Raw genomic sequence first — 51,599 nt, forward strand, 5'->3', positions numbered from 1 at the left:
CCTGAATCCTGAAGAGCCCCCTTACTACCGTTGCTATAACTCTTCAGATTATTATGAAAAAGCGAACTCACAAAGCGCACCTAACTAAACAACCTTTTCGCGAGGTCGAGCTAAGCGTCCCGGGACATCCTGGGGCGCTTACTCATTTCTTATACCAACACTGTCGGTCGTGGGAAAAGTAAAAGAGCCGGAGAGGAACCAATGCACCCCATCGAAATCTGTACAAACGGGCAAACTTGGGACGTGAGCCTCGACGGCTGGTTCCAAGGCACTTTCAAGTCAATGCATGACGCTTATCAAGCTGCATGTGACCTTAGCGTCGAGCACGAAAACAGTGAGATCGTGGTGCACGGCGAAATACCGTCACTCAAAAACGAAGGCACCCAGAAATCTGCCCCTGAGGATGGAACGTCGCGGGCGAGATAGGTGTTTCATTCGGATACTCGGCGCCCGACTAAGGGTCTAGCCCATCTGGACGACGTTGACATGAATCGGTGTTTGCCCACTGCTGCTGGGTTTGGCATGGAATCAGCGGCCTAAGTTCCCTGGGCACAAAGAAGAACCGAGTTGCGCGACGACTCAGATTGCTCGTGCAGAAGACTCAGATCTCCTGCTAAACAGTTCGCGCAGATGTTTGGCAAAGTTTGAAGTCACTGATCCGTCAGGACCAAAAGTTGTCGTTCTGGAATTGACTACGAGAGTTCGACACCGCAGCTGGCAGCTTGGGACGCTCGATCAACAAAGCAAAGTCACCTTAGTTTTGCGAGGTGAATTCCGATGGCGAGCGAATACTCTCGCTCCGCCAAATCCGGAGTTGGTTTTTGAGCTTCCACCATATTTGCGCTTTATTTCAACCCTAAAACCAGTTGCCAGCGATTAAGTATCCCGTTGATACCTCCATGCCTCGCCAATGTATTCATGGCAAGGAGACTGGACTGTCGAAAACCACGGGGCCGGAGGAAAACGCGTCCAGCCGCGCCCACACGAAGTGTCGGCAGGAACTTCAGGACAAAACTCTGCTGCGCGGCGCAGCTCAGATCCAGATCATCATGAATTTTGGTTCCGGTACGGCTGACCTGTTCCCGTACTCCAGTCCAGAGATCACTTCGAAACGCCATGTTGGATCCCCACAGGGGAACCGTGGCCAGAGCAGAACCGAGCAAGAAAAAATACCCCAGGGCGTAAAGAGCTGAACCTAACCATCGAGTTCCTAGGGGTAAATCATAAAAGAACCCAGGGCCGGTCAGCGCGCCGGCAGTCGGGTCCTGCACGAATTTCTTATAGATTTTCTCAAGCCAATCCGCCGGGGGCCGAGAATCAGCATCGCAACGCACAATGATCTCGCCAGTGGCACGGTCATATCCTGTGGCTGCTGCTGCGGGAATTCCGATATTTTTCTCAACAATGACTATAGCACCGGCAGATTTCGCGACCTCGGCGCTGCCATCCGTGCACCCATTGTCCACCACGATAATCTCGTCTGCCGGTACGGTCTGATGTGCGAGATTATCTAAAAGAACCTTCAAATACTCCTCATCGTTCAGCACAGGAATCACAATACTGATGCGCATAGTTACCGAGACTTTCTGTTCGAACTGATCCAAAATACGGTGCCTAGGATCCCTAAAATGCCTGCGAAAAAATCAGTCGTGCTGTCTAAAATCCCCACCCCTATCTCGGATGAAATTAAGAAATAGCCGCCCCATTCGCCCAACTCCCAGAGCACCGCAGCTAAGGACCCGTATGTGAGAAGCTCGCGGGCTCCAAGCCGATGCGGGACTTGGCTAGCCCCCTCGGTGAGGTGATTTCGTCGGATGCGGATTTCGTAGATCAAAGCGGTAACCACTGCCATGACGATCAGATGCACTACGAGATCCAACCACCAGATAGCTTGGTAGAGTCCAATCGAGCTAAATATCCCGGCGGAGATGAAAGCCAACTGGCCGATCACGTCTTGTACACGAGATCTTGCATAGTAGCGAAGCAGCCATGTGCCACCAGAAACCAAGGCCATCGCGGCGGCGGCAGCAGGGCCTGCACTCATCCATGCCAAGGGCACCAAAAAAAGCGCGATAATTCTCAGGAGATCGCTGGCATGAAATTTAAAAGTAGCCTCATAAGCAGAAACGACCATGTCTGGTTCACCGCACCTTTCCTGCTCTTGCACCATGGAAAATCGTTGTGAACCTCCTGTATAGGGATCACTTGTTATCTGCGCGGTATTACTTATCTCAGAGAACTTTCCACGGGAGTACACACAGGGGGGGGAAGTAGCCACGCGGATTGCTCATTCTTGAGGTTCAGACCGGCTCCAATTGGGAACCGTATTTTTCCACTTTGCACCTTCGCAGCACGTCAAGGAACATGCACCGCTACCTGGACTCAGCGCCTTCCCAGCGTTGATGACTGCGGGCTCAACCTGTTCTCCTCTGACCTGCGCTACTCGTTCAATCACCAAATCAACTAGTCCACTAACAAATAGTGAAGAGGTCCCCACGCTCTCTGCACGAAGAAAGGACATGCCTAGCTCTTGGGCTGTTTCGGCCGCCTCGGTATCCAAATCAAATTTGACCTCCATATGATCAGAGACAAACCCGATAGGGACTACGAGTACACCCTCTATACCTTCGTCGGAAAGCTCACGCAGACGATCGTTGATATCTGGTTCCAACCAAGGAGTATGTGGAGAACCCGAACGGGAACAGAAGACCAGTTCGGCATCAAGCTTTTCTCCACCTTCGAGTTCCTGTCCGATCCACTTGATCAGTTCTTCATGCTGAGCTTGGTACCCCGGGGTAAAACGTTCTGAGGTGCCTTGCATCGTGGAAGGGATCGAGTGGGTAACGTACAGGATCTTATGACGGGCGGGATCCAGTTCGCCGACGATTTCCTTTAAACGTGACAGCCCGTCGCGCACGCATTTGAGCTCTGCATGAGCGAATCCGGGGTGGTTGTAGTACTGGCGAACCTTGTCGAAAGTTACTTTCAGCCCCTCGCTGTCCAGTGCGTCCACCGCTTGAGCGAAGTCTTCACGATATTGCCGGCATGACGAGTAGGAGGAGTACGCCGAAGTATCAATGGCTAGGAAATTGCTCGCAGTAGAGGTAGAAGCGTGCTCCCGGACAACATCGGTAAGGTATGGGTTCCAATTTCGGTTTCCCCACAAAAGCGGCGTGCGAATTCCGCGAGAACTGAATTCGCTCTGCAGAGCCTGCAGTAATGCTTGATTCTGTTCGTTAATGGGAGACTTGCCACCGAAAAGGTAATAGTGCTCCCCGACTTCCTTGAGGCGTTCATCGGGGATTCCGCGCCCACGAGTGACGTTTTGCAGGAACGGAAGAACGTCTTCGGGCTTTTCCGGACCTCCAAACGACATCAGTACAACGGCGTCAAAAGGCTGTAGATCCATATTTTCCATCGGTTTCACTCACTGATTCGTCGTCTGAATTTTGTATTACCGGCATAATTTTCGAGGTCATGTTCCAATATGAAATCAGTGTCGACAGAGGCTACGAAAGTCTGGATCCTCCGCGCCCAACTGTTTTCCCGTCGAAATTTATCAAGCTCACAAAAGTATCTTACCTAGCTAACAATACACTCAGTGAACAAAACTTCCCTCAACTGTTCTTTTCACAGGAAATTTCAAGGAGCACCAAAGGGGGCGCTACGCCTATCCGCATCACATGAGTCAACAAATTCCCCTACCTAAGGCCCTTCGAATTAACCATCGGAATTACAGAGCCAAAAAGTCTGGCTTAACGCAGGAGCGGAATCCTGCTAAAGGGAGCAGTGAATTCTTTGCCAAGAAGAACCGGTTAGAAATGTGGAGTTACCCGTTAGGTTGGATCATCCGAGGACCAGCCAGCACATAATTTTGGACTAAACGCCAGACGGTGACGCGCTCTCGGCTGCCACATAATCCAGTGGAAGCTCTACCGATAAAACCCGCGAACCGATCGATGCTAGATGGAAAGCGGAATAAATCAGAATCAAGACAGGACCGCTCCAGGTGGCCAACGCGGCTCAAATCCTCTGCCGCATGCGGTCCATACGCAACCCAGACCCCTAGTGATCCTCGCCAAAAATCATCGGATCATATAAGCAATTTCGCTCCTCCAGCGTCCGACAGGGGGCTATTTCTCCCACCGATTCGGATGCAGAATTATGGTTGTTCATTTTGTCCCGCAGGTGAAGAATCAGTGGTAGGTTCCCCGGAATGGCGGGATATTTGCCCCAAACGAGAGCCCCAACCTGAACTCGGAAAAGTAACCAACATCAATGACTTGACACCGATTGAGATTGAGAGCACACTAGATCGTATACGATTTGATGTACGACGAAAGTGGGAAAATCAAAGATGAGTAATCCGATTCCGGTCAGCGAAGAAACTTTCGCTCAGGCTGGCAAGGTTCTTGCAGTACACCTGAGCTACTCCTCGCGAGCAGCACAGCGTGGACGCACTCCTAAATTCCCGAGCTACTTCATGAAGGCTTCCAGCTCACTGGCAACCACCGGCTCAACTGTGGAACGTCCAGCTGGTACCGAATTGCTCGCCTTCGAAGGCGAAATCGCATTGATCATCGGCAAGGCTGCCCGCCGCGTTTCCGTTGAAGAAGCCTGGAGCTACGTCGGTTCAGTCACCGCCTCCAACGACTTGGGTGTCCATGACATCAAGTACGCGGATAAGGGATCAAATATCCGCTCGAAGTCCGGCGACGGTTACACCCCGATGGGCCCAACCGCCCTCGCTGCAGCCGAGCTGGATCCAGCCAAGCTACGCGTACAGACCTGGGTCAATGGGAATATCGCCCAGGATGCAGATACCTCGGAACTGCTCTTCTCCTTCTCACAGATCGTTGCGGATCTTTCGCAGCAGATGACCTTGCAGCCAGGCGACGTGATCCTCACCGGTACCCCAGCAGGCTCCTCCGTATTCTTCCCTGGCGACATCGTCGAGGTTGAGGTCACCGATCTGCTCACCGGTGCTACCACCGGGCGCTTGAAAACCACCGCAGTTGAAGGCACTTCCACTTTCGCGGACTTCGGCAACCAGCCAAAGGTCACCGACAGGGATAAGGAAGACGCTTACGGCGACCGCGAAACCGCGGGCATGCCAGCGCTGGTCACCGGCAAGTCGGTACTCACCGATGAAGTCCGCGAACAGCTTGCCACCGTAGCTACCGCCACCTTGTCAGCTACCTTGCGCAAGCGCGGACTGAACAACGTAAACATCGAAGTACCAGGTGCTACCAAGGGCATGAAGCGTGTCATCGGTACCGCCCGCACACTGCGCTACATTCCAAACCGCGAAGATCTGTTCAAGGCTCACGGTGCCGGATACAACATGCAGAAGCAGTCAATTGATTCCTTGCAGGATGGCGAAATCCTGGTCATGGAAGCCCGCGGGGAAACCGGCTCGGCAACCTTGGGTGACATCCTGGCACTGCGTAGCCAGCAGCTTGGCGCCGCAGGCATCATCTCCGACGGTGGGGTGCGTGACCTTGACGCAGTCTCCGGCCTGGAAATCCCAGTGTTCTACAACGGTGCCCACCCGGCAGTCTTGGGTCGCAAGCACGTGGCCTGGGACAAGGACATCACCGTGGCTTGCGGTGGCGTCTCCGTCCAGCCAGGTGACGTCATCGTTGCAGATTCTGATGGCATCGTAGTGATCCCACCGGCAATGGTCGCCGAGGTCGCCGCGGAAGCCATGGTCACCGAGTCCAATGACGAATTCATCTTCGCCATGGTCCAGCGTGGCCACGGTATCGAGGGCCTGTTCCCTATGAACGCCGAGTGGAAAGCAAAGTACAACGCCTGGAAGGACGCCGGATCCCCGGATCTGGCCACCTGGGAGCTGTAATGACTACCTCCAAGTCAGAGGTCGCCTACGCGCTGGTCTCCGAACGAATCGTCAACGGGGCGTACTCCCCCGGATACCGACTCGTTCTGGGAACCATCGCCGAGGAACTGGGCTGCTCCGTAGTCCCGGTCCGCGAGGCGATCCGGCGCTTGGAGGCCGAAGGTCTGGTGCACTTCACCCGCAACGTAGGTGCCACCGTGGCGCAGGTGGATTCAACCCTCTACCTGCACACCATGCAGACCCTCGCGGTCATCGAACCAGCAGCCACCGCGTTGGCCGCGTCCGCCATGGACGAGGCCTGGTTGGCCAAAGCGCAGGATCTCAATGATCAAATGCGCCAGTGCTTGGAAGCGTTTGACCCGGTGGCCTTCACCGAGTTGAACAACGAGTTCCACCAGCAGCTCTACAGCCAGTGCCCTAACCCGCACATCTTGGATCTGGTCCAACGCGGATGGCGCCGACTCGCAGCAATGCGAGCCAGCTCCTTCACCCACATCCCGCACCGTGCCAAGCAGTCGGTAGAAGAGCACCAGCATTTACTGGAACTGATCGCCGCCCACGCCTCGACGAAAGACATCGAAGAGGCCGCCCGGACACACCGAACCAACACGCTCAACGCCTACCTGGCCCAGGCCAATATGGCACCCAGCGCCATCTAGACCCCACAAATTTTCATCATTTGATGACTTTCATTGCTGAAAGCCACGCGAAAGGAAAATATCCATGAGCAACGTTCCGGAGAATCTCCCCACCCACCTGCAGCACTACATCGATGGCAAGTTCGTCGATTCCATCTCGGGTAAAACCTTCGATGTGCAGGAACCGGTCAAGAACGAAAACTACGCCACCGTAGCTTCGGCTCAGCCCGAAGACGTTGACCTGGCAGTAGCCGCCGCCAACAAGGCCTTCAAGGAAGGCCCATGGTCCAAGATGCTGCCGCGTGAGCGTTCCCGCGTGCTGCACAAGATCGCCGACATCGTTGAATCCCGCGACGAAGAGCTGGCACTGCTGGAGTCCTACGACTCCGGCCTGCCAATCACCCAGGCCAAGGGTCAGGCTCGCCGTGCGGCAGAGAACTTCCGTTTCTTCGCTGACCTGATCGTTGCCCAGGTGGATAACACCTTCCGCGTACCAGGGCGCCAGATGAACTACGTGAACCGCAAGCCAATTGGCACCGCGGCACTGATCACCCCATGGAACGTTCCGTTCATGCAGGAATCATGGAAGCTTGCTCCGGCAATCGCTACCGGCAACTCGGTCGTACTCAAGCCTGCCAGCTACACCCCGCTGTCGGCGGTACTGTGGCCAGAAATCTTCCGCGAAGCGGGTCTGCCAGAAGGCGTCTTCAACCTGATCTTCGGCTCGGGCGGAGTGGCCGGCGATTACCTGGTCAAGCACCCGGATGTGCCATTGGTGTCCTTCACCGGTGACAGCTCCACCGGCGCTACCATCTCCACCGCAGCAGCCCCGCAGTTCAAGGGCCTGTCCCTGGAGCTGGGCGGCAAGTCCCCAGCCATCGTCTTCGCCGACGCTGACCTTGACGCAGCACTGGATGCAACCGTCTTCGGTGTGTTCTCGCTGAACGGCGAGCGTTGCACCGCCGGCTCCCGCGTACTGGTTCAGCGCGAAATCTACGATGATTTTGTTGCCAAGTTCGCAGAACGTGCAAAGAACATCCGCGTGGGTCTGCCAAGCGATCCAAAGACCGAGGTCGGCTCGCTGGTTCATCCGAACCACTTCGACAAGGTCATGAGCTACATCGAAATCGGCAAGAAGGAAGGCCGCCTGCTGGCAGGTGGCGGACGCGCAGAAGGCTTCGAGACGGGCAACTACGTTGCTCCGACCGTCTTCGCCGATGTTGCTCCAGAGGCACAGATCTTCCAGGACGAAATCTTCGGCCCAGTCGTAGCGATCACCCCGTTCGACACCGATGAAGAAGCACTGGAACTGGCCAACAACACCAAGTACGGCCTGGCCGCATACGTGTGGACCACCAACCTGAAGCGTGCGCACAACTTCGCACACGCCATCGATTCGGGCATGGTCTGGCTGAACTCAAACAACGTCCGTGACCTGCGCACCCCATTCGGTGGCGTGAAGGCTTCGGGTCTGGGCCGCGAGGGAGGCTACCGCTCGGTGGACTTCTACACCACCCAGCAGTCGATTCAGATCACCCTGAACGAGTCTCACTCCCCTAAGTTCGGCGTCTAACCCACCTTCTCGCTTTTGCAAAGGAGCAAACACCATGGCTAAAGAAATCAATAACCCAATCCCTACCCCATCGGTTCCAGCGCCGGATATCCTGCGCTGCGCCTACGCGGAACTGGTCGTCACCGACCTGGCCGCATCGCGCAAGTTCTACGTAGACGTTCTGGGTCTGCACGTCTCCTACGAGGATGACACCCAGATCTACCTGCGTTCCTTCGAAGAGTTCATCCACCACAACCTGGTCCTGACTCTCGGCCCGGTAGCAGCACTGAAGGCTATGGCTTTCCGTGTGCGCTCCACCGCCGAGGTAGACGCCGCTGAAGCGTACTACAAGGAATTGGGTTGCCGCACCGAGCGTCGCGCCGAGGGCTTTGTCCGCGGAATCGGCGATTCGGTCCGCGTGGAAGATCCACTGGGCTTCCCATACGAGTTCTTCTTCGAGACCGAGCATGTAGAGCGTCTGCACATGCGCTATGACCTATACTCGGCTGGCGAATTGGTCCGTCTGGACCACTTCAACCAGGTCACCCCGGACGTGCCACGCGGCCGCGCTTACCTCGAGGACCTGGGCTTCCGCGTCACCGAAGACATCCAGGACGAAGAAGGCACCACCTACGCAGCATGGATGCACCGCAAGGGCACCGTACACGACACCGCGCTCACCGGTGGCAACGGTCCACGCCTGCACCACGTAGCCTTCTCCACCCACGAGAAGCACAACATCATCCAGATCTGCGACAAGATGGGCGCACTGCGCATCTCGGACCGCATCGAGCGCGGCCCAGGCCGCCACGGTGTCTCCAACGCGTTCTACCTGTACATCCTGGATCCAGATGATCACCGCATCGAGATCTACACCCAGGATTACTACACCGGCGACCCGGACAACCCGGTCATCACCTGGGACGTGCACGATAACCAGCGTCGCGACTGGTGGGGCAACCCAGTTGTTCCATCGTGGTACACCGAAGCCTCGAAGGTCTTGGACCTGGACGGCAACGTGCAGGAAGTCATCACCCGCACCGACAGCTCCGAAATGGATGTCACCGTCGGCGCCGACGGCTTCTCATACACCCGTGAGAAGGACGAAGACGGCACCTACCGCGGAGAGCCTTCCAAGGGCTTCAAGCTCGGTAACCAGGTCTAAGACCTCGCCGAGGCAGCTTCCCTGAGCTGCTACGTGAAAATCCCGGCTCACCAGCGNNCGCTGGTGAGCCGGGATTTTTGGCGTTAAAGCAAGATTGATTAGCAACGCACCGGGAAGCGCAGGTGAAGCGCCGGGCGGCCAGCCTCGCCTGCGGAGACCTTGACGCTGCGTTCACCGGCGGGTTCCTGCGCCTTGGCCACGGCTACCGAGACAGAGTCGACGAAGTGGAATGGCACCTTGGGGTCCCAGCCCTTAGATCTTGGCAGGTCGTTTTCGTCCGCGATGAAGCCGTCCACCGACGCCGAGCCGCAAATGACAACCTTGCTCAAAGTCTCCTTCAAAAGTGCGGTTCATTACCGAACGAGTGGACAATACCTAAACAAAGTTCAACAGTGCGGCGAGAGATCCCCGAGCTCACAATGCGAGAGCTGCTTATGGCAACGGTCCGTAAAGCTTCCGGCCATTGCACATGTTGTATCCCGATTCATTCTCTCTCCCGTTCCCATTCTTTGATTCGCCCGTGGTGCGAAAGATTCCCGCATTCAAAGTGCCATGTCCATTTCCGAGTCATCAGCAATTTATCCTCTCCAAACATCACACCCGAGCTGGCAAAGAAGGAGCAATTCCACTGGCCAAAACCCCCTAGAATGAGAGCCATGACTGCAACACTGGTGGCCAAGGACCTTTCCGGGGGCCATGCCGATCGAACTCTCTTCTCCAAACTCAGCTTCACCCTCTCTCCGGGGGATGTGTATGGAATCGTAGGTGCCAACGGCGCAGGGAAAACCACGTTGCTTCGCCTGCTCGCAGGCGTTGACGAACCCATGGGCGGCACCGTCTCCACCGCACCCGATGGTGCATTCATCGGCTGGATGCCGCAGGAACACGACCGTCTTGAAGGCGAAACTATCGCCGGGTATCTAGCCCGCCGCACCGGTTGCGCGCAGGCCACCGCGGCCATGGAAGCGACCGCCGAGGCACTGGGTTCCGGGGCTCCCGGAGCAGATGACGCCTATGCCTTGGCCTTTGACCATTGGATGGCCTCGGGCGCCATGGACTTGGATGACCGCGCCCCTGAAGTCCTCGCGGAACTTGGCTTTGAGCTTTCCACCGACTCGCTGATGACCTCTTTGTCCGGCGGACAGGTAGCGCGCATCGCGCTGGCCGCTTTGCTGCTGAGCCGTTTTGATGTCGTCCTGCTTGATGAGCCGACGAATGACCTCGATTTGGCCGGGTTGGAACGACTGGAAACCTTTATCAATTCACTGCGCGCCGGCGTGGTGCTGGTATCCCACGACCGTGAATTCTTGGCTCGCTGCACTACCGGGATTGTGGAGCTGGATCTGGCGCAGAACCAAGTCGCGGTTTACGAAGGAGGCTATGATTCGTATCTTGAAGAACGGGACATCAACCGTCGTCATGCACGCGAAGCCTATGACGAATTCGCGGACAAAAAAGCAGATCTTGTCTCCCGTGCCCGCACCCAGCGTGAATGGTCTTCCCAAGGCGTTCGCAATGCCATGAAGAAGAACCCGGATAATGACAAGCTGCGCCGCAAGGCGTCCAATGAGTCCTCGGAAAAGCAGGCACAGAAGGTCCGCCAGATGGAGTCACGGATTAAACGGCTCGATGAGGTCATCGAGCCTCGTAAGGAATGGGTGCTGCAATTTGAAATTGCGGCGGCCCCGCGTTCTTCCACCGTGGTTTCCACACTCAATGAGGTGGCCCTGAACCGTGGACATTTCAGCTTCGGTCCACTGTCAATCCAGCTGAACGCCGGAGAGCGCATCGGCATTACCGGTCCCAATGGATCCGGAAAATCGACATTGCTCAACTTATTGCTGGGCAAAATCACCCCTAATACGGGAAGCGCCTCGCTGGGTGCCTCGGTGAAGATTGGTGAAATCGATCAGGCGCGCAGCTATTTGCCGGCCAGCCTTCCTTTGGGAGAAGCGTTTGAGCTCGAGCTGCCGGAAATGACTTCGGCGGACGCTCGGACTTTGCTCGCAAAATTCGGCCTGAAAGCCAATCAGACTGCTTCACTGGTCTCTGCGCTCTCCCCCGGTGAACGCACCCGTGCTGGTCTGGCTCTATTGCAAGCACGTGGCGTAAACCTGTTGGTCCTCGATGAGCCAACCAACCACCTGGACCTACCAGCAATTGAGCAACTTGAAGAAGCTTTGGAATCCTATGAGGGTGCCTTGCTGCTCGTCACACACGACCGGCGGATGCTTGAAAATGTGCGCCTTGACGCACGCTGGGAAATAACAGATGGCCAGTTGACAGTACGGCACTAACTGTTGCCTGGCTTGGGCGGAAAATGTTGAGTATCGTCTATTACTCGATATTTCAAATTTTGGCACCGACCGGACAGTTGCTTCACAGTTTTTCCAAGTAAGCTAAGGATATGGGAGCCGAGATTTTCAGTTCTTTCGACTGTAATGTCGACGCCTATCACCCAAGGATGTTTTCTTGAGCAGTAGTTCAGTACTGGACCCCGCAGGCCCGTCGGTCAAACCGGGAGATCCTAAAAGCTTTTTCCACGTCAAAAAGTTGGTCGGCGACGCTGGATTAATCCAACGCCGCCGCGGACACTACGTTGGCATCGCCACCGTCCTGACGGTTCTCCTTGCAGGTACAGTTGCCGGCTTTTTCCTGCTCGGGGATAGCTGGTTCCAGCTGCTGATGGCTGGTGCACTGGGTCTGTTGTTGACCCAGTTCGCTTTCTTGGCCCATGAGGCCGCTCACCGCCAGATCCTTGCCTCGCACAAGCGCAACGACAAGCTGGGCCAGTTCTTGGCAAATATTGTTGTCGGTATCAGCTACCAGTGGTGGATGAACAAGCACAATAAGCACCACGCCACTCCGAACACCATCGGCAAGGACCCGGACATCGAGTGGGACACCATCTCGTTCCAACCAGAGGATGCCAAGCGCCAGCGTGGTTTCCTCAAGTGGATCACCGAACGCCAGGGTTACTTGTTTTTCCCGCTGCTCACACTTGAGGGCTTGAACCTGCACATGCAGTCAATCAAGTACCTATTCCAGGCTAACCGCGTGAAGAACCGCAAGCGTGAAATGACCGGTATTGCACTGCGTATCGCGCTCTACCTAGCTGCCATCTTCTACTTCCTGCCTGTCGGTATGGCATTTGCGTTCATCGGCGTGCAGCTGGCAGTCTTCGGCGTTTACATGGGTGCGTCATTCGCTCCGAATCACAAGGGCATGCCCATGGTTCCCGAGAATGCACGTATCGACTTTTTCTCCCGCCAGGTACTCACCGGACGTAACGTGATGGCCAAGTCCAACTGGGGAAACCGTATTCTTTCCCACGTCTATGGCGGATTGAATTACCAGGTCGAGCATCACTTGTTCCCATCGATGCCACGCGCCAACCTGGCTGCAGTATCAAAAATCGTTCGCGAGTACTGCGACGAGCATCAGGTGCCTTACACCATTGCCAGCGTTCGTGAATCCTACTCGCAGGTCATTACCTACCTGAACAAGGTTGGCCTCTCGGCCCGCGATCCATTCGATTGCCCGCTGGTTAGCGGATACCGAATCGTCTAGTTCGAATCACTTACAAAAAATACCTCGGAATGCACCAAAAGGTTCATTCCGAGGTATTTTTGTTTTTTACCAAACAACTACCCGGCTCGCTTCAGCGTTCCAAGTTCGGCATTTTCCGCATCCAGCACCAGCATGCTGTCACCATTGATCTGCGCGGTAACAGCAGAGGAGAGCCACGGGTCGATTCCAAGGCAGAACATCTTGGTGCTGCTCAACTGTTCAAAATTGATCTCTCCATCGTTGCCAGCCCATTGACCTGCGATACGGTTGCATCCGTCGTTGCCTGATACTTTCCCATCTGCTGAAAGTTCAATCCAGGGTTTACCTTGGGCCTGTTCGCCCCATACCCCCTCGGGCGCCGAAGCGCCACCGGAAGACGAGGCGCAGGAGGCCAAGGCAAACATCAGAAGTGGGATGGCTAGGACCATGGTAAGACGCTTCATCCCTCCAGCGTAGAGCGATCACAGGAGCCTTCCAACGACTTTGCCCATATTCGCCGGTACTACCCGGTGCGCCCCAATGCTCCGCCCAGCTTCAGGGTGTGGCGCTGCCTCTGTACCAGCTCAGGAAACCGCTGCTTCGTCGCGTTGTCCCCTGCGCAGATCTCCAATGGCCACGCACATGGTGATCAGCACCAGCAATGCGATGGCGGCAAAGGACAAGCTCATCGCGTTAGTCCAGCCCGAGATGTGATTGACTCCGTAGAAGATCGCAGTAATGACCGCAATGCCTACCGCCGTGCCAATACGTTGGGAGGTCTGCATCAGCCCACCGGCGCTGCCGGAGTTTTCCAGCGGTACCTCCATCAGCGTCAGCGTTTGGTTCGGCGAAATAATGAAACCTTGGGCCAGACCGATAAATGACAGTGCCAGCATCATCCACCAGATATTCAACCCCGCGCGTGCTTCCAGCTCCACTACCGCCACCGTGGCCAGCAGTCCGAACAGTGCACTCGCGGTACCGAACACGATCATCTTGCGCCCGATACTCATCACGTAATTTCCCGCCAATTGCGAGCTCACCGCAGAGAGCAGTGCCGCCGGAAGACAGATCAATCCGGCTTCCAGTGCACTGAAATCGAGTGCGCTTTGCACATAAATGGCCACGAGCACCCATACGCTGCTGACACCCATAAAATACAGTCCGGCAATCAATGAGCCGTTGGTAAAGCTGGAAATCTTAAATAGGGCCAGTTCCACCATCGGGGCACGGCCCCGCGCCTTATATTTCTTCTCCCAGTAAACCCAGAAGACCAAGATCGCTAGACCCACTACCAGCAGTGCCCACAGCGCAGGATTCTCGCGTCCCTGGACGAACGGAAGCAGGAAAGCCAACAATCCCACCGCCAGTAAGACCCCTCCCACGGGGTCTAGGTCCAGCTTTCCGGTACCGCGGATCAGCAAGGGGCGTGGCAACCACATCAATGCCAGTAGTACCGCGATGATTCCCACCGGAACGTTAATCAAAAAAGTCCAACGCCAGCCGGCATCCGGGCCAAGCCAGCCGATCAAAAAACCACCAAGAACCGGGCCAATAGCCACCGAAACGCCGATGACCGTGCCCAACAGTCCGTAAGCGCGTCCGCGCTCGTGACCTTTAAAGTGTTGTTGAATCATGCCCATAACCTGCGGGTTCAGCAGGCCAGAACCAAATCCCATAATAAAACGTGCGATATTCAGGCTGGTGGGATCCGGAGCTAGGCCGGCGAAGATTGAGGAGAGCGTAAAGATGATCACTCCGGCCACAAACATCACCCCGCGCCCCAGCACATCTCCGGCACGTCCGGCGGCAACTAACACCACGCCGAAGGTTAGCGCATATCCGGCGAGCACCCACTGCATGTCGGCTTCGGTGGCGCCGAGGGTGGACTCAATGGACGGCAGCACCACGTTGACAATGCTGACCGAAACCAATGACATAAACATCGTCGCTAGGAGCACCCCAAGCAAGCGCCACCGTGCCGCGGAGGATAAGGGCTCGGGCAGCTTTTGATCTCGCTGTGGCATGGTCCAACTTTCAACTGGTAGGCCGATACCTGACGAACTCCGCAGGAGGTCCAAAAATTTATGCGAACAAGTACTCAAGCGTCCAGGGCGAGGAAGTTATTCCCTAGTGATGCTCAGTTTCTCGCGAGAATCACTTCGATGGACAGGATCCGCATCTCCACTAGTTCAGCGAAGATCTCGTCACTGGTCTGTTCGGGAAGCTCAAGCGAAGCCCGACACATTGGCGCATCCACCTCTGGGTAGTTATCCAGCCAGCGTTCGGCCACGACTCTAGTGACTACGTCGCGGTATTGCTCCGGGGCACGGTCATAGGGGTAGTCATATTTCAGTGCGAAGCCGAGCACGTCCTGTTCTAAACAACGTGACAGACTGACCGCATTTTTTAGTGGCAGACCAATGTCTACAAAAAACTTCAGTAACCGTTCCAGCAACTCGGTGTGCCTCGGCCCGATATCGGCGGTCACACTTTCTTCCATTCCCACCAAGGTGGCGCGTGGGAACATCCGATAGACCTCACGTGAGCGGTTATAGGCTTCGCCCACGGAATCACGCCAGTTCTCCGGATCAAAATCGATGAACGGAGCCTTTTCCAAAAACTGCGCTACCGCGAGGTTGATAATCTCTTGGCGGTCAGCCACGTAGTTATACAGCGCCCGCGGGGTCACGGAGAACTCTGCCGCCAACCGGTGCATAGTCACCGCGGAGAAGCCTTCATTTCCAGCGATGTGCAAGGCACGGGCAGCTAGTTCGTCACGTGAGAACGTCGCCCAATTTGAGTCTTTTCGGGGTCGGCCTCGCCCACGCTTAGCTGGCGGTGTCGGCAAGGAATTTGGGGCGTCGCTCATAGTTCTATTCTAAGCAGTCGGGCACCTGTATTCCGGAAACTACTTGGCTGTTTGTCCTGCTGTCATCCATCAGATTCGATAACAGAACTAATACAGGGCCAAGAGCTTGCGTACCCGCTCGTGCCACAGTCCACCGGCGAGCGCTAAATGCCCGACGGCGAATGCCAGTCCCCCAACCACCCAGGTGTCGATTAATGCTGGATGGCCCAGGTTGCCGAGTGCGGCAGTTAGTCCGGCGGCAATTACCAAGATCCCGACAGTAATCAATGCTACTTGGACCCAGAATTTGCGGGTCGGAAGTAGGACTGCCAGCAGTCCCAAGACAATCGCGGGTGAAATGATCAGCCAGATGTTATTGGTGCTCTCGTCTAAGGCCGGACGCACCGCCCATACCAGTCCTAAGAGCACCAGCAAGGCACCTGAAATCAACCAGAGAGCTCCAGGATAAGCCATGGATCCACGCATCATGATCATCGGGGTAAGTACCTGCGCCCAAAGCAACACGGTGATCGGGATGAAATACAGCCCAATGCCCGCGGCACCAAAGATCACTACGAGCGTGAAAAGTACCGCGCCGAGTACTCCAAGAGTCCAGGTGAACTTATTCTGCGCCCACAGTCGCAGTGAGCTGAACAACACCGGCAGCACCGCAAGCCAGATGATCTGAGCTCCCACTGCAGCTTCCCACGTGGACAACATAGTCTCTGCCAACGCTGTGCCGTCTGGCTCGACGGAGGCAATAGGACCGAAGTAAAGCACCACGGCGGTCAGCAGAGCAAAGGCAAGAATCGGCCAGCCAAGAATTCGGTTCAAGAATTCTTTGCCACTACGTACCGCCAGTGCTTCGGGTTCGGTCCGCCGGAACTTTTCAGCTCGCATAGCTGCGGTACCGAGGTGCTCAAATAGCTCTACCTGATTGCGGCCGCGTCCGGGCAGTTGACGGATCTTCGCGTTGGTTTGTTCAATGATCCTGTTTCGCTCTTCAATGTTCAGGTGTCCCAATTCGAGGCGCAATTGATCCAAGTATTTGCGTGCTGCGCGTGGGAGGCGTGACTTCATGAGGCTTACTTTAGCCGGTGCGCTCCCCAGTTTGGCGGATGCCACCGTTGCGTCTGACACATGGTGCCTGATGACGTGGTGAGCCCTTTTCGTGTTTCGAAAAACCTATTTGCCGGCTCCTGCGGTCAGCCCGCCTACAATGTATTTCTGCAAGAACAAGAACAGTGCCATGACCGGGATGGCTGCGAGCACCGCACCAGCGGCGAACACCGACCAGTTTGAGGTGAATTCTTCAGAGACGTAGGAGTACAGCCCTACCGCTAGCGTTTGATTCTCCGGGCTGACCAATACCACGGAGGCGATCACGAAGTCGCTGGTGGTGGAGATGAATGACAGCAATCCCACCACTGCAAGGATCGGTGCCACCAGGCGCAGGATCATGGTGAAGAAGATGCGCGCATGCCCAGCCCCATCAATCTTGGCAGCCTCATCAATTTCTATCGGCACAGTATTGAAGAACCCATACATTAAGTAGGTGTTTACACCCAGTGCGCCACCGAGATACACCATGATTAGAGCAATCTGGTTATCGATACCCAGTGCTGGGTACACATCCCCCAGGGTCGTGAGCAAAATGAAGATTGCTACCACTGCCAGCAATTGCGGGAAAATCTGGACTACCAATAAGGACACCAGGCCAAAGCGGCGGCCTTTGAAGCGCATCCTGCTAAAGCTGTAGGCGGCGAGTGCACCAAGCAGCACGGACGCGGCAGCGGTAGTTAGTCCGATAAACATTGTGTTAGCAAACCATGCAGCGAAGGGACGCTGTTCATTAGCGAAGAGCTTCTCGTAGCTTTCCAAACCAATGGTGCTGAAGAATCCGTTGGAGGAAAGCAGGGTGCCGTTGGGATTGAGCGACGCGGAAAGAACATAGAGCAGCGGGAAGGCCGCGTAGATGCACAGCGCCACACCAATGAGGTGGCGCCAGCCGGTTGCCGCGAACCACTGACCGAAGGTTTTTTTCGGTCCCTTGGATGAGATTGAGGTTGCAGTGCTCATTAGTTCAATTCCTCCAGAGCTTTGGTCTGCTTAAAGCTGATGACCGCGATCAGCGAAACGATCAAGAAGATGATGATGGAGAATGCGCTAGCCAACCCGTAGTCGCGCTGTGAGCCGACGAACGCTACCTTGTACACCATCGAAATGAGGATGTCCGTGGAACCCACGTTCATGGCGCCGTCCGCTAGACGTGGTCCGCCCTCGGTCAGCATGTAGATGATGTTGAAGTTGTTGAAGTTGAACGCGAAAGAAGAGATCAGCAGCGGCGCTACGGATACCAGTAGCAATGGCATCTTGATCAACCGGAAGATCTGGAAGGGTTTCGCCCCGTCAATTTTCGCGGCTTCAGAAAGCTCTTCTGGAATCGATTGCAAGGCGCCAGTGCAGACGAGGAACATATAAGGGAATCCAAGCCAGAGGTTGACCCAGAGCACGGAGAACTTGGCTAGCCATGGGTCGGTAAGCCAGGGTATCGAGGCTCCGTTGAAAAGTACCTGGTTAACAAAACCGAAGTCCTTGTTCAGCATGCCTGCCCAGACCAGGCCGCCAAGGAATGCAGGGAACGCATAAGGCAGGATCGAGATGACTCGGTAGATCTTGCGCCCCTTCATCCGCAGGTCGTTGAACACAATCGCAAGGAATAATCCAAGGAAGAAGGTCGTGGCGACCGAGAGAAATGCGAAGACGAAGGTCCACACGGTGACCGAGATCAACGAGCTGCGGATCGAGGAGTCAGTGATAGCCCGAGTGAAGTTGTCAAAACCTACGTTGATGGACCAGCCCGGCATTAATTGCTCACCATCCGGTGCGGTATAGGCGCCCACGCCGGTGTCGCTATATACCGTCCCAGTGATCGAGTCGGTCATCGTATCTGCACCCTTGTCGTAGACCAGGGTGGAAGTGTACTGATATGCGGTCCGTCCATCGGAGGTGCGAAGAGTTCCCTGGGTCGGGTCTTCGCTCATGGGCACCGCTAAGGACGTGACCTCCTGTTGCCGGCCAAGTAAATCAGCGAAGTTCAGCTGGGTGTATTTTCCAAGTGCTGCCGGGTCAATCGGTGCCAGAGGGTCATCGGAGTCCCCCACAAGCTGCTGCCCTTCACGCTGTACCAAGAGCGCCAGCCCGTCGGCACCATCCAGCACCGTCACCGGGTAGCTGGCCGAGTCAGGCACACGTTGCTGATTGGTTTGCAGCAGCGACATGATCGCGTCGTCCTGATCCGAGTTGTGCCCGGATCCATAGTTGGTAAAGGCGATATAACCGGTGTAACCAATGACAAAAACTTGGAAGATCAGCAGAAATACGGCGCCGGGTGCCAAATACTTAGCCGGCAGCCACCCTCGTTTGAGGTAGATGACGTTGATCAATAAGGTAATGACACCGATGATGCTGGCAATAAGCACCGCGTCTTTAGCTACTGCGAGGAAAATTGCAAATACTGCGGTAGCGTCCAGGACCGCCAGCGCGACGATCTTGAAGAGCATCGTGCCCAGTCCGCCGCTAAATTGGAGCGAAGTACTTTTTTCCCCGGAAGCACGTTCAGGGGCGGCTTCTTGTGGCGCGGTGGTTTTGAGATTCATCTACGTGGTCCTTGAACGATTCTGCCAGCGGTTATCGGTGTGGTTAGGCCGGGGTGTGAGTCCAAGACTTATACCCCGGCCAACGCAGAACTACTTGGAAATTGCTGCTTCGATGTCCTCAGCCATCTTGTCCCAGCGCTTGGCTGGATCTTTGGCCTTGCCGGAGATGATGTCAGCTTCTGCGACACCCCAGAATTCCCAGACCGCAGCCATTTCGGGAACGTTTGGCATCGGAACACCGTTGGCTCCAACTTCACCGAAGGCCGCAACTACTTCGTCAGATTTCGCGGCCTCGAAGGCTGCCTTGTTTGCTGGTGGACGGTCGCCAACCTTATAGAGCTCGGTCTGCACCGCCTCGGTACCAATGTAGTTGGTCAAAAATTCTGTAGCTGCCAACAGGTTTTCGGTCTTCGAAGAGACGAAGAATCCCTGGACTGCCACGAACGGTTGTGCTGGTTCGCCACCGGCGCTTGGGATTGGGTCAATGGACAACTCAATCTTGGCTTTTTCGGCCGCTTCGACGTTCCATGGGCCAGTAATCAAGAATGGTGAATCGCCGGAAACAAACTTTTCCTTGGCAATATCTGAGTCCACGGAGGTTTTCAGTGTGCCTTCTTTGCCCTGTTCAGCCATCCACTGAGCGAATTTCTCGCCGCCGGAGTTGTTCAATTCCAGCTTGCTGGCGTCATAGGCACCATCGGCATTGGTACCGAATACTGGTGCGCCGAATGAAGTCTGGAATGGGTAGAGATGGAATGGATCACCGGTTTCGGAGACCTGCACCAGGAATGGGAAGTCTGCCCCTGATTTTTCACCGGCAGTGATCATCTCGTCAAAGGTGGCAGGTGCTTTATCAGCCAGCTTGGTGTTGCGTAGCAGTGCCAAGTTTTCGGTGGCATAGGGGACGCCGTAGGCTTTTCCTTCATAGCTCATCGCGTTGACCGCGACATCCTGGAAGTCTGCTGCTTTGTCGCCCAGTTCTACCGGCTGAACAACGCCGTTATTGACGAGATTGCCCAACCAGTCATGGGCGCCGATGGTGATATCAGGACCCTTGCCGGTAGGTACCTGACGCAGGAAGTCTTCTTGAATCTTCGAGAAATCCTTGATGACCAGATCTACCTTCACGCCACTGGCTGCCTGGAAGTCCTTGGCCGCCAGTTTCAGCACTGGTTCACGGTTTGCGTCAACCCAGACGGTCAACGATCCGGCTTCAGAAGGCGCCGAGGCAGAAGCCGCGGGCGAGCTGGAAGTGGTGGGTTCGGTCGTAGTGCCGGATCCGCCGCAGGCGGTCAGCGAGAGTGCGGCGATGGCCGTCATGGCCCCGCCGACAATCAGGGAGCGAGCGTTCACCTTCATTGGTGTACCTTTCGTAACAACCTCGGTCCAAGGTCGGGACCGGGCGGATCTGAGCGTCGAAGGTTTTCGACAAATATGTAAGCGTTTCCAGAGTGACATAAATCATTGACGTTGGCAACACTCAGCAAAGAATCAATCATTCTTCCTTGCTGCGCAAGCCCACCTCTACGCGAAGCAGAAGAATTACTGGAAGCGTTTACAAGCACGTACTCATCGCCTATCGTTATTGTCATGACTCAAACGCGCGCGCTTTCGACCACGCCATCAACCGAGCCCGGCTCGGAATGGTGGCGCACCTCGGTGATCTACCAGATCTATCCACGCTCCTTCGCAGACGCCAACGGAGATGGAATCGGAGATCTGCAGGGCATTACCTCCCGCCTGGAACAGCTGGCCACCATGGATATTGACGCAATCTGGCTCTCGCCCTTTTTCACCTCACCCCAAAAAGATGGAGGCTACGACGTCTCCAACTATGTGGACGTGGACCCGCTCTTTGGCACCTTGGCCGATTACGACGCAATGGTGGCCCGCGCCCATGAGCTCGGATTACGCGTCATCATCGATCTTGTTCCAAACCACTGCTCCGATCAGCACCCCTGGTTCCAGGAAGCATTGAACTCCCCGGCCGGCTCCCCCGAACGCGATCGCTTCATCTTCCGCGACGCCGACGAAGGAACCTTGCCCAATAACTGGGAATCGGTGTTCGGCGGACCCATGTGGACCCGGACCGCCAACGAAGACGGCACCCCCGGCCAGGTGTACCTGCATATCTTCGATGCCACGCAACCAGACTTCAACTGGCACAACGAGGAAGTTCGCGCGATGTTCCGCGACGTACTGCGCTTCTGGCTGGACCGCGGCACCGACGGTTTCCGTGTGGACGTTGCCCACGGCATGATCAAGGCCGAAGGGCTTCCAGATTTCACCCCCGACCCCAAGGGTGCATCCATGGGCGGAACCGAAGAACTTGCCCCGTGGTGGGGCCAGGACGGCGTGCATGAAATCTACCGCGACTGGCGTACCGTCATGGATGAATATGAAGGCCAGCGCGTGCTCTGCGCCGAAGCCTGGGTCAACCCACTAGATCTAATGGCCAAGTGGGTGCGTGAAGATGAAATGCATCAAGCCTTCAATTTCCCTTATCTCAGCACCGGCTGGGATGCCTCGGCAATGCGTGAAGTAATCAATGAGTCAATGGCCGCCTTCGGCGCGGTTGGCGCGCCGAGCACCTGGGTACTGTCCAACCACGATGTCGTACGCCACTCCTCACGGTTAGCACTCACCGACGACAACCCGCAGGGCGAAGGCATCGGCCCACTAACCCCAAACCATCCAGATCCGGTCATCGGTTTGCGCCGCGCCAGGGCCGCCTCCACGCTCATGCTTGCGCTACCCGGTGGCGCCTACCTCTATCAGGGTGAAGAGCTCGGCTTACCCGAAGCCATGGAGCTACCGGACGAGGCACGCCAAGACCCGACCTGGTTCCGCACCAATCACGAGCGCTACGGCCGAGATGGCTGCCGTGTCCCGCTTCCGTGGGAAGCCGACGCCCCGGCCTACGGCTTTAATACCACCGGAGAAAGCTGGCTACCCCAGCCCGAGCAATGGGCCGGTTATGCCCGTTCATTGCAGGAAAACGACGCCGACTCAACCCTGCATCTATATCAAGAACTACTGCGTTTGCGCCGCGAACATGCACTGGGTTCCGGAGACGTACAATGGCTAGCTAGCAATGATGAGAAGCTACTGACCCTGCAAAATGGCTCGGTTATTATCGTGATGAATTTTTGTGCGGACCCGGTTCGCTTACCGCCGGAGCTAGCAAAACTACCACGACTGGTCTCCAGCGCCTTGCAGGTCTCGGAGTCAAGCATCGAAGGCGAAACCGCGCTATGGCTTGACGCTACGCGAAGCTAACTGCCGGTAAGCTCAAAAAGTAGCTGTGGCGTCCACTAGGTGGTCGCCACAGCACTAGACATACTTCGTGAAAGGGTCATCGTGGCCAGCATCAAAGACGTGGCTGAGGCCGCAGGTGTCTCCATCGCCACCGTCTCTAGGGCCCTGTCGGGTCGCGGAAACGTCTCGGCCACCACCCTCGCGGCGGTCCGCCGGGCAGCACACGAGCTGGACTACGTGGTTTCCGCCAGCGCCTCAGGTCTGGCCTCGGGCCGCACCCGGAATATCGGCGTGCTGGTACCAATGATTAACCGCTGGTATTACGCCTCGGTGCTTGAAGGCATTAGCGCGGCACTGATGCGTGAAGGTTATGACACCACCTTGTATCAGCTGAGCAAGGAAGTGGACCAACGCGAAAAGGTATTCTCTGACTTCCTGCTACGCCAACGGGTAGACGCGGTCATCGCAGTCAACGTGGAGTTAGGCGAGGCCGAGATGAAAGCCCTGCACGCACTGGATAAACCACTGGTCGGAGTAGGCGGACCATTACCCGGCGCTCCCACCCTCTTCTGGGATGAAGAAGCGGTGGCGGCCTTAGCTACCGAGCACCTCATCGCGCTGGGCCACACACGTATCGCCCACATTGGTGGCAGCCAAGAAACCGACCAGGATTTCCATTTGCCGACCCGCCGCCGGGCCGGATACGAGCGCGCCATGCGTGAGGCTTCACTGACCGTAGATGACCGGCTCTACCTGGGCGCCGATTTCAGCATGGCCCAGGGCTATCAGGCGGCAAAGCAGCTGCTCGGCCACCCGGTAAATCGTCCCACCGCCATTTTTGCTGCCAGCGATGAGATGGCTATCGGTGCGATGCTCGCCGCCCGGGACTTAGGCCTGCAGCTGCCCCATGATCTGTCGGTGATTGGTATCGACAACCACGAACTTGCAGACATGTTTGGGCTGACCACCATTGAACAGCGACCCCACCAGCAGGGTGAAACTGCGGTAGCCATGTTGTTGCGCACCATTCGCGGGTTAGAGCCGGCTGCGGGCCATCCCATTGAACATCGGCTGATTGTGCGTTCATCAACAACGCGCCCACCGGCATGATGCCAGCGAGCGCGTTGTTGTTGTTATTCAGTTCTACCTGCCATTAGTTAGCGAACGGTAGGAACTTCCTCGTCCTCAACTTCTTCGAGGTGCAGGTTACGTCCCTGCGTTTCGCCCACCCACAGCACCGCGGCCACGGAGATGATGGTCAACACCATAATGTAGATCGCGATGGAACCGGACCATCCGGTGGAGGTCAGCAAGACCTGCGCCACGGTAGCGGCGAAGGCGCCACCGAGAATCGAACCCAGTGCGTAACCAATCGAGATGCCCGAGTAGCGGATACGAGCCGGGAACATCTCGGCGTACATGGCCGACTGTGGACCGTAGGACAGACCCAGGCCAATGGTGAGCACGAAGATACCCACGGTGTAAAGCACGATATTTCCGGTGTCCACCAACATAAACATTGGAATCATCCAGACAAATACGATGCCGTAACCGAGCAAGAAGGTGTTCCGGCGTCCTAACTTATCCGAGAGCCAGCCACCGACCAGCGTGAAGATCAGCCAGCCGACTGAGCCAACGGTGGTAGCCAACAAGACCGGAGCCAGTTCCATCTTCAGTACCTTGGTGGTGTAGGAGATGAAGAAGGCGATCACCAGGTAACCGGCGGCGTTGTTCGAAACGAAGATCAAAGCAGCTTGCATCACCGGCTTCAGGTGCCCGGTCATCAGCTCCTTCAGCGGAGTGTGCTCGGCGGCCTTACGCTGAGCCATGGCTTTGAAGACCGGGGATTCTTCCACCGCACGGCGGATCATGTAACCAACCAGGATCAGCACGACCGACAGGAGGAATGGAATACGCCAGCCCCACGATTGGAACTGTTCTGGAGTCATCGAGACCCGCAGGATGTAGAGCAAACCAGTTGCCAGGATCATGCCGATAGGCACGCCGATCTGCGGGAAAGCTCCGAAGTAACCGCGGCGGGCCTTCGGTGCGTGCTCCACTGCCATCAGCGCTGCGCCACCCCATTCTCCACCTGCGGAGAAGCCCTGGATCACACGTAGAAGCACCAGCAAGATAGGTGCTCCGATGCCAATTGCGGCGTAGGTTGGCAGCACACCGATCAGCGAGGTGGCCGCTCCCATGAGGATCAAGGTCAGCACCAGAATCTTCTTGCGTCCATAGCGGTCACCTAAGTGTCCTGCCACGATGGCCCCCAAGGGGCGGAAGAAGAAGGAGATGCCAATCATGGCAAAGGACAGGATCTGGGCTACAGCTGGATTTGATTCACCGAGCGGTTCCAGGAACAGCGGGGTCAACAGCGTCGCGGTGAGCTGAGCGAAAATGAAGAAGTCGTACCACTCGATGGTGGTACCTACCAGGGTGCCGGCCAGAACGCGCCGTTCTTCCTGGGTACGTGATGCGGTTGTAGACATGTGCGAGTGTCCTCAGATGAAGATGCGGATAATTACCGACCGTTCGGACGGGTAATAGATACATAGTAAACTAGGAGTGACTGTCCTCACAAGCTGCATTAGTCACACTCCCGTCGAACAGTTCAAAAAAAGAATTCGCTGTTCGGATAAAGAACCCCTAGACTCGAATCAAGTACACCAGCGTCGAGCCTAAGGCTGACTGTGCACCGAAGAAATCGTGGCCAGCGCCGGAATGAAGAAGATGTCATCCTCGCAAACCCTATCCCGCGGAATTCGAGCCTTAGAGATCGTTGCCGAGTCTCCAGTCAACCTCACCATCGCGGAAATCGCCGAGCGGCTCGACGTCCATCGCTCCATCGCCTACCGGATCCTGCGCACGCTTGAAGAACACCGCCTGCTCAGCCGGGATGAATCCGGCAGGATTCGTTCAGCCTCTGGGCTGGCAGTCCTTGCCCGCTCCGTGCAGCGCGACCTGCAATCTGCCGCGCTGCCCGAGCTCACCAGGCTTGCTAATGAACTATCCATGACGGCTTTCTTGGCCGTCTGGGAACACGATATGTGCACCACCTTGCAGTCAGTTGAACCGGTGCACTCAGGAAGCGCCATTGTGCACCGCCCCGGCTCGGTGCACGGGATGGATATTGGCGCGCCAGGTATCGCCATCCAATCCCAATACACGCGCAGCCAATGGGATGCGATGGAGACCGGCATTGAGTACCGTGAGCCTGCGCGCACCGCACGGATTGAGGGATACTCCACCAGCGAGAACGAAGTGATCCAAGGCGTCACCGCCATAGCGGTACCGATTTCCCACACCGGCCCTACCCCTGCGGCCATCGCCGTCATCTTCGCTACCAGTACCGTCGACACCCGTGAGCACATTATTCGTGCGTTGAAAGAAGCTGCACTGAACGTGGGCGACGAACTCAGCTAAAAACTTGGTCCCCTCAGATTTAAGCACCGCAGGCTCCTTTCCCCTAAGTGAAAGGAGCCTGCGGCTTAACGCTCTTTAGTTAGCGCACGCGTCGCAACGACGGAGCCTTTGCAACGATCAGCTTCATCAGCAGAGCCGCAAGCAGGATGAGGAACGCCGCAGCTGTAGAGACCCAGTAGGCCCCGAGGTAACCGGAAGATTCTGCCAATACTCCGGCCAATCCGTTACCGATTGATGTGCCCACCACGATTCCGGCCGACAGCAGCGTCATCACTGTGGACAGCACCTTCGGCGGAGCTACCTCGCCGCCCAAGGTCATGCCCGTGACGATTACCGGACCGACAGCAAAACCTGCCACAAACAGTGCTAAAAGCATCCACGGCACGGAGCTGGCATAGTGCAATCCAAAGCTGGCAATAGTCAGCGCCACACCGCAAGTGATCCAACGGTTGATCTGGCTAAATCCCTGTGGCCACGAAGCCACGGAAATCGCTGCCAGCGCACTGGAAAGACCCATTGCGCCATAGAGCAAGCCACCCTGATTGGAATTACCCAGCGCGCCGGCAAATGCCAGCGTGCCGGCGGCTGATGAGCCAAAGACCGTGCCTAAGCCAATCATGCCAAGTACTAGCGCACCAATGGCGGCCACTTGCGCCTTAGAGATGCGCACCTTCACTTCATGTTCGCCACTGCCATGCGGTTTAACCTCATCGACGGTGCGATGTTTCGCAAAGGTAGGAACCAGCACCACGGTGAGGACTGCAGCGATCAGCAGCGGCAAGGTTGGGTGTACCAGCGAGGCTAATAGACCTACGGCAACCGGTCCGAAGACGAAGCCAAGCTCGTCCAGCATGGATTCCAGGCTCAACGCCGCGGTGAGCACCTTAGGATTTTTTTGCTGCCGGCGCGTCATTGAAATCCAACGCACACGCGACATCGGTCCGACCTGTGGACCGCTGGCTCCTGCTAGCAAGGAAATCAGGACCAGCACACCGACCAGCATGTTCGAACCGCTATTGCCGTACCACGTCAACAGCAGAAGCAAAATGGTATGCAAGATTGATACTGGAATTAGCACCGGACGCTGACCGAAGCGGTCCGCGAGCATTCCGATACTCGGCCCGCCCACGGCAGAACCAAGTCCCACCATGGCCGCACTCAAGCCACCGAGTGCATAGGATCCGGAGCTTGCAGTCACCAAGGTCATCGACCCAATGGTGAGCATTGCCAGGGGCAATCTAGCAAAGAAAGATAGCGGAACGTAGGCCGTTCCAACCATAGGCACCAGAGAAGAGAACCCTGGCTTAGGTTCTAGTTTTTGGTTCGGTTCATTGGACAACATATGTTGAGTCAACAATTCTCCACAACAAAGCGTGTGTCGTCCCACGCCCCCCGACACACAAAATTTCCCAGACATGCCTGATGGCACTACTTTCAAGATACCAGCGTCTTGGTCAATGTCTAGTTCAGATGGTGAGCATCACTTCTGGGGTCATATCAATTGTGGAACCGTGCTGGGTTTTGATAACCGTCACTCGGTTGGTAATTCGTTGTTTCATCTCCGAAACATGGGACACCAGACCGATCATTCGTCCGCCTGCACGCAGTGATTCCAGCGCTTCCATCACCTGCTCTAGGGTCTCGGCATCAAGGGAGCCGAAACCTTCATCCACGAAGAGCGTCTGCATATCTACCGCACCACTGTGATGTGAGATTACGTCCGCCAGTCCCAATGCCAGAGCCAGTGAAGCCATGAATGTTTCACCGCCGGACAGCGTCTGAGTGTCGCGTTCTTTACCTGTCCATGAATCCCGGACGCGTAAGCCCAGCCCAGACTTTGAATTGCCACGGGTGGAATCATCATGATGCAGCGAATAACGTTCGGAGGACATGATCTTCAGCCGCTCGGTGGCGGCTTGTGCAACTTCTTCCAAACGCGCCGCCAGCACATAGGTACTCAGGGTCATCTTGTATTTGTTCTCTCCCCCGCCACGAATCACGTCGGCCAGATCGCGAAGCCTGCGATATGCATCCACTACCGGACCAGACTCGGCGCGGTACTCGCTCAGCGCGGCCACGGAAGTGCGAAGTCGCTCAAGCTGGGTCTGGGCGAGCACCTCATCTTGCCGTGCGGATTCGTAGAGTTCCTCAGCGGCCTTGACGTTCTCGTTCACTGTGGACTGCTCTTCCTCGGTGGGCGCGCCGATTCCTTGAGCAGCCAAGTCCTTGGCTCGCAAATGATCTTCGGAGGCTTTGAGAGTCGCGATGGCGCTGGAACGCACGGTGTCCTCGTGCTGCAGTGTTTGGTATTGCTCTCGTTTCTCGTCGCTCAGCAGGGCCACAACGTATTCCTTGTCGTTCACAAAACCGGCTTCATCACGTTGCTGGGTCCACGTGTCCGCCGCCTTTTTCGCTGCGTTGGCCGCGGCCAAATGGTCCGTAAGTGCCTTATGAGCACCATTAAAAACGGTGAATTCGGCCCGCACCTTCTTCACTAGCTCGGCAAGCCCCAAGTCGCTGCCTTCACGCAGCTGCGCTAGCTTCGCATCAAGCTCGTCAATCTGGGTGCTTAACGACTGAACTTGCTTGGTACCCGTGGCATGATCCAAGGCAGCCTGAGCGACCTTGGCGGTTTCCTTTTCGATACGGGCGCGGAGCAATTCAAGTTTTCGCGCCAGCTCGGTAGTCTCCGCCTGCTTGGCAGTGGCCGCATCAAGCTTTGTTTGCGCCAGTTCGGTCCGAGCCTTGCCGGTGTCCAGATCCGTATCTTTTGCGGATTCAGCGGCTGCCTCAAATTTGGTGGTCGCAACATCACGAATCTTGGCCTTGGTGCGTTGCAGTTCGCGTTCTGTCTGAACGACCTTCTCTAGCGCCTCGATCCGTTCGTCGTCGATGAGTTCGGCGTCATCCTCGCTCTGCGCCGGCTGGGGGTGTTCCAGCGAACCACAGACCAGACACGGCGAGCCATCTTCGAGCGCGGCGGCTAGACGCAGCGCGCTTTGTTCTAGCTGCATACGCTGCGCTGCAATCAGCTCAGTCTCGGCAGCGTTGAGTTTAAGGCTTTGCTCCGCATATTCGATGTCGGCTGCCGTTAATGATTTGTGCAACTTATCGCGCAGCTTGATCTGCACTACCAGTTCCTGCGCTGCTGTGAGTTCCTCGGTGGCTACTTGCTTGGCTCCAGCGGCAGCGACAAGATCTAGCTTTTGTGGTTCGGCCGCGATGTCATCTCGTTCAGCACGTAATTGCCCAAGAGTTTTCTCCGCATCTTCACGGATTTTCTTCTGCTTATTCACCTGTTCAAGAGCGTCTTTGAGATCTTTTTGCAGTTGTTCCTTCTTGGTTTCGTCGGCGAGCGCCGCGTTGAGCACCACGAGACGGTTATTCAGCTTCGCGGTTCGTGATCTAATCACGTCAAGATCATCAGCGTTCGCTTGAGCCCGAAGCTCATAACCATTGGCGACTTTCAGCTGGGACTCGTGCCATGCTTTGACGGTGGCTTCCAAGCTCTTCTTAGTTTCATTAACTTGCGCTTCATAGCCCCTAATTCCCGCGGCCTTACCATGAAGTTCCAAAGCCTGTCCGGCGCGTACGGCAGCGGGATGCTTTTCGCTGTGTTCGCTTTCTAAACCGCTCAATTCGGCGCGTCGCGCGAACACACGTCGGCGCTCATCCACTGATTTTTGGTTCTTCAGTGACTGCTCGCGGCGCAGACGCAACTTCGCCGTGCCCTCTTGGCGTGCGCAATGCATGGTGAGAATACGGGCATCATAGTCGGCGAACTCGGTCGCTAAGTCTGCCGGTGGCTCTATCTGGTTCTGAGCTACTTCGGGATCAGCTAGCTCGTGGCTAGCTAGGAAGGCGGTGGCGTCCTGACGAATACCATTTTCACGAGCGCTGAGCGTAGCCTCAATCTCCGCGGCCTTTTTACGTTCCTCGGTCAGACGCAGATTAAACTCGTCCTCGATTTTTCCGTAATCGCTGGTGTCGAAGAGGTTGCTGAGCAGGTCTTCACGTGCGGTGGCCTTGGCACGCAAAAAATCCGCGAACCCACCTTGCGGGAGCATGACCACCTTGGTGAACTGATCACGGTCTAGACCTAAAAGGCCACCGAGGATCTGCCCTACTTCATCATTACGGGTCGACAAGGCCTCCCACTGTCCTTTGACCAGTTCTCGCAGAGCACTGGAAGCCTTCTGTTCGGTGACCCCGTTCTTGCCACGCTTACTTGGGCGCATCCAGGCTGGGGAACGAGTCACCTCAAAGCGACGGTCCCCCACGGTCAATTCGCAGATGATCTGTGGTTCGAGACCTTCTGCTGCGTGATCCGAGCGGATCTGCCGACTACCGGCACGGTTTCCAGGCAACGAACCATAAATTCCGTAACAAATTGCGTCGAGAATACTGGATTTGCCGGCGCCCGTGGGGCCATCAAGTAAAAACAATCCGCCGGCCGACAATTCATCGAAGTCAACTTCTTCTACTCCGGCGAAAGGACCAAAGGCTTGGATACGAAGTTTATGAATTCTCATTTGCTCACCTGTGCTTCACGCGTGCTCCGGATCACCGAGTCGAGCAGTTCCCGTTCAAGTTCATCGGGCTGCCGGTCTCTGACATGTTCAATAAAGTCTGTGCAGACCTGTGCGGTACTTGTTGCTTTAGCCATCCGGTCTGAATACGTCGACTTTTCCTTTGCTTTGCCACCTTGTGGGTCAAAGGCGAGCACCACGGTGTCGGGGAAGCGAGTCCTCACCTTACTCATCGCATCTGCCGGGCGTTCCGGGTCGGTCAGCGTCACCTGACACCAAGCATCCTCGGCAAAGGCCAGTTCCTTATCGGCCAGAAGGTCTTCGAGATTCCCGCGCAGGATGGCGAGTTTTTTCGGTACCGAAAGCAGTATTTCTTCGTAACCGGTAATTCCCTGCGCATCGGTATCGATCAGCCAGATCCCCTTGCGCTGGTTCACTTCCGAGAAGGAGTAGGCCAGAGGAGAACCCGAGTAACGGATCTTCTCGGCGATGCGCTGGCGTCCATGGAGGTGACCTAACGCGGTGTAGTCAAAATTCTCAAAGAGCCGCGCGGGAACCACATCCAAGTTGCCGGTACTCAGCTCACGTTCCGAGTCACTGCCTTCACCGCCAGCGGCAAACAGATGTGCCATCGCCACAGACACCACCGGGGTGCCGCTCTTTCGTAGTTCTCCCAGGTGCTCGTCGATACGGTTTATGGCCGCTCCAACCACTGCCTCGTGACTGGCTTTATCCACCTGAAGCTCATCCATTACCATCCGTGGCTCCAGATACGGGATCCCGTACACGGCCACTCGGTGCCCCTCTGCTTCGAGAACCACCGGTTCGAGCATGCGTGAGGTATCAGCAAAAATATGTACTCCGGCGGAATCCAAGAGTTCCGAGGCGAATCCTAGCCGGGAGGCGGAATCGTGGTTGCCGCTAGTCAAAATCAAGGTGGCCCCGGTTTTGCGAAGTTCGGCCAACGCCCAGTTACACAAACGCACCGCATCCACATGGGGCAGTGCACGGTCATAAATGTCACCGGCCACCAACACCACGTCCACTTGGCGTTCGCGGGTGATATCGATGATTTCTTGCAGTACGTTGCGCTGGGCATCGAGTAGCGACGCACCATGGAAGGTACGACCCAAATGCCAGTCTGAGGTGTGAAGCAATCGCATGATCCCACCTTATGCAATACCTCGGACAGTTTGCGCACTAGAATGTACTTGTGAATGAAACCGGTGAAATTGCACTCCTGCCAGAGAACTACTCAGACAAGGTGTTCGCGATCCTGCTCGGCCTAGCCGACGGCGCAACCCACGCCCGGGACGATATCGATCCCGGTGCCACCGAACTACTCCCGCTCTATATGGTCGATGGGCTGCTTGAAGCCCTCGAATGGGCCAAAGACGGTGTGGGCAGCGACGAGTTAGCCTGCATGTGGCTCGCTTCGCTTCGCGCCTACTCTCAGCTAACTGGGTCCTTCCCGACCGGTGCGCCCGAGCCACTGAAGCGTTGGATTGATCTCGAAATGAAGAAGGTCGAGATTCATGACGGCCTGATGGCTGGCGATCCGCTCAACTTGTCGGGTCTAAAATCCAAAGATATGGGCCAACGCGGGCGTCCTACCGGTGTGAATGCGGACTCCACGGGCGTGCTTCCACGTGCCGCCGCGGTAGCACTGCTATCGCGCGTCCCAGAATCCACTACAGAGGCGTTATCCCGTGCCTCCGCGTATCTGACCCATGATGAGCAGGCTGCAAAAACCACGGTGGCTGCTGCCCGCATTGTCCGCTCCGCCATTGAACGCTCCCAGGCAGCTGGCAGTGAATGGGAAGCGCTGCTCGAAGGACTGGAAGGTCCCTCGGCGGATGCCCTGCGTCAGGTTGTGAGCGTGGTGCGCGATTCGTTGCACCTGTCCCCTACCGATGCCTATGCCGCTTACTTCAACGCCAGCGGCGCAGCCGAGGTAGAGGAAGAATCGGATATCGAGACAGCTGATGCCCCAGTAGCTGAGGAAGACGACAGCCGTGATCCAGAAACCGACGCCTACGCGGTAGCCCTGCTGGCTGCCGTGTATGGTTCTGATGCTGTGGGTGACCGTCCAGCATCCGCGTTGGATGACATCATCTCCGAGCTTCACGACCGGTGGATGGCCTTGGTGGACTAACCCTCCCAAACGTTTTAGATGACTCGGCCCGGAACCAAATTTTTGGTTCCGGGCCGAGTCATTTGTACAACGTGAGACGTACCGCTAGAAAACTGCGGGTTCTCGCTTATCCCTTGGAAGGAACAAGTGATTCCTGTGGTTCCTGTGGCAGGTTAATTTTCTGTGAATCTGGGAAAACAAACTTATGCAGCGCCCACCAACGGAACACCATCGCTAGTAGTGTGCCGATAATCGGCCCGGAGATAAAGTCTGCTACTTCTTGGCTGAGAAAAGATACCTGCGGGTAGTGGAATCCCAAGATCCAGCGCGATACATATAGCGGTGCGGAGTTGATGGCAATGCCGATCAACGACACGGTAAAGAAGCCAATGGCTTGAATGCGCTTACGGTACGCGTCGTTTTGATTTTGGAACGTGTACTGCCGGGTCAGTACGAAGGAGACTACCGTCGCAACAGCATTAGCGATGATGAATGCCGTGGTTGGGTGCGCTTCAAGCACCGTGAATTTTAACCCGTAGTTGACTACCAAAGTTACTACGAAGCAGAATCCGCCAACTCCAATAAATCGCATGAGTCTAGTGAGCATGCCATTTTTGTTGTTCACGTATACCTCGTGGTGTTTAGTTGATGAAAAACTATTCGGACTGCAAGACTCAGCCTTGAACGGCCATTCCAAAGCCCTCGACTAGCTGCATGAATTCACCTTCCGAGATGATTTCCACGCGCTGGCCCTTATCGCGCAACTTCAGCACCTGCTTGGCTTTGTTGGTCAAACGTCCGTTGGCCAGATCCTGCGGAACAAATCCATCGCCAACCACTAATGCGGTGGTCGCTCGGGTGACTCTCGAGGCGGTCTGTGCGCCATAGTTTGCCGCCCACTGTTTGGCCTTAGGCCGCGGTACCGAGAGGTTTCCGGTGAACACGATAACCTGCCCAAATAACGGGTGCGTTCGATCTGCATCCATATTTGGTTCGGGGTTCTCCCCCTCCTGCGGCCAGGAGCCAAAGGAATCTGAGGCAGGCATCGGGTGACCATTGGCCATCCAACCTTGCGCATCTCGGGTGGCACGGGAGAATTCTTCGCCCGGCTTCCATGACGCGGTGAGCCCCAACCCGACGTTGTAGTGATCCGCAGCGTGCAAGACGGAAGGAGCATCACTTCGCTGAGCGATATCGATCATTGCCCACGCGCAGGCTTCAGCGTCGGCGAGCGCCTGGTGGTGGTTTTCGATAGGGTGGCCGGCTTCTTCTGCGACAAACGGTAGCGAGTAGCTGGGCAAGTCATAGGCCTTGCGGGCAAGTTTGACCGTACAAAGATGTGCAATTTCGGGGACAGCGAGTTCGCTGGCTTCCGAGGCGGCACGAATGACTCCGGAGTCGAAGGCCGAGTTATGCGCTACAAGCACGTCGGATCCGACAAATTCGAGTAGATCTCCGAGCTTCTCCCCCACGCGTGGTGCGTCGGTGACCATGTCTTCGGTGATGTGGTGGATTGAGACGTTTCGCGGGTCGAAGTGGTCAAAACCTGCCGGCGGTCTAAGTAACCATTGTTCGGTTTCGACGATGCGTCCGGAACGGACCTTGATCAGGCCTACCGAGCAGGCCGATCCGATAAATCCGTTAGCAGTTTCAAAATCTAATGCTGTGAAGTCCAATGCCACGCATGACAGTTTACTCTTTAATGCTCAAAGGCCAGCATCCGAAGTCTAATGTGTGGATAATCCCTCCTCCTGAGTTGTGAATTCCGGAAGGCTGATATTCAACGACTAAACGTCTACTGACCTGTGACTCTGCGACAAAATGTCGATGTTGAATACGTGCGACAACACAGACTTGTCACACTCCCGCTTTGCAAGCACCGATAGCGAGTCGCTGATGCACGCACAGATGCCCTTGACACGTCGTAACGCATCAAGGGCATCTGGGCCGAACAACTACTAGGCTACGGTCGCTTTGCGCAGCGTCAGGTACGAACCGCCAGCCATCACTACTGCCACGACACCGCCCCACAGGGTGACACCTGCGGCGGTCCATGTCAGCGCCCAGGTCCAGAAGTTGCCCCAGAGCTGGTTGAAAGTCAGCAGTGCGATAACTCCGAGCAGCAGCACACCCAATGCTATGAAGAATACGAGCAGTCCAGTGGTGCGCCAGCGCATGTAGATGGTGGCAATCAAGAAGCCCACCATGAACAACAGCACCATCAGTACAAAGTAGAAGCCAATTTGTACCGCGCCATTGTTATCGGCCACCCATTCCAAGGCGAAGAACCGCGCATCCATCCACCATCCCCCGGTGGCCTTTTCGAGAAGACCCATCAGGTAGTAGAAGACAGACAAGGCCAGAGCACACACTCCAAAGAGCAACACCGTGCCAAGGTAAAAACTTCGGCGCGAAACGCTCATCGCTTGGGAGAACGGAAAGGTCAAGGTCAAGGCCTGGATTCCCAGTGCGAGAAAATACCACATCGGTGCCTGTGCGCCGCCGCCATACATTGTTCCTTCGCCACCGTTCTCGCGAACAATCCAGAAGATCGCTAACGAGAAGACAAACGCGCAGCCGAGAATCAGCAACGGCAAGCCAATAAAGACCCACTTGTTGATCAGCTGCATCCGAGCAACTTTGATTACGCGTTCCATGATGTCCTCTCCTTCGCTTGATCTTGGTGTGATGCAAGGACGTTGCGTCCCATGGCAGTTCGGACCACCAGCTGCTGCAGCGACAACGGCGACAGATCAAGACCGAGTTCTTTGGCTTCGGTTTGCTGGGCCGGTGTCAGCCGTTGCTGGATACTCACACTTGCCAGCGCACCCAACGAATCGCGATGGATCACCGGATAGTCCGCAACAAACTCGTCGACCACCTCTGCCTTGCCGCTGATCGTGACTGCGGCTCCCTGCAATGATTCTGCGTCCTCGTCCATCACAATGCGTCCCGAGTCGATAATGATCACGTGTTCCAGCAAGTTAGCTACCTCGTCAATCAGGTGACTTGAGAGCACAATGGTTCGCGGGTACAAGGCGAAATCTTCGACCAGTCGATCGTAGAAGATCTGCCTGGCCACCGCGTCTAGACCCAGGTACGGCTCATCGAAAAATGTGACTTCGGCACGTGAAGCCAACCCGATGACCACGCCCACCGCGGAGAGCTGACCACGTGAGAGTTTCTTGATTTTACGCTTGAGTGGAAGGTTAAAGTCAGCGATCAGTTCCTGGGCCAGCTGTTCATCCCAGTTTTCAAAGAAAAGTGCTGCGGCTTTGAATGCCTGAAAAGCCTTGTACTCATCGGGGTATTTCTGCGATTCCCTGATGAAGCAGATTCGTGAGAGTGTCCCGTCATGCTCAAAGGGAGTATGACCAAATACTTTGACTTCGCCAGCGTCGGGGAACCCCTGTCCAGTCAAGATGGACATGAGTGTGGTTTTGCCCGCTCCATTGCGTCCGAGCAATCCGTAGATTTTGTGAGAATCCAATTGCAGGTTGACGTCATCTAAGGCTTTAACATCTTTAAACGTTTTGCTGACGTTACGTACTAAAACTGGGGTTTGCTCAGACATGGTGAGATCCTCCTGGCCCTACATCGATGATGGGTTGCGCCGACTTGATCATGTCCATGAGTTCTTCGACTTCGATGCCGAGCTTCCCTGCTTCGGCTGCCAATGGCTGGACATATTGGTCATTGAATTTTTGCCTGCGCTTCTGCCGTAAGCGTTCCGGCGCGCCTTGCGCTACGAACATTCCGATTCCCCGTTTCTTGTAGAGCAAACCCTCTTCGACGAGTTTGTTTATTCCCTTAGCCGCGGTTGCCGGGTTTATCCGATAGAAGGCGGCGAATTCATTGGTGGATGGCACCTGACCTTCTTCGGCCAGGACGCCAGAGAAGATGTCGTTCTCGATCAACTCAGCGATCTGCATGAAAATTGGTTTTGAATCGTCAATCACACCACGCGCCTCCTGCCTTACTTGGAACCAACATCTGAACTTCAGTTCATTGGTTCATTACTTGCGTAACTAACCATAGAGCCAACTCAACTTTATGGCAAGCCTTGGAGCGGTAAGTAACATCGATAAATACGAACTGAGAACTTGCGCGATCAGCTGAATATCGATGCTGACAAGCATAGATAAGTGCTTAGTTGAGCCCGGAAAATCCGAATAAAGGTGATTCCCCACCTGCGCAATGGGTCCACACAGACTGATGACGAAACATGAAAATGTAGGTATCGGAATTTCGATAACAAGTTAGGAGGCGTCACGATGTCCCTCAATCCTTTTCAGCCCGACTCATTTGACGGGCGAAGACGCGAATCGCAGAAACTCATGATGATGATTTCATCGCTGACCCTTGTGGCAGCGGCGTTAGCCGGATCCCCCGGCGACACCACGGCAACTGCATCCCAACCTCAGATCACCGATCACATCCAGAGCGGGAAAACTATCGCGCTAACATCCGCTTCAGGCGACGAGACAAAAGTTGCCGGCAGCAACGCACAACGCGCACTTCCCATGTCCGAAGCAGCAGAGAAAACTCGAGACAAGAACTCAGATTTAGCCGATCCCAGCTGACTAATCCCACGCTTATGTGCGCCATCCCCAGCAAATCGAACTACACCTAGACGCAAAAAAATCCGGGCGTTGCCAAGGCAACGTCCGGATTTTAATGTACTGAAAAGACTTGCTAGTTTGACCCCAGCACCTTGGTGACCTCGGCGATAATCACCGGAAGCAACTGTGCGAAGGCCTGCGCGCGATGCGAGATCGCGTTCTTTTCCTCGGCGCTGTACTGCGCCAGTGAACGATTGGAATCTGCAGGTTGGAAGACCGGGTCGTAACCAAATCCGCCGTCCCCCGCACGCTCGGTACGCAAACTGCCCAACAGCTTACCCAGCTGAACATGTTCGGCGCCCTGCGGTGTCGCAATCGCTGCGGCGCAAACGAATGCACCGGTGCGGTGTTCGGCGGAGATATCCCCCAGCTGTGCAAGCAACAGGTCAATATTCGCTTCGTCGTTTCCATGTACACCAGACCAGCGAGCAGAGAAGATCCCTGGTGCCCCACCAAGAACGTCGATACTCAGACCCGAATCGTCGGCGAGCGCAATCAGCCCGGTCGCCGCGCTAATCTCCCGCGCCTTCTTCAACGCATTGCCTTCAAAAGTCACCTGATCCTCTACCGGATCCGGTGCCCCAGCGGTCGCTGCATCGATCACCTGGGTGTCGACGTTCAGACCTGGCACCTGGCCACGCAGCAACTCACGCAGTTCGCGTAGTTTGCCTTGATTACGTGAAGCTAGGACAAGAACCGGTTGGCTCATTTGGACTTCTTCAGGGTTTCGGTCTGGATCTGTGCCAATTCGGTGGTGCCGATCAAGGCGAGATCAAGCAGTGCATCGAGTTCGTCGCGCTTGAAGGGTGCGCCCTCGGCGGTGCCCTGTACCTCGACGAAGTCACCGCTACCGGTCACCACAACGTTCATGTCGGTTTCCGCGCGAACGTCTTCCTCATACGGCAGATCCAGCATCGGGGTGCCATCGATGATGCCCACCGAGATCGCTGCGACCGAATCGGTCAGTACCTTCGCATTGGCCTTCAGGATCTTTTCGCCCCGAGCCCATTCGATAGCTTCGGCCAACGCTACATAGGCGCCGGTGATCGCTGCGGTACGAGTACCACCGTCGGCCTGCAATACATCACAGTCCAATACGATGGTGTTTTCGCCCAGCTGCTTGGTATCAACTACCGCACGCAAGGAACGGCCGATCAGCCGGGAGATCTCGTGGGTGCGACCCGAAACCTTGCCCTTAACTGCTTCGCGGGAGTTACGAGTATTCGTAGCACGGGGCAGCATCGCGTATTCGGCGGTGACCCAGCCGGTACCTTCGCCCTTAAGCCAGCGCGGCACGCCTTGGGTGAAGGAAGCGGTACATAGTACTCGGGTGTTTCCGAATTCGATCAGGGCCGAACCTTCGGCTTGGGTGGACCATCCGCGGGTGATGGTAATGTCACGAAGTTGCGCGGCGCTGCGGCCGTCGGCACGTAAAGTCATACTTCCATCGTAGCGAAAACGCAGCATCCTTTTCGCCAGTGACGACACCTAATGCTAGGGGTGTTTAGCGCAACAGGAGCCCAGCGAGTAGACCTGGCCGGCGAAAATTACCTCGTGCTGTTTTGCGCCTTGGCCGGTGTAGACCGTGCAGTCGGTACAAATCGATCGAAGAGCCAGGAGAAGGCAAAGGTGTAAAACAAGAAGAACACCAATAACCCGGCTTCCAAGATCAAAGCATCTAACAACGTGACCGACAGAATCCAGGCCAGGATCGGTACGAGAATGAGCACCAGGCCAGCTTCGAAACCCACCGCGTGCACCACCCGACGGGACACGGACCGCGATTGCTCCTCTTGGCGTTTTTCCCAGGCTTCGAACGCAGAGGTCCAAGCGTAATTCCAGATCAGGGCCACGGCCGAAGAAGTTATCGCGACAATCCCGGAGTTTCCTCCACCAAATCCCATCAGGATCAAGGCTGTCGAGGTGAGCAGAATAGCAAATAGCTCGTAAGAAAAAACGTAGACAATACGTCGCAGAATCGGGGACACGAGGTGCTCCTTATGAATAGTCCATAGGAAGTCCTGGCGGGTTCGCGTCCATGGTGTAGCAATTTTTTAGTTCCGCGGGTCAACTGCGGAATCATTTCCAAGCTAGCACGCAAGGAGTCGGCCCGCTAGGCTTCGATGAGCAAACTCACCAGCTTAGAAGTCCGCGGGCGCGATTCGATTCGCGGGCTGTGCCGACTATGGAGCAACCGGGTAGTGGCTTTGAATGGCAATTCGATTCCATCCGTTCATCACAATCGCCAACCAGCTAATCGCTGACACCTGTTCGTCACTGAGCACCCCGGTATTCCACGACTTATGCTGCGGCACCGGGAGCTGAGTAATTTCCTCGGCCAACGCCAAGGCGTCCTGCTCTACCTCGGAAAAGTATTGCGATTCCCACCAGGCTGCCACGACCGCGAGCCGATCCATGGACTCACCTAGTTTGATCGCATCACGCTGATGCATGCGCAAGCAGAAAGCACACCCATTAAGTTGCGACACCCGAATTTTGATGAGTTCAGCTATTAGCGGGTCAAGTCCTGAAGCCTTGAATGCGCTATCTGCCTGCTGATTAAACTGGATCATGGCCTGATAAACCTCGGGATGTACCTTGCCCAGATTAACCGCGTTATTTGATATTGTTGACATAGCGTCCATCTCTTCTCAGTGCAGAATGGCGGTGTTCCTCGCCTTCAGCTTAGCGATCTAGGCCAGCTAAACAGATAAAACTCTTAGGTTAAATCGAATTCCAATTCGGACACCCCGGGGCGGCCCAACTTCGCCACGCTGAGCAACACTGCGGAATCTTCAATGGCGCTCAGCTGAGAGCGCCCGGCAGGCATCAACAACAGGTCCCCCGTACGGGCCTCCCACGAATCACCATTCGAAGTGAGCGTAATCCGCCCGGAGAGCACCATCACCGTGGCTTCCCCCGGATTTTCATGCTCCTGAAGCGTCACTGAAGCTTTAATTCCAATCACGGTCTGCCGCATCGTGTGCTCATGACCGCCAAAGACGGTACTGGCACTGCGTCCGGCCGGAGCCACAATTGCCTGGCGAATCTGCGTACGAGCCAGAGCTGTGAGCGAAAATTTCTTCATCGGTGCCTCAACAATCAATCGGTGCGGTGGTTCTAAGGATGGCCGACGGTTCGAATCCGGGTCAAGGATAAGACTTTGGGTTAAACAGCTCACCGGCGGACCTTAACTTCCGCCGGTGAGCTTGGTTGGCCTTAGTTTTTCGCTACTTCTTGCGCTTGAGCAGTGGGAACTTGCGGACCTTTTCGTAATTGATTTTTGGCAACGAGCCGGTACGGGATTTGAGGTAATCGGTACCCAAATCGCCTTTAAAGAGCGTTGGGTGCTTCTCTTCCTTCAGAGTTCCGGAATATACGCCGTAGGTCACCCCGGAAATTGCCACCGCAATACCGCGATCGTAGGTTTCCTTCGCCTCATTGACGATCTTGTTAATGTCGGTCCAGACCGGGATATGAGTCAGCAAGAGGCGTTCGGCACCGGCCTGGGTGGCCATCGCTCCGGCACGTTTACCGGTTAGGTGAACTCCATCGATCGCGTCATCACGGCCTTCTTCAAAGGCCGCTTCGCACAAGAACATGTCTGAGTCCTTGGCGGCATCTACCAATCCCTGACAAGTATCGGTATCACCGGAATAGGTCAGCACACTAGTGAGCAGTTCCCCATCTGGGCCCGGCTCGTGGGCCTCGACGCGCAACGCGTAGGACTCCTCGATAGGGTGACGCACCGGGTACGGGGTAATCGTAAACGGCCCAATGTTCACCGGTTTCAGCGGTGTCCAGTGCTTAAAGTCGTAATCTTGGTGCATGGTGTCACCCTCGGGCAACCCATAAGCGGTCTCGATGCGATTCGCGGTATCAGCAGGACCATGTACCAGCATCTTTTCGCGATTCCAGCCGTTAGGATCCCAACGGATCGCCACGTGCATACCGCACAGATCCATGCAGTGATCCGGGTGCAGGTGGGAAATCATGATGCCGTCGAGGTCTTTAATATCGGTGTAGCGCTGCAGTACGCCCAGTGCACCAGAGCCCAAATCAAGCAAGATCTTCCAGTCACGGGTGCCGTCAAAGGCCGTCACCAGATAACAGGACGCTGGAGAGCTCGGCCCGGGGAATGACCCGGTGCAACCGATAATGGTCAGCTTCATTGCTTACTCGCTTTCGCCGCGGCAATCAATTCCGGGGTTAGCCTGGTGATCGCACCGGTGGGATAGTGGGCGGCCACATGGTCCACATGGCGCACCTGCAACACTTCTGGTCCGAGGAACCGGCGAGCCAATACCCCAAAACTATCAGCGTTACCGGTGGCAAGGAATTCATGACGCGCCGCCAACTGGTCATCACGCATCAATTGGTGGGTCGTCAGCGCACGGAACGCGTCCTTCGCGGTCTCCTCGGCGCTGGACACCAAGGTCACCGAATCCCCCATCACATAAGAAATCACGCCGGTCAGCAACGGGTAGTGTGTGCATCCCAAGATGAGGGTGTCTACCCCGGCCTCTTTAAGCGGAGCCAAATACTCTTCGGCCTGTTCCAATAGTTCGGCTCCAGCGGTAATCCCGGACTCCACAAATTCGACAAACCGTGGACAAGCCACCGCATGTACCTTCAATGCTGGAGCGGCCGCAAATGCGTCCTCATAGGCACGCGAGCCCACGGTAGCTTGGGTACCGATCAGCCCGATCTTCCCGTTTTTAGTCGCCGCCACCGCACGGCGCACCGCAGGCTGAATCACTTCAACCACCGGGATTCCGTAGCGCGCGGTATAACGCTCACGCGCATCACGCAGCACCGCGGAGGAGGCCGAGTTACACGCAATCACCAACAGCTTCACCCCGGCGTCCACCAGCTCATCCATCACACCCAACGCGTTAGCACGCACCTGGGCTATGGGCAGCGGACCGTAGGGCGAATTGGCGGTATCTCCCACATAGATCAAAGATTCACCGGGCAGCTGATCGATAATGGCACGTGCCACCGTCAGCCCACCCACCCCGGAGTCAAAAATACCGATGGGCGTATTAGCTTGTGGCGCACTGACCGGACCGGAGGCGAAATAAGAATTCATGACCTAGCGCTCCGCGCTCATCAACGCCTGCATCAAGGTGTCCTGCACCCAGGAAACCAGGTTATAGACCAGTCCTAAGTATTCTTCGGAGGTAGTGACCTTCGCGGCATCCACCAACTGTGCGATCCGCTCCGAATCAGCTTCGCTTTGAATGTTCAGCCGTTCGGCAAGCACCAGCCGCACATCGTTCAGTGCGCGTGCAAAACCTTGGGCCTCGGATACGGAAAGCACCAGCTTCTCGGTCTCCAGCAACAGCTGAGAACGACGTAACAAAGAAATCTTTTCGGTAATCAGATCCAACTCGGTCAGCCGGCGGAATTCATCTGCCACATCTTCATCGTCCGAGGCATCCGGTAGCAGGCGCTTAACCGCCGCGTCGGCAGGTTCGGGCAGGTTCGCCGATTCTGGGCGCATTCCGGTCAGCGCGTACAGCGGGTCAAGATCTTCGGGTAGCTCGTGGATCTGTGCACGTTCTTCGAGCACGGTGATCACATCGCTAAATAATTCGCGCAATAATTTTCGTTCCGCGCTCGCCAAGGAACCGGTGATGCCGCGGGCACCATTTTTAAAGGCTTTAGCCACGTAGCTTAGGCCTCCTGAGTCATGGTCGCCTGCAAACCGAAGCCGTGCATCGCATGCACATCGGATTCGATGGCCTCCCGGGAGCCGGAACGCACCACACAAAAACCATCGTTGTGCACCTGCAACATCAGCTGGTCGGCGCGCTCGCGAGTGAACCCAAAGTAGGACTGGAACACGTAAGAAACGTAGTTCATCAGGTTTACCGGGTCATTCCACACGATCAGACGCCAGGCCTTATCCTGCGCCTTGACGGTCTCGGGGTTAGATATTACATCGGGCATAGCGGTCATAATTTCCATTTTACGCCCCAACACCGCGGTACACACGGTGCGTTGTGAATATCACCGCAAGCGTGAGCCGTTATACAGTAAAGGCCGGTCCATTCATTCTTCGATCAGGAGCACCACATGCTCACCAGCCTTTTCACCGACCACTACGAGCTGACCATGCTGCAGGCGGCCCTCGCCTCCGGCGCGGCTCACCGCCCCTCGGTCTTCGAAGCCTTCGCTCGCCGCCTTCCCGAGGGACGACGCTACGGCGTGGTTGCCGGCACCGGGCGTCTGCTCGAAGGGCTAAAGAACTTCCACTTCGACGATGCACAGCTGAAGTTCCTTTCGGACACCAAGGTGGTGAACAAGGAAACCCTGAGCTACCTGGAAAATTTCAAGTTCACCGGAGAGGTCACCGGCTACGCCGAAGGCGAGCTGTACTTCCCGAATTCACCCATCCTCACGGTGCGTTCTTCCTTCGCCGAGGCCTGCGTCATTGAAACCTACATCCTCTCGATCCTGAACCACGATTCGGCCATCGCCTCGGCCGCCTCACGGATGATCGCCTCCGCCGGTACCCGACCGTGCATTGAAATGGGCTCCCGGCGTACCCACGAGGAATCAGCGGTCGCCGCGGCACGCGCAGCGATCATTGCCGGCTTTGATTCCACCTCTAACTTGGAGGCTGGAGCACGCTACGGCATCAAAACCGTCGGCACCTCCGCCCACTCCTTCACCCTGCTCCACGATTCCGAGGAAGCCGCGTTCACCGCGCAAGTCAACTCCTTAGGCAAGGACACCACGCTGTTAGTAGACACCTACGATGTGGAAGCCGGCGTGCGCACCGCGGTCAAGGTCGGCGGCCCGCAGCTGGGCGGAGTACGCCTGGACTCCGGAGATCTCATCGCGCAGGCCGGTTGGGTCCGTGAGCTGCTCGATGACCTTGGCAATTGGAACACCAAGATCACCGTCACCTCAGATCTCGACGAATACGCGATCGCCGCGCTAGCCAGCGCCCCGGTCGACTCCTACGGAGTGGGCACCGCACTGGTGACCGGCTCCGGGCACCCTACCGCCTCGATGGTTTACAAGTTGGTGGCCCGGCAGGATTCGGCAGGGCAATGGATTCCAGTGGCCAAGGCTGCGGCAAATAAGACCAGCGTGGGCGGACGCAAGCACGCGATCCGTCAGCTCAACGAACGCAACCGTGCCACCGCCGAGGTCGTCTCACTTTCCGAATTCAGCACCGGTGGTCCGGAACGTAAGCTCTCGATCCCATTTGTTACCAACGGTGAAATCGATGAGTCCTACATTGGAGCGTCCGGCGTTAAAAAGGCGCGCGCTCGTCACTACGCGTCGATTCAGGAAATGCCCGGTGTAGCACGCAAACTGCAGCGCGGCGAGCCGGTCATTCCCACGATTATGCGCGAAGACTAAGCACTCAGGCAGTATCATGGTTAAAACCCCTACTCACTCGCAATGATTAGGAGAAACTTATGAGCAGAGCACTGCTAATTGTCGATGTCCAGCCCGATTTCTGTGAAGGCGGCGCGCTGGCGGTGACCGGAGGTAACGCTGTCGCGTCGGCTATCGCCAGCGACGCGGACACCCGCCGCGACTCCTACGCAGCCATCATCACCACTCAGGATTGGCATATCAGCCCGGGTGCCCACTTCTCGGACACCCCTGATTTTGTCGATTCCTGGCCGGTGCACTGTGTGGCTGGAACCACCGGTGCGGCTCTGCACCCGCAGATCGCCGCACTGGAAGTTGACGCGCACTTCGCCAAGGGCCGCTTCGCTGCCGCCTACTCGGGTTTTGAGGCACGCCTGCTCGATCCGAACGCCGCGCCCGAGGATGAATCGGGCATGTTGTTGGCCGATTGGTTGCGCGAGCGAGAAATCACCACGGTAGACATCGTGGGTATCGCTACCGATCACTGCGTACGAGCCACCGCGATCGATGCCGCAGCCGCCGGGTTCACCACCACCGTGCTCGCCCCGCTGACCGCGGCGGTCACGCCGGAAAACCTGCCGAAGGTTTATACGGAACTGCGCGAGGCTGGCGCCACGGTGCTCACCCTTGGGTTGGAACCGCTCAGCCCCGCACCCTAAACCAATGTTTAACTGACCAACGCCGCCGGACAATATATTTGTTCGGCGGCGTTGGTGTTTAAGTTTGTGGCTTCGCCCCGTCTAGGGCCGCTAGATCTAGGCAGAGCGCCGAGAAGGCGAGAGTTTGCACCCGTTGCACCACTCCTGGAAGCAGCTTGGGAAACAGCACCGTGAGCGTTTCGCTGAGCAGCAGCAATCCCACGGCGGGCCCCGCGCAGGTGCGCAAGATCCGCGCGGCTAAACCGTCAGGCACTTGCGCCGAGCGCTGTATCCGCCAATGCTCTAGGCAGATCCCGGCAGCGGCCACCCCTGCCACGGTGGTGGTCACATAGTGCATCGTGTGGCTAACACTTGGTGTCCAGTCCTTCTGCGCGTGCCCCGGGCGTAAATGATCATGGGAAATCGGATAATCCAGTGGGCTGAGCGCATCGCCGATAGTTGCCGCACCAAAAAGTTCCAGCCAGCTTCCTAACCATTTGGAACCGCCACTGCGCTGAGTCATCCCGGCGGTAATAAATAAGCTCCCCGCCCCTAGGTCAAGGACTTGGAACAGCCGTCGATGCTCACGGTCGCGCGCCGCCAATTCGGAAAGCAGGGTCACCTGTGGGTCCAATTTCCAACCCAGCAGCGCCTCACCGAGCATTCCGCCCGAATAGGACACCGCGCCGACGCGCAACGCCGTGCGGTAGATCTTTGCCCGATCCAACGTTTTCATGTTCCTCGCCCTGCCATCTTTTCTTCGTCTTCGTGTGTGCTCTGAGCTTCATGCACCGGGTCCGCTCCGGGTTGTTTAGCCAACCACACGCAGGCCAGCAAACTCAGTGCGATCGCCACAAACTTAGCTACTTCCCAGCCTGGCCGGGAGGCATCCCCCAGCAGCATCATGCCCGCCACCCCGGGGACTACCACCTCGATCACCGTGAATACGGCCGTCATTGCACCCACCGAGCCATGCTCCAATGCCCTGGTGTAACTGGCCATAGCCACCACCCCGGCCACACATAGCACCCAAAGCAACGGTTGCATCAGGATCTGCCACAGCGAACCGCCCAGTTCCAGGCCGCGCGCGGCCAACGCGGAAACGCTGGCAGCGAGACCGGCTAAGATCGACATCGCCAATGGCACCCGGCGGCGGTATAACACCAGCAATGCCACCGTCAGCAGCAACATCACGGCGCCAAGCACCGGAGCTAAGAGGCGCGGCGCACCGGTGGCAGGTTGTTCTCCGGTAGCTAGTGCGATCACCACCAACCCGGCAACCAACAGTCCCATGGCCCACCAGGTCGAGGTACCCAGCCGCGTAGAAAAAACCATCTTGGCCAGCAGTACGGTCACAATGAGCGAACCGGCTATGAGCGCCTGCACGGTGAACAGGGTCAAAAACTGTAGCGCCACTAACGAGGCTACCCACGCCACACCGTCCAAGCCCAGACCCATCAGGTATAGCGGCTGGGTAAAAACTTTTAAACCTTCGGCACGTCGCGCGGCCACGGCTTCCAGCACCGAGGCGCTTCCATAACAAATACTTGCGATCAGCGCGGTGATCAGTCCCGTCACCATTAGTTCTGCTCCGGCGTTCTACTACGTGAGGAAAGACCGGGCACCTCGGCATAACCTTCGGCCTGAGCCATCGCCAATCCCTGGGTCAACCACAGATCCACGGTGCCCACCGCGGCATAGCGTGGTTGCCAACGTGGATCGTATTTCGCATTAAACTTCCACAGTGAGGCGACCTGGGCATGTTTAGAGGCTTGGCGTGCCACCAGCTTCTCAAAGAGCGAGGCATCAGGTGCCCCGGCGATCGCTTCGCGCAGGACCGCAAAGTTCAGCCCCAATCCGCCAGCACCCTCGGCGCGCAGCTTAAAAATGGTTTCCAGGATGACAAAGTCGGTGAGCCCGCCGGGCACCTGCTCGGCGGTGCTGCGACGCATCACGTCCAAGGACCAGCCGTTAACCGCGGGCGCCGGAACCCACTGGATAAACGCTTGAGCGACCCCCTCGGCATCTAGCGCAATGGAGAGCAGCAGTTCTTTATCTGCCGGGTCAAAGAGGCGCGAAAGCGTCATGGAAAATCCGCGTTCCACCTCGCCCTGCCGGCTCTCGGTAGCAAGCTCCGTCAACCGTTCGCGTAGCTTTGCATCAATCTCCAGCGGGTTGCGGTGCACCACCGTGTAACCGGCGCGGCCCAACCGGGCATGGCCCTGGCGTAAGGATTTGAACCTTTTACCATCGAGCGAAAACCCTTGAGTCTCAACGATCGCCTCATCGCCCAGATACACCGCACGCAAACCCGAGCGTTCGTAAATATCCAGCCAGTTCGCCGCCGCGCCGAGCACACTGACCGTCAGGCCGCGGCGCTCTGCCAGCAACATAAATTCAGCCCAAATTTCTTCCTGCTGCGCCGCGGGGCCGATCGGATCCGGGGATACCAAACAGACCGATCCGCGCACCGCATAGGCGATGACAGAATCGGCAAGGAAAAAGTACTGCTTGTCATCGCGCAAGGCAAAGTAGTCAAGGGTACCGCCACCATGGGCCAGCACCACCGCTCGGGCGCGTTCTCGTTGTGCGAGCTGTTCGCGGGTTCCGGCGGGCCGGGTACGGTTCGAGTCATAGAGGAACCACAGCATCATCGCGGTGAGGCAAATAATCAGCGTCGCGGCCAACTCCCAGCGCGGATGGGCACCACGCTCCTGTAGCTCCCCGCCGAAGGCTCCGAACAGGATTTGAACTTCGCCACCGATGCTCTGATGCCCGGCCTTCATCTGGCGCACAAAAAATCCGCCCGCGATCAGTGTGGCGACGCCCAGCGCGCCGGCGCTGATCCACAGCACCCGCCGGGTCAAAAATTTGCCCGGCCACACCGGAAAGGCACGGTGCTTGGCGGCTAACCAGAGTCCGCCGGCCACGGATAACACCATCACTGGCCAGTCGCTGAACTTGCCTAAGTGGAGCACGGCGTTGGCCAGTAGCAAGACCAACGATCCGGCCCACGCCACCGCATTTCCGGTGCGCAGATACCGGGCGACAATAAATAATCCAAAGGCACCGAACACCGCGTAAATGCGCGAGATCTGCGTCAAAAATTCGGGGAACAAGGTCACAGGACCCTGCAACCACCCGGAAATCAGTGAGGTCAGCGGGTGCAATAGCGGACCAAAAAGGCTCACCACCGCCAAAAAGATGGCTAAATAAGACGCGGCAGCCCGGGCGCGATCGCGTTGATGCACCCGGGCTGCGGCAGAAATATTACTACTGGTCATAGCGGTAGTATCGCACCGGTTGGACCCGGTACGCGGCACCGCGAAGGTTATTTACGTCCCACAAACCAGTCTTGGAGCTTGTCGATCCGTGCCTGGAGCTGATCAACGGTAGCTTGCGGCACCGCCGGACCACCACAGACGCTGCGCAACTTATTGTGCACCTGCCCGTGCGGCATCCCGGTGCGCGAGGCCCACGCGGACACGTTCTTCGACAGCTTCGAGCGCAAATCCATCATCCGCCGATGATCACTGACCGGTGCCGGCTTCGTGGCGCCACGGTTAATCTGCTTATTTTGCTGCTCACGCAACAGCGCGGAGACCTGCTCGGTATCGAGCAGGCCAGGGATCCCCAAGAAGCCGAGCTCCTCGTCGCTACCCAGCTCGGCGCCGGTACCAAATTCACCGCCGTCAAAGAGCACCCGGTCAAAGGCCGCTTGGGAGTTCAGCGCCTCAAACTTGGATTTGTTCAGCTCATCGCTGGCCTTCTCCTCGCGGTTAGCCTCCTCCAAAAACGCGTCATCCAACCCGTCTTCGAGCTTGTCCCCCGCGCGGTCCAGCGCATGGTCGCGTTCAACTTCCATCTCGTTGGCCAGCGCCATCAGCACCGGTACCGAGGGCAAGAACACGCTGGCGACCTCGCCGCGCTTGCGGCTACGCACAAAACGTCCTACCGCCTGAGCGAAGAACAACGGCGTCGAGGTGCTCGTCGCATACACACCCACACACAGCCGGGGCACGTCCACGCCCTCAGAAACCATGCGCACCGCCACCATCCAACGCGAATCGGAGGCCGCAAATTCGTCGATTTTCTGCGAGGCTTTGGGGTCATCAGAGAGGATCGTGGTGACCTTCTCGCCACAAATCGCCTCTAGCTGCGTGGCATAACCGCGCGCATCCTCATGGTCGGTGGCGATCACCAGGGCGCCGGCGTCCTTCACGGTACGCCGCACCTCGGAAAGCCGCCGATCCGCGGCGCGCAGCACCGAGGGAATCCAATCCCCATGCGGGTCTAGCGCGGTACGCCAGGCGTGCGCGGTGACGTCCTTGGTAAATCCGGCGCCTAGCTCGGCTTCCATCTCTTCGCCCGCGGCGGTACGCCAACGCATCGCCCCGGAATAGGCCATAAAGAGCACTGGGCGGACCACATTATCCTTCAGCGCCTTGCCGTAACCGTAGGAGTAATCCGCGGTCGATCGACGAATCCCGTCGCCCTCATCAACATACTGCACAAAAGGAATCGGAGCGGCGTCCGAGCGGAACGGCGTACCGGTCAGCGCAAGCCGGCGGGTAGCCGGTTCAAAGGCCTCACGAATACCGTCGCCCCAGGACAGCGCGTCCCCGGCATGGTGCACCTCGTCCATGATCACCAGCGTGCGAGCACCTTCGGTTTTTGCCCGGTGCACCGCAGGCTTCTGCGCAACCTGCGCATAGGTCACCACCACCCCCAGATAATGCGAGCCGTGCCGACCATCGGAGTTCTTATAATTGGGGTCCAGCGAGATTCCCACGCGCGCCGCCGCATCGGCCCACTGCTTTTTCAGGTGGTCCGTGGGCGCGACGACGATCAGCCGGTTGATCTTGCCCGAATCCACCAGCACCTTCGCCAGGCGCAGCGCAAAGGTAGTTTTACCCGCGCCGGGGGTCGCCACGGCCATAAAGTCCCGTGGTTCGGTATCAAAGTATTTGGCCAGCGCCTCGGCCTGCCAGGCGCGAAGTTTCGGCCCGGTCCCCCAGGCCGCCCGTTCCGGGTACGCCGGCGGGAGCTTGTCTTCCAGTGGAAGCTTGTCACCAAAGTCAAAAAGTGTCTCGGTCATATACCTTTTCCCGAACGTGCCTGCTGCTTGCCGTATTACCTAGTGCTTAGCGCAGCAATTTAGCCCATCAGGGTTTCGTAAATTTCCTTGCATTCGGGGCATACCGGGAACTTCTTCGGGTCCCGCCCCGGGGTCCATACCTTGCCGCACAGCGCGATCACCGGCTCGCCGGACATCGCCGACTCCATGATCTTTTCCTTCTGCACGTAGTGCGCAAAGCGCTCATGATCTCCGGCTTCGACACTTTGACTCGTGTCTGTGCGCTCGATCGTTGCCGTTCCGCCACGGGTTTCCTCAGACTGTTCCACCATGGCTTCAAGTCTAGTACGCATTGCCCGCCGCGGGCACCTCAAACGGTGGGAGCTTATCCACACACGCTACCCCTTGACCAGTCCCCCACCTCCTTGCCCAACATCTTTCCTCGCAGCAAACCCCACGCCACAATTATCGGTACTACCAGCACCTTTACCCACCCCAACTCTCCTACCGCCGATCCCCACCAACCACCGCCACCGCCCGCCCCACACGCTCCCTGACGCTAACAAATGTTCGATCCAACCGGGTGTGTCTGCACTTATCCACAGTCGGTTCGCACCCCCGCCTTCCCGGCCCACCCTTCCGCGCATACTCAAATCATGAACACCACCGCCGGGGCCACCCTCACCGAACTGCACACGACGCTCACCGAGCTCACCGCAGCCACCGGCGAGCCAGAAAACCTCACCGGCGAAACCCTACGCAAACTAGCCACCACCGGCACCGCCCTCTTCACCTTCCTACGCTTACACCTCGCCAACACCACCGATCCCCGCCTCGCCCTAGAGCTCGCCACCATCGGCCAACACCTCGAAGATGAAGCAGCCCGGATCCGTGTCACCGGCGCAGACCGGCTCGCCGCCACCAACGCCCACACCCTGGATGAATCAGAACTCGACACGCTACGCACCACCGCCCCTGACACCAGCCGCCAGGCGCACCGTTGTGCTGGTAAATCAAGCTTTCAAACACCCGCAGCGCTCCTAGCTTCTTGGACACATATCCCGTTTGGTGAAGCGAACAAACTCATCGGCGACGCCAGTGATCTTATTAGCCGCCGCGATATGGCTGGCAACCAGCTCCCACCACGTTTTGAACACCTCGCCACGTTATTCACCACCCCTGGCCCGGAACAATCACCGGCACTGCACCCATCGGTGGTGCGGGAGACCAGTCAGAAACTCGC

General features: G+C 56.8%; 47 protein-coding genes and 1 pseudogene. 14 read left to right on the forward strand and 34 right to left on the reverse strand.

Features of this window, described 5'->3' with window-relative positions; all coding sequences use genetic code 11:
• Positions 1–845: 845 nt before the first annotated feature.
• The 3 genes from CIK74_RS11295 to CIK74_RS11305 form a co-directional block, all read right to left on the reverse strand.
• A complete protein-coding gene (locus CIK74_RS11295; RefSeq protein ID WP_096256320.1) occupies positions 846–1,571 on the reverse strand; it encodes a glycosyltransferase family 2 protein in 726 nt (241 codons plus the stop codon).
• A 2-nt stretch (positions 1,572–1,573) separates the two neighbouring features.
• The gene (locus CIK74_RS11300; protein ID WP_096256321.1) at positions 1,574–2,170 is read right to left on the reverse strand and encodes a hypothetical protein; all 597 of its coding nucleotides are present in this window, start codon (positions 2,168–2,170) and stop codon (positions 1,574–1,576) included.
• 117 nt (positions 2,171–2,287) lie between these two features.
• The gene (locus CIK74_RS11305) at positions 2,288–3,409 is read right to left on the reverse strand and encodes a ferrochelatase (RefSeq protein WP_343251925.1); all 1,122 of its coding nucleotides are present in this window, start codon (positions 3,407–3,409) and stop codon (positions 2,288–2,290) included.
• 948 nt (positions 3,410–4,357) lie between these two features.
• Here CIK74_RS11305 and CIK74_RS11310 point away from each other — a divergent pair.
• The 4 genes from CIK74_RS11310 to hpaD all read left to right on the forward strand — a co-directional run bounded on the left by CIK74_RS11310 (position 4,358) and on the right by hpaD (position 9,215).
• Positions 4,358–5,860: a fumarylacetoacetate hydrolase family protein gene (locus CIK74_RS11310; protein ID WP_096256323.1), complete on the forward strand. Its 1,503-nt coding sequence runs from the start codon at positions 4,358–4,360 to the stop codon at positions 5,858–5,860.
• A complete protein-coding gene (locus CIK74_RS11315) occupies positions 5,860–6,519 on the forward strand; it encodes a GntR family transcriptional regulator (RefSeq protein WP_096256324.1) in 660 nt (219 codons plus the stop codon). The genes CIK74_RS11310 and CIK74_RS11315 overlap by 1 nt, the downstream gene beginning before the upstream one ends.
• A gap of 64 nt (positions 6,520–6,583) precedes the next feature.
• Positions 6,584–8,071, forward strand: coding sequence for a 5-carboxymethyl-2-hydroxymuconate semialdehyde dehydrogenase (gene hpaE, locus CIK74_RS11320; RefSeq protein WP_096256325.1), 1,488 nt, complete (start codon positions 6,584–6,586; stop codon positions 8,069–8,071).
• Between the two features lie 34 nt (positions 8,072–8,105).
• Positions 8,106–9,215 carry a 3,4-dihydroxyphenylacetate 2,3-dioxygenase gene (hpaD, locus tag CIK74_RS11325; RefSeq protein ID WP_229677160.1) on the forward strand — a complete coding sequence of 370 codons (1,110 nt, stop codon included), beginning with the start codon at positions 8,106–8,108 and terminating at the stop codon, positions 9,213–9,215.
• 98 nt (positions 9,216–9,313) lie between these two features.
• Here the strand turns inward: hpaD and CIK74_RS11330 are convergent, their stop codons facing one another.
• Positions 9,314–9,544 carry a hypothetical protein gene (locus tag CIK74_RS11330; protein ID WP_141392935.1) on the reverse strand — a complete coding sequence of 77 codons (231 nt, stop codon included), beginning with the start codon at positions 9,542–9,544 and terminating at the stop codon, positions 9,314–9,316.
• A gap of 327 nt (positions 9,545–9,871) precedes the next feature.
• Here CIK74_RS11330 and CIK74_RS11335 point away from each other — a divergent pair, with 327 nt between their 5' ends.
• Both CIK74_RS11335 and CIK74_RS11340 read left to right on the forward strand, forming a co-directional pair.
• Entirely contained in the window at positions 9,872–11,512 is a 1,641-nt protein-coding gene (locus tag CIK74_RS11335) for an ABC-F family ATP-binding cassette domain-containing protein (protein WP_096256327.1), read from the forward strand.
• 175 nt (positions 11,513–11,687) lie between these two features.
• On the forward strand, positions 11,688–12,785 hold the full coding sequence (locus CIK74_RS11340; RefSeq protein WP_096256328.1) for an acyl-CoA desaturase: 1,098 nt from the start codon (positions 11,688–11,690) through the stop codon (positions 12,783–12,785).
• A gap of 77 nt (positions 12,786–12,862) precedes the next feature.
• Here the strand turns inward: CIK74_RS11340 and CIK74_RS11345 are convergent, their stop codons facing one another.
• The 7 genes from CIK74_RS11345 to CIK74_RS11375 all read right to left on the reverse strand — a co-directional run bounded on the left by CIK74_RS11345 (position 12,863) and on the right by CIK74_RS11375 (position 20,633).
• Entirely contained in the window at positions 12,863–13,228 is a 366-nt protein-coding gene (locus tag CIK74_RS11345) for an META domain-containing protein (protein ID WP_096256329.1), read from the reverse strand.
• A 120-nt stretch (positions 13,229–13,348) separates the two neighbouring features.
• Complete coding sequence (locus CIK74_RS11350) at positions 13,349–14,791, reverse strand: MFS transporter (RefSeq protein WP_096256330.1); 1,443 nt, start codon at positions 14,789–14,791, stop codon at positions 13,349–13,351.
• A 113-nt stretch (positions 14,792–14,904) separates the two neighbouring features.
• Positions 14,905–15,636 (reverse strand): TetR/AcrR family transcriptional regulator C-terminal domain-containing protein, encoded by a 732-nt coding sequence (locus tag CIK74_RS11355; RefSeq protein ID WP_096256331.1) that lies wholly within the window; start codon positions 15,634–15,636, stop codon positions 14,905–14,907.
• 87 nt (positions 15,637–15,723) lie between these two features.
• Positions 15,724–16,695 carry a hypothetical protein gene (locus CIK74_RS11360; RefSeq protein ID WP_096256332.1) on the reverse strand — a complete coding sequence of 324 codons (972 nt, stop codon included), beginning with the start codon at positions 16,693–16,695 and terminating at the stop codon, positions 15,724–15,726.
• Between the two features lie 105 nt (positions 16,696–16,800).
• Complete coding sequence (locus CIK74_RS11365) at positions 16,801–17,694, reverse strand: sugar ABC transporter permease (RefSeq protein ID WP_096256333.1); 894 nt, start codon at positions 17,692–17,694, stop codon at positions 16,801–16,803.
• On the reverse strand, positions 17,694–19,274 hold the full coding sequence (locus tag CIK74_RS11370; protein WP_096256334.1) for an ABC transporter permease subunit: 1,581 nt from the start codon (positions 19,272–19,274) through the stop codon (positions 17,694–17,696). The genes CIK74_RS11365 and CIK74_RS11370 overlap by 1 nt, the downstream gene beginning before the upstream one ends.
• A 90-nt stretch (positions 19,275–19,364) precedes the next feature.
• Entirely contained in the window at positions 19,365–20,633 is a 1,269-nt protein-coding gene (locus tag CIK74_RS11375) for a maltose ABC transporter substrate-binding protein (RefSeq protein ID WP_096256335.1), read from the reverse strand.
• Positions 20,634–20,864: 231 nt separating this feature from the next.
• On the opposite strand from CIK74_RS11375, the gene CIK74_RS11380 reads away from it, so the two are divergent.
• Positions 20,865–22,553 carry an alpha-amylase family glycosyl hydrolase gene (locus tag CIK74_RS11380; RefSeq protein ID WP_096256336.1) on the forward strand — a complete coding sequence of 563 codons (1,689 nt, stop codon included), beginning with the start codon at positions 20,865–20,867 and terminating at the stop codon, positions 22,551–22,553.
• Between the two features lie 81 nt (positions 22,554–22,634).
• Positions 22,635–23,642: a LacI family DNA-binding transcriptional regulator gene (locus CIK74_RS11385; protein ID WP_096256337.1), complete on the forward strand. Its 1,008-nt coding sequence runs from the start codon at positions 22,635–22,637 to the stop codon at positions 23,640–23,642.
• A gap of 47 nt (positions 23,643–23,689) precedes the next feature.
• Here CIK74_RS11385 and CIK74_RS11390 read toward each other — a convergent pair whose 3' ends face one another.
• Entirely contained in the window at positions 23,690–25,024 is a 1,335-nt protein-coding gene (locus CIK74_RS11390; RefSeq protein ID WP_096256338.1) for an MFS transporter, read from the reverse strand.
• A gap of 241 nt (positions 25,025–25,265) precedes the next feature.
• Here CIK74_RS11390 and CIK74_RS11395 point away from each other — a divergent pair, with 241 nt between their 5' ends.
• Positions 25,266–25,958, forward strand: a complete 693-nt coding sequence (locus CIK74_RS11395; RefSeq protein WP_096256339.1) for a helix-turn-helix domain-containing protein — start codon at positions 25,266–25,268, stop codon at positions 25,956–25,958.
• A gap of 79 nt (positions 25,959–26,037) precedes the next feature.
• Here CIK74_RS11395 and CIK74_RS11400 read toward each other — a convergent pair whose 3' ends face one another.
• From CIK74_RS11400 to CIK74_RS11410, 3 genes are all read right to left on the reverse strand, one after another.
• A complete protein-coding gene (locus tag CIK74_RS11400) occupies positions 26,038–27,183 on the reverse strand; it encodes an MFS transporter (RefSeq protein ID WP_229677161.1) in 1,146 nt (381 codons plus the stop codon).
• Between the two features lie 241 nt (positions 27,184–27,424).
• The gene (locus CIK74_RS11405) at positions 27,425–30,490 is read right to left on the reverse strand and encodes an SMC family ATPase (RefSeq protein ID WP_096256341.1); all 3,066 of its coding nucleotides are present in this window, start codon (positions 30,488–30,490) and stop codon (positions 27,425–27,427) included.
• Positions 30,487–31,650 (reverse strand): exonuclease SbcCD subunit D, encoded by a 1,164-nt coding sequence (locus tag CIK74_RS11410; RefSeq protein ID WP_096256342.1) that lies wholly within the window; start codon positions 31,648–31,650, stop codon positions 30,487–30,489. The genes CIK74_RS11405 and CIK74_RS11410 overlap by 4 nt, the downstream gene beginning before the upstream one ends.
• A gap of 50 nt (positions 31,651–31,700) precedes the next feature.
• On the opposite strand from CIK74_RS11410, the gene CIK74_RS11415 reads away from it, so the two are divergent.
• Positions 31,701–32,642, forward strand: a complete 942-nt coding sequence (locus CIK74_RS11415) for a hypothetical protein (protein ID WP_096256343.1) — start codon at positions 31,701–31,703, stop codon at positions 32,640–32,642.
• A 106-nt stretch (positions 32,643–32,748) separates the two neighbouring features.
• Here CIK74_RS11415 and CIK74_RS11420 read toward each other — a convergent pair whose 3' ends face one another.
• From CIK74_RS11420 to CIK74_RS11440, 5 genes are all read right to left on the reverse strand, one after another.
• A complete protein-coding gene (locus tag CIK74_RS11420; RefSeq protein ID WP_096256344.1) occupies positions 32,749–33,246 on the reverse strand; it encodes a GtrA family protein in 498 nt (165 codons plus the stop codon).
• A 49-nt stretch (positions 33,247–33,295) separates the two neighbouring features.
• Complete coding sequence (locus CIK74_RS11425) at positions 33,296–34,303, reverse strand: exonuclease domain-containing protein (RefSeq protein WP_096256345.1); 1,008 nt, start codon at positions 34,301–34,303, stop codon at positions 33,296–33,298.
• A 276-nt stretch (positions 34,304–34,579) separates the two neighbouring features.
• Positions 34,580–35,278: a hypothetical protein gene (locus tag CIK74_RS11430; RefSeq protein WP_096256346.1), complete on the reverse strand. Its 699-nt coding sequence runs from the start codon at positions 35,276–35,278 to the stop codon at positions 34,580–34,582.
• On the reverse strand, positions 35,266–36,195 hold the full coding sequence (locus CIK74_RS11435; RefSeq protein WP_096256347.1) for an ABC transporter ATP-binding protein: 930 nt from the start codon (positions 36,193–36,195) through the stop codon (positions 35,266–35,268). The genes CIK74_RS11430 and CIK74_RS11435 overlap by 13 nt, the downstream gene beginning before the upstream one ends.
• The gene (locus tag CIK74_RS11440) at positions 36,188–36,580 is read right to left on the reverse strand and encodes a GntR family transcriptional regulator (RefSeq protein ID WP_229677162.1); all 393 of its coding nucleotides are present in this window, start codon (positions 36,578–36,580) and stop codon (positions 36,188–36,190) included. The genes CIK74_RS11435 and CIK74_RS11440 overlap by 8 nt, the downstream gene beginning before the upstream one ends.
• Before the next feature lie 315 nt (positions 36,581–36,895).
• Here CIK74_RS11440 and CIK74_RS11445 point away from each other — a divergent pair, with 315 nt between their 5' ends.
• Positions 36,896–37,204, forward strand: coding sequence for a hypothetical protein (locus tag CIK74_RS11445; protein ID WP_096256348.1), 309 nt, complete (start codon positions 36,896–36,898; stop codon positions 37,202–37,204).
• 112 nt (positions 37,205–37,316) lie between these two features.
• Here CIK74_RS11445 and rdgB read toward each other — a convergent pair whose 3' ends face one another.
• The 9 genes and pseudogenes from rdgB to clpS form a co-directional block, all read right to left on the reverse strand.
• Positions 37,317–37,952: an RdgB/HAM1 family non-canonical purine NTP pyrophosphatase gene (gene rdgB / locus CIK74_RS11450; protein ID WP_096256349.1), complete on the reverse strand. Its 636-nt coding sequence runs from the start codon at positions 37,950–37,952 to the stop codon at positions 37,317–37,319.
• Positions 37,949–38,683 (reverse strand): ribonuclease PH, encoded by a 735-nt coding sequence (rph, locus tag CIK74_RS11455; RefSeq protein WP_096256350.1) that lies wholly within the window; start codon positions 38,681–38,683, stop codon positions 37,949–37,951. The genes rdgB and rph overlap by 4 nt, the downstream gene beginning before the upstream one ends.
• A gap of 107 nt (positions 38,684–38,790) precedes the next feature.
• Positions 38,791–39,231 (reverse strand): PACE efflux transporter, encoded by a 441-nt coding sequence (locus CIK74_RS11460; RefSeq protein ID WP_096256351.1) that lies wholly within the window; start codon positions 39,229–39,231, stop codon positions 38,791–38,793.
• 195 nt (positions 39,232–39,426) lie between these two features.
• Positions 39,427–39,879: a carboxymuconolactone decarboxylase family protein gene (locus CIK74_RS11465; protein WP_096256366.1), complete on the reverse strand. Its 453-nt coding sequence runs from the start codon at positions 39,877–39,879 to the stop codon at positions 39,427–39,429.
• A gap of 83 nt (positions 39,880–39,962) precedes the next feature.
• Complete coding sequence (locus tag CIK74_RS11470) at positions 39,963–40,331, reverse strand: cupin domain-containing protein (protein WP_096256352.1); 369 nt, start codon at positions 40,329–40,331, stop codon at positions 39,963–39,965.
• Positions 40,332–40,620: 289 nt separating this feature from the next.
• A pseudogene (locus tag CIK74_RS11475) lies at positions 40,621–41,415 on the reverse strand (MBL fold metallo-hydrolase); the annotation flags it as partial.
• Positions 41,412–42,335 carry a glutamate racemase gene (gene murI / locus CIK74_RS11480; RefSeq protein WP_096256354.1) on the reverse strand — a complete coding sequence of 308 codons (924 nt, stop codon included), beginning with the start codon at positions 42,333–42,335 and terminating at the stop codon, positions 41,412–41,414. The gene murI and the pseudogene CIK74_RS11475, both read right to left, overlap by 4 nt.
• A 3-nt stretch (positions 42,336–42,338) precedes the next feature.
• A complete protein-coding gene (locus tag CIK74_RS11485) occupies positions 42,339–42,917 on the reverse strand; it encodes a DUF2017 domain-containing protein (RefSeq protein WP_096256355.1) in 579 nt (192 codons plus the stop codon).
• A gap of 5 nt (positions 42,918–42,922) precedes the next feature.
• A complete protein-coding gene (clpS, locus tag CIK74_RS11490) occupies positions 42,923–43,207 on the reverse strand; it encodes an ATP-dependent Clp protease adapter ClpS (RefSeq protein WP_096256356.1) in 285 nt (94 codons plus the stop codon).
• A 117-nt stretch (positions 43,208–43,324) separates the two neighbouring features.
• Between clpS and CIK74_RS11495 the strand changes: the two genes are divergently transcribed.
• Both CIK74_RS11495 and CIK74_RS11500 read left to right on the forward strand, forming a co-directional pair.
• On the forward strand, positions 43,325–44,623 hold the full coding sequence (locus CIK74_RS11495) for a nicotinate phosphoribosyltransferase (protein ID WP_096256357.1): 1,299 nt from the start codon (positions 43,325–43,327) through the stop codon (positions 44,621–44,623).
• A 59-nt stretch (positions 44,624–44,682) separates the two neighbouring features.
• Positions 44,683–45,300 (forward strand): isochorismatase family protein, encoded by a 618-nt coding sequence (locus tag CIK74_RS11500; RefSeq protein ID WP_096256358.1) that lies wholly within the window; start codon positions 44,683–44,685, stop codon positions 45,298–45,300.
• Between the two features lie 58 nt (positions 45,301–45,358).
• Here the strand turns inward: CIK74_RS11500 and CIK74_RS11505 are convergent, their stop codons facing one another.
• Genes CIK74_RS11505 through CIK74_RS11525 form a run of 5 tightly spaced genes read right to left on the reverse strand, consistent with a single transcriptional unit; the run spans position 45,359 to position 50,709 of the window.
• Entirely contained in the window at positions 45,359–46,015 is a 657-nt protein-coding gene (locus CIK74_RS11505; RefSeq protein WP_096256359.1) for a DUF998 domain-containing protein, read from the reverse strand.
• Complete coding sequence (locus CIK74_RS11510) at positions 46,012–46,860, reverse strand: hypothetical protein (RefSeq protein ID WP_096256360.1); 849 nt, start codon at positions 46,858–46,860, stop codon at positions 46,012–46,014. Before CIK74_RS11510 ends, CIK74_RS11505 begins: the two co-directional genes overlap by 4 nt.
• On the reverse strand, positions 46,860–48,563 hold the full coding sequence (locus CIK74_RS11515) for a phosphatidylglycerol lysyltransferase domain-containing protein (protein ID WP_096256361.1): 1,704 nt from the start codon (positions 48,561–48,563) through the stop codon (positions 46,860–46,862). The genes CIK74_RS11510 and CIK74_RS11515 overlap by 1 nt, the downstream gene beginning before the upstream one ends.
• 47 nt (positions 48,564–48,610) lie before the next feature.
• Complete coding sequence (locus CIK74_RS11520; RefSeq protein ID WP_096256362.1) at positions 48,611–50,377, reverse strand: DEAD/DEAH box helicase; 1,767 nt, start codon at positions 50,375–50,377, stop codon at positions 48,611–48,613.
• A 59-nt stretch (positions 50,378–50,436) separates the two neighbouring features.
• Positions 50,437–50,709 carry a DUF3039 domain-containing protein gene (locus CIK74_RS11525; protein ID WP_229677163.1) on the reverse strand — a complete coding sequence of 91 codons (273 nt, stop codon included), beginning with the start codon at positions 50,707–50,709 and terminating at the stop codon, positions 50,437–50,439.
• Positions 50,710–50,922: 213 nt separating this feature from the next.
• On the opposite strand from CIK74_RS11525, the gene CIK74_RS11530 reads away from it, so the two are divergent.
• Positions 50,923–51,599: hypothetical protein (locus CIK74_RS11530; RefSeq protein WP_205738280.1), on the forward strand; the 677-nt coding region annotated here is incomplete at its 3' end.

The sequence above is a fragment of the Glutamicibacter sp. BW77 genome, assembly GCF_002332285.1.
Taxonomy (GTDB): domain Bacteria; phylum Actinomycetota; class Actinomycetes; order Actinomycetales; family Micrococcaceae; genus Glutamicibacter; species Glutamicibacter bergerei.

Coding starts and splice junctions, on each gene's coding strand:
- CIK74_RS11295 (WP_096256320.1), bottom strand. CDS start 1,571: ATGCGCATCAGTATTGTGATTCCTGTGCTGAACGATGAGGAGTATTTG.
- CIK74_RS11300 (WP_096256321.1), bottom strand. CDS start 2,170: ATGGTGCAAGAGCAGGAAAGGTGCGGTGAACCAGACATGGTCGTTTCT.
- CIK74_RS11305 (WP_343251925.1), bottom strand. CDS start 3,409: ATGGATCTACAGCCTTTTGACGCCGTTGTACTGATGTCGTTTGGAGGT.
- CIK74_RS11310 (WP_096256323.1), top strand. CDS start 4,358: ATGAGTAATCCGATTCCGGTCAGCGAAGAAACTTTCGCTCAGGCTGGC.
- CIK74_RS11315 (WP_096256324.1), top strand. CDS start 5,860: ATGACTACCTCCAAGTCAGAGGTCGCCTACGCGCTGGTCTCCGAACGA.
- hpaE (WP_096256325.1), top strand. CDS start 6,584: ATGAGCAACGTTCCGGAGAATCTCCCCACCCACCTGCAGCACTACATC.
- hpaD (WP_229677160.1), top strand. CDS start 8,106: ATGGCTAAAGAAATCAATAACCCAATCCCTACCCCATCGGTTCCAGCG.
- CIK74_RS11335 (WP_096256327.1), top strand. CDS start 9,872: ATGACTGCAACACTGGTGGCCAAGGACCTTTCCGGGGGCCATGCCGAT.
- CIK74_RS11345 (WP_096256329.1), bottom strand. CDS start 13,228: ATGAAGCGTCTTACCATGGTCCTAGCCATCCCACTTCTGATGTTTGCC.
- CIK74_RS11350 (WP_096256330.1), bottom strand. CDS start 14,791: ATGCCACAGCGAGATCAAAAGCTGCCCGAGCCCTTATCCTCCGCGGCA.
- CIK74_RS11355 (WP_096256331.1), bottom strand. CDS start 15,636: ATGAGCGACGCCCCAAATTCCTTGCCGACACCGCCAGCTAAGCGTGGG.
- CIK74_RS11360 (WP_096256332.1), bottom strand. CDS start 16,695: ATGAAGTCACGCCTCCCACGCGCAGCACGCAAATACTTGGATCAATTG.
- CIK74_RS11365 (WP_096256333.1), bottom strand. CDS start 17,694: ATGAGCACTGCAACCTCAATCTCATCCAAGGGACCGAAAAAAACCTTC.
- CIK74_RS11370 (WP_096256334.1), bottom strand. CDS start 19,274: ATGAATCTCAAAACCACCGCGCCACAAGAAGCCGCCCCTGAACGTGCT.
- CIK74_RS11375 (WP_096256335.1), bottom strand. CDS start 20,633: ATGAAGGTGAACGCTCGCTCCCTGATTGTCGGCGGGGCCATGACGGCC.
- CIK74_RS11380 (WP_096256336.1), top strand. CDS start 20,865: ATGACTCAAACGCGCGCGCTTTCGACCACGCCATCAACCGAGCCCGGC.
- CIK74_RS11390 (WP_096256338.1), bottom strand. CDS start 25,024: ATGTCTACAACCGCATCACGTACCCAGGAAGAACGGCGCGTTCTGGCC.
- CIK74_RS11395 (WP_096256339.1), top strand. CDS start 25,266: ATGTCATCCTCGCAAACCCTATCCCGCGGAATTCGAGCCTTAGAGATC.
- CIK74_RS11400 (WP_229677161.1), bottom strand. CDS start 27,183: ATGCTCACCATTGGGTCGATGACCTTGGTGACTGCAAGCTCCGGATCC.
- CIK74_RS11405 (WP_096256341.1), bottom strand. CDS start 30,490: ATGAGAATTCATAAACTTCGTATCCAAGCCTTTGGTCCTTTCGCCGGA.
- CIK74_RS11410 (WP_096256342.1), bottom strand. CDS start 31,650: ATGCGATTGCTTCACACCTCAGACTGGCATTTGGGTCGTACCTTCCAT.
- CIK74_RS11430 (WP_096256346.1), bottom strand. CDS start 35,278: ATGGAACGCGTAATCAAAGTTGCTCGGATGCAGCTGATCAACAAGTGG.
- CIK74_RS11435 (WP_096256347.1), bottom strand. CDS start 36,195: ATGTCTGAGCAAACCCCAGTTTTAGTACGTAACGTCAGCAAAACGTTT.
- CIK74_RS11445 (WP_096256348.1), top strand. CDS start 36,896: ATGTCCCTCAATCCTTTTCAGCCCGACTCATTTGACGGGCGAAGACGC.
- rdgB (WP_096256349.1), bottom strand. CDS start 37,952: ATGAGCCAACCGGTTCTTGTCCTAGCTTCACGTAATCAAGGCAAACTA.
- rph (WP_096256350.1), bottom strand. CDS start 38,683: ATGACTTTACGTGCCGACGGCCGCAGCGCCGCGCAACTTCGTGACATT.
- CIK74_RS11465 (WP_096256366.1), bottom strand. CDS start 39,879: ATGTCAACAATATCAAATAACGCGGTTAATCTGGGCAAGGTACATCCC.
- CIK74_RS11470 (WP_096256352.1), bottom strand. CDS start 40,331: ATGAAGAAATTTTCGCTCACAGCTCTGGCTCGTACGCAGATTCGCCAG.
- murI (WP_096256354.1), bottom strand. CDS start 42,335: ATGAATTCTTATTTCGCCTCCGGTCCGGTCAGTGCGCCACAAGCTAAT.
- clpS (WP_096256356.1), bottom strand. CDS start 43,207: ATGACCGCTATGCCCGATGTAATATCTAACCCCGAGACCGTCAAGGCG.
- CIK74_RS11495 (WP_096256357.1), top strand. CDS start 43,325: ATGCTCACCAGCCTTTTCACCGACCACTACGAGCTGACCATGCTGCAG.
- CIK74_RS11500 (WP_096256358.1), top strand. CDS start 44,683: ATGAGCAGAGCACTGCTAATTGTCGATGTCCAGCCCGATTTCTGTGAA.
- CIK74_RS11505 (WP_096256359.1), bottom strand. CDS start 46,015: ATGAAAACGTTGGATCGGGCAAAGATCTACCGCACGGCGTTGCGCGTC.
- CIK74_RS11510 (WP_096256360.1), bottom strand. CDS start 46,860: ATGGTGACGGGACTGATCACCGCGCTGATCGCAAGTATTTGTTATGGA.
- CIK74_RS11515 (WP_096256361.1), bottom strand. CDS start 48,563: ATGACCAGTAGTAATATTTCTGCCGCAGCCCGGGTGCATCAACGCGAT.
- CIK74_RS11520 (WP_096256362.1), bottom strand. CDS start 50,377: ATGACCGAGACACTTTTTGACTTTGGTGACAAGCTTCCACTGGAAGAC.
- CIK74_RS11525 (WP_229677163.1), bottom strand. CDS start 50,709: ATGCGTACTAGACTTGAAGCCATGGTGGAACAGTCTGAGGAAACCCGT.